Source organism: Pantoea sp. VS1 (genome assembly GCF_002207995.1).
In the GTDB taxonomy this organism is placed as follows: domain Bacteria; phylum Pseudomonadota; class Gammaproteobacteria; order Enterobacterales; family Enterobacteriaceae; genus Pantoea; species Pantoea dispersa.
Map to the genome: position 1 here is coordinate 1 of NZ_NHZE01000096.1, position 56,387 is coordinate 56,387.

General features: G+C 57.9%; 55 protein-coding genes, 1 tRNA gene and 1 other annotated feature (1 of these 57 running past the window's edge). Of the genes, 22 read left to right on the forward strand and 34 right to left on the reverse strand.

Annotation, left to right across the window (positions count from 1 at the left end):
- Positions 1–367, forward strand: a 367-nt coding sequence (locus tag CBW22_RS26420; protein ID WP_176428178.1) for a hypothetical protein, incomplete at its 5' end; no start/stop codon positions are given.
- Between the two features lie 33 nt (positions 368–400).
- Here CBW22_RS26420 and CBW22_RS23655 read toward each other — a convergent pair.
- The 12 genes from CBW22_RS23655 to hisL all read right to left on the reverse strand — a co-directional run bounded on the left by CBW22_RS23655 (position 401) and on the right by hisL (position 10,308).
- Entirely contained in the window at positions 401–1,513 is a 1,113-nt protein-coding gene (locus tag CBW22_RS23655; protein WP_088518039.1) for a succinylglutamate desuccinylase/aspartoacylase family protein, read from the reverse strand.
- A 112-nt stretch (positions 1,514–1,625) separates the two neighbouring features.
- Complete coding sequence (locus CBW22_RS23660) at positions 1,626–2,423, reverse strand: ABC transporter substrate-binding protein (RefSeq protein WP_021509348.1); 798 nt, start codon at positions 2,421–2,423, stop codon at positions 1,626–1,628.
- 66 nt (positions 2,424–2,489) lie between these two features.
- A complete protein-coding gene (locus CBW22_RS23665; protein WP_072209928.1) occupies positions 2,490–2,966 on the reverse strand; it encodes a YbaK/prolyl-tRNA synthetase associated domain-containing protein in 477 nt (158 codons plus the stop codon).
- A 105-nt stretch (positions 2,967–3,071) separates the two neighbouring features.
- A complete protein-coding gene (gene hisIE, locus CBW22_RS23670) occupies positions 3,072–3,683 on the reverse strand; it encodes a bifunctional phosphoribosyl-AMP cyclohydrolase/phosphoribosyl-ATP diphosphatase HisIE (protein ID WP_021509350.1) in 612 nt (203 codons plus the stop codon).
- Positions 3,677–4,453, reverse strand: a complete 777-nt coding sequence (gene hisF, locus CBW22_RS23675) for an imidazole glycerol phosphate synthase subunit HisF (protein ID WP_021509351.1) — start codon at positions 4,451–4,453, stop codon at positions 3,677–3,679. The genes hisIE and hisF overlap by 7 nt, the downstream gene beginning before the upstream one ends.
- Positions 4,435–5,172 carry a 1-(5-phosphoribosyl)-5-[(5-phosphoribosylamino)methylideneamino]imidazole-4-carboxamide isomerase gene (hisA, locus tag CBW22_RS23680; RefSeq protein WP_059011594.1) on the reverse strand — a complete coding sequence of 246 codons (738 nt, stop codon included), beginning with the start codon at positions 5,170–5,172 and terminating at the stop codon, positions 4,435–4,437. Before hisA ends, hisF begins: the two co-directional genes overlap by 19 nt.
- Entirely contained in the window at positions 5,172–5,762 is a 591-nt protein-coding gene (gene hisH, locus CBW22_RS23685) for an imidazole glycerol phosphate synthase subunit HisH (RefSeq protein ID WP_088518040.1), read from the reverse strand. Before hisH ends, hisA begins: the two co-directional genes overlap by 1 nt.
- The gene (hisB, locus tag CBW22_RS23690; protein ID WP_021509354.1) at positions 5,762–6,829 is read right to left on the reverse strand and encodes a bifunctional histidinol-phosphatase/imidazoleglycerol-phosphate dehydratase HisB; all 1,068 of its coding nucleotides are present in this window, start codon (positions 6,827–6,829) and stop codon (positions 5,762–5,764) included. The genes hisH and hisB overlap by 1 nt, the downstream gene beginning before the upstream one ends.
- Positions 6,826–7,902 (reverse strand): histidinol-phosphate transaminase, encoded by a 1,077-nt coding sequence (hisC, locus tag CBW22_RS23695; protein ID WP_058757314.1) that lies wholly within the window; start codon positions 7,900–7,902, stop codon positions 6,826–6,828. Before hisC ends, hisB begins: the two co-directional genes overlap by 4 nt.
- A complete protein-coding gene (gene hisD, locus CBW22_RS23700) occupies positions 7,899–9,206 on the reverse strand; it encodes a histidinol dehydrogenase (RefSeq protein WP_088518041.1) in 1,308 nt (435 codons plus the stop codon). Before hisD ends, hisC begins: the two co-directional genes overlap by 4 nt.
- A gap of 3 nt (positions 9,207–9,209) precedes the next feature.
- On the reverse strand, positions 9,210–10,109 hold the full coding sequence (gene hisG / locus CBW22_RS23705) for an ATP phosphoribosyltransferase (RefSeq protein ID WP_031280070.1): 900 nt from the start codon (positions 10,107–10,109) through the stop codon (positions 9,210–9,212).
- A 54-nt stretch (positions 10,110–10,163) separates the two neighbouring features.
- Positions 10,164–10,285, reverse strand: a sequence feature (His leader region).
- Positions 10,261–10,308, reverse strand: a complete 48-nt coding sequence (gene hisL / locus CBW22_RS26170) for a his operon leader peptide (RefSeq protein WP_100396937.1) — start codon at positions 10,306–10,308, stop codon at positions 10,261–10,263. It overlaps the preceding feature by 25 nt.
- A 180-nt stretch (positions 10,309–10,488) precedes the next feature.
- On the opposite strand from hisL, the gene CBW22_RS23710 reads away from it, so the two are divergent.
- Positions 10,489–11,316, forward strand: coding sequence for an SDR family oxidoreductase (locus tag CBW22_RS23710; protein ID WP_058757317.1), 828 nt, complete (start codon positions 10,489–10,491; stop codon positions 11,314–11,316).
- A gap of 162 nt (positions 11,317–11,478) precedes the next feature.
- Here the strand turns inward: CBW22_RS23710 and CBW22_RS23715 are convergent, their stop codons facing one another.
- From CBW22_RS23715 to puuD, 3 genes are read right to left on the reverse strand one after another with little or no spacing between them, the layout of a single operon-like run.
- Positions 11,479–12,759 carry an NAD(P)/FAD-dependent oxidoreductase gene (locus tag CBW22_RS23715; protein WP_176428179.1) on the reverse strand — a complete coding sequence of 427 codons (1,281 nt, stop codon included), beginning with the start codon at positions 12,757–12,759 and terminating at the stop codon, positions 11,479–11,481.
- A gap of 21 nt (positions 12,760–12,780) precedes the next feature.
- Positions 12,781–13,338: an HTH-type transcriptional regulator PuuR gene (gene puuR / locus CBW22_RS23720; RefSeq protein WP_031280073.1), complete on the reverse strand. Its 558-nt coding sequence runs from the start codon at positions 13,336–13,338 to the stop codon at positions 12,781–12,783.
- A complete protein-coding gene (gene puuD / locus CBW22_RS23725) occupies positions 13,335–14,099 on the reverse strand; it encodes a gamma-glutamyl-gamma-aminobutyrate hydrolase (protein WP_088518043.1) in 765 nt (254 codons plus the stop codon). Before puuD ends, puuR begins: the two co-directional genes overlap by 4 nt.
- Before the next feature lie 211 nt (positions 14,100–14,310).
- Between puuD and CBW22_RS23730 the strand changes: the two genes are divergently transcribed.
- Together CBW22_RS23730 and CBW22_RS23735 are read left to right on the forward strand one after the other, a co-directional pair.
- Complete coding sequence (locus CBW22_RS23730; RefSeq protein WP_021509364.1) at positions 14,311–15,726, forward strand: glutamine synthetase family protein; 1,416 nt, start codon at positions 14,311–14,313, stop codon at positions 15,724–15,726.
- A gap of 366 nt (positions 15,727–16,092) precedes the next feature.
- Positions 16,093–17,451, forward strand: coding sequence for an APC family permease (locus CBW22_RS23735; protein WP_058757322.1), 1,359 nt, complete (start codon positions 16,093–16,095; stop codon positions 17,449–17,451).
- 159 nt (positions 17,452–17,610) lie between these two features.
- Here CBW22_RS23735 and sbcB read toward each other — a convergent pair whose 3' ends face one another.
- Entirely contained in the window at positions 17,611–19,032 is a 1,422-nt protein-coding gene (sbcB, locus tag CBW22_RS23740) for an exodeoxyribonuclease I (RefSeq protein ID WP_058757323.1), read from the reverse strand.
- Between the two features lie 202 nt (positions 19,033–19,234).
- Here sbcB and dacD point away from each other — a divergent pair, with 202 nt between their 5' ends.
- The 3 genes from dacD to tmaR all read left to right on the forward strand — a co-directional run bounded on the left by dacD (position 19,235) and on the right by tmaR (position 22,114).
- The gene (gene dacD / locus CBW22_RS23745; protein ID WP_176428180.1) at positions 19,235–20,401 is read left to right on the forward strand and encodes a serine-type D-Ala-D-Ala carboxypeptidase DacD; all 1,167 of its coding nucleotides are present in this window, start codon (positions 19,235–19,237) and stop codon (positions 20,399–20,401) included.
- Positions 20,402–20,563: 162 nt separating this feature from the next.
- Positions 20,564–21,622, forward strand: coding sequence for an FUSC family protein (locus CBW22_RS23750; protein ID WP_058757324.1), 1,059 nt, complete (start codon positions 20,564–20,566; stop codon positions 21,620–21,622).
- Between the two features lie 171 nt (positions 21,623–21,793).
- Positions 21,794–22,114, forward strand: a complete 321-nt coding sequence (tmaR, locus tag CBW22_RS23755; protein WP_021509369.1) for a PTS system regulator TmaR — start codon at positions 21,794–21,796, stop codon at positions 22,112–22,114.
- Positions 22,115–22,157: 43 nt separating this feature from the next.
- Here tmaR and CBW22_RS23760 read toward each other — a convergent pair whose 3' ends face one another.
- Entirely contained in the window at positions 22,158–23,225 is a 1,068-nt protein-coding gene (locus CBW22_RS23760; protein ID WP_088518045.1) for a LacI family DNA-binding transcriptional regulator, read from the reverse strand.
- Positions 23,226–23,324: 99 nt separating this feature from the next.
- Here CBW22_RS23760 and CBW22_RS23765 point away from each other — a divergent pair, with 99 nt between their 5' ends.
- Positions 23,325–24,095 (forward strand): YdcF family protein, encoded by a 771-nt coding sequence (locus tag CBW22_RS23765; RefSeq protein WP_058757325.1) that lies wholly within the window; start codon positions 23,325–23,327, stop codon positions 24,093–24,095.
- 216 nt (positions 24,096–24,311) lie between these two features.
- Here CBW22_RS23765 and CBW22_RS23770 read toward each other — a convergent pair whose 3' ends face one another.
- A complete protein-coding gene (locus CBW22_RS23770) occupies positions 24,312–25,223 on the reverse strand; it encodes a ketopantoate reductase family protein (RefSeq protein ID WP_088518046.1) in 912 nt (303 codons plus the stop codon).
- Between the two features lie 211 nt (positions 25,224–25,434).
- Between CBW22_RS23770 and fusA the strand changes: the two genes are divergently transcribed.
- Positions 25,435–27,534 carry an elongation factor G gene (fusA, locus tag CBW22_RS23780; RefSeq protein ID WP_088518048.1) on the forward strand — a complete coding sequence of 700 codons (2,100 nt, stop codon included), beginning with the start codon at positions 25,435–25,437 and terminating at the stop codon, positions 27,532–27,534.
- A 39-nt stretch (positions 27,535–27,573) separates the two neighbouring features.
- Here fusA and CBW22_RS23785 read toward each other — a convergent pair whose 3' ends face one another.
- A complete protein-coding gene (locus CBW22_RS23785; protein WP_058757328.1) occupies positions 27,574–28,359 on the reverse strand; it encodes a phosphate/phosphite/phosphonate ABC transporter substrate-binding protein in 786 nt (261 codons plus the stop codon).
- Positions 28,256–29,323, reverse strand: coding sequence for a fatty acid desaturase (locus CBW22_RS23790; protein ID WP_088518077.1), 1,068 nt, complete (start codon positions 29,321–29,323; stop codon positions 28,256–28,258). The genes CBW22_RS23785 and CBW22_RS23790 overlap by 104 nt, the downstream gene beginning before the upstream one ends.
- A 214-nt stretch (positions 29,324–29,537) precedes the next feature.
- Here CBW22_RS23790 and CBW22_RS23795 point away from each other — a divergent pair, with 214 nt between their 5' ends.
- Positions 29,538–30,560, forward strand: a complete 1,023-nt coding sequence (locus CBW22_RS23795) for an LLM class flavin-dependent oxidoreductase (RefSeq protein ID WP_088518049.1) — start codon at positions 29,538–29,540, stop codon at positions 30,558–30,560.
- Between the two features lie 349 nt (positions 30,561–30,909).
- Here the strand turns inward: CBW22_RS23795 and CBW22_RS23800 are convergent, their stop codons facing one another.
- The 3 genes from CBW22_RS23800 to CBW22_RS23810 all read right to left on the reverse strand — a co-directional run bounded on the left by CBW22_RS23800 (position 30,910) and on the right by CBW22_RS23810 (position 33,858).
- Positions 30,910–31,737 carry a glycosyltransferase family 8 protein gene (locus tag CBW22_RS23800; protein WP_058771104.1) on the reverse strand — a complete coding sequence of 276 codons (828 nt, stop codon included), beginning with the start codon at positions 31,735–31,737 and terminating at the stop codon, positions 30,910–30,912.
- Positions 31,738–31,755: 18 nt separating this feature from the next.
- On the reverse strand, positions 31,756–33,138 hold the full coding sequence (locus CBW22_RS23805) for a D-arabinono-1,4-lactone oxidase (RefSeq protein WP_088518050.1): 1,383 nt from the start codon (positions 33,136–33,138) through the stop codon (positions 31,756–31,758).
- Positions 33,139–33,216: 78 nt separating this feature from the next.
- Complete coding sequence (locus CBW22_RS23810; protein WP_088518051.1) at positions 33,217–33,858, reverse strand: TetR family transcriptional regulator; 642 nt, start codon at positions 33,856–33,858, stop codon at positions 33,217–33,219.
- A 212-nt stretch (positions 33,859–34,070) separates the two neighbouring features.
- Here CBW22_RS23810 and CBW22_RS23815 point away from each other — a divergent pair, with 212 nt between their 5' ends.
- From CBW22_RS23815 to CBW22_RS23825, 3 genes are read left to right on the forward strand one after another with little or no spacing between them, the layout of a single operon-like run.
- Positions 34,071–34,898 carry a MetQ/NlpA family ABC transporter substrate-binding protein gene (locus CBW22_RS23815; protein WP_088518052.1) on the forward strand — a complete coding sequence of 276 codons (828 nt, stop codon included), beginning with the start codon at positions 34,071–34,073 and terminating at the stop codon, positions 34,896–34,898.
- Positions 34,899–34,909: 11 nt separating this feature from the next.
- Positions 34,910–36,034, forward strand: a complete 1,125-nt coding sequence (locus CBW22_RS23820) for a methionine ABC transporter ATP-binding protein (protein ID WP_021509770.1) — start codon at positions 34,910–34,912, stop codon at positions 36,032–36,034.
- Positions 36,015–36,671: a methionine ABC transporter permease gene (locus CBW22_RS23825; RefSeq protein WP_088518053.1), complete on the forward strand. Its 657-nt coding sequence runs from the start codon at positions 36,015–36,017 to the stop codon at positions 36,669–36,671. Before CBW22_RS23820 ends, CBW22_RS23825 begins: the two co-directional genes overlap by 20 nt.
- Positions 36,672–36,838: 167 nt before the next feature.
- Here CBW22_RS23825 and CBW22_RS23830 read toward each other — a convergent pair whose 3' ends face one another.
- From CBW22_RS23830 to CBW22_RS23870, 9 genes are all read right to left on the reverse strand, one after another.
- A complete protein-coding gene (locus CBW22_RS23830; protein WP_088518054.1) occupies positions 36,839–38,110 on the reverse strand; it encodes a TonB-dependent receptor in 1,272 nt (423 codons plus the stop codon).
- 104 nt (positions 38,111–38,214) lie between these two features.
- Entirely contained in the window at positions 38,215–39,603 is a 1,389-nt protein-coding gene (locus CBW22_RS23835) for an FAD-binding oxidoreductase (protein WP_088518055.1), read from the reverse strand.
- Between the two features lie 57 nt (positions 39,604–39,660).
- A complete protein-coding gene (locus tag CBW22_RS23840) occupies positions 39,661–40,458 on the reverse strand; it encodes an ABC transporter permease (RefSeq protein WP_088518056.1) in 798 nt (265 codons plus the stop codon).
- Positions 40,455–41,285 (reverse strand): ABC transporter ATP-binding protein, encoded by an 831-nt coding sequence (locus CBW22_RS23845; protein ID WP_088518057.1) that lies wholly within the window; start codon positions 41,283–41,285, stop codon positions 40,455–40,457. The genes CBW22_RS23840 and CBW22_RS23845 overlap by 4 nt, the downstream gene beginning before the upstream one ends.
- Positions 41,282–42,253 (reverse strand): ABC transporter substrate-binding protein, encoded by a 972-nt coding sequence (locus CBW22_RS23850; RefSeq protein ID WP_088518058.1) that lies wholly within the window; start codon positions 42,251–42,253, stop codon positions 41,282–41,284. The genes CBW22_RS23845 and CBW22_RS23850 overlap by 4 nt, the downstream gene beginning before the upstream one ends.
- A 13-nt stretch (positions 42,254–42,266) precedes the next feature.
- The gene (locus tag CBW22_RS23855; RefSeq protein WP_088518059.1) at positions 42,267–43,145 is read right to left on the reverse strand and encodes a creatininase family protein; all 879 of its coding nucleotides are present in this window, start codon (positions 43,143–43,145) and stop codon (positions 42,267–42,269) included.
- Between the two features lie 14 nt (positions 43,146–43,159).
- Positions 43,160–43,615: a RidA family protein gene (locus CBW22_RS23860; RefSeq protein ID WP_088518078.1), complete on the reverse strand. Its 456-nt coding sequence runs from the start codon at positions 43,613–43,615 to the stop codon at positions 43,160–43,162.
- Positions 43,602–44,801, reverse strand: a complete 1,200-nt coding sequence (locus CBW22_RS23865; RefSeq protein WP_088518060.1) for an amidohydrolase family protein — start codon at positions 44,799–44,801, stop codon at positions 43,602–43,604. The genes CBW22_RS23860 and CBW22_RS23865 overlap by 14 nt, the downstream gene beginning before the upstream one ends.
- On the reverse strand, positions 44,798–45,748 hold the full coding sequence (locus CBW22_RS23870; RefSeq protein WP_176428181.1) for a PDR/VanB family oxidoreductase: 951 nt from the start codon (positions 45,746–45,748) through the stop codon (positions 44,798–44,800). The genes CBW22_RS23865 and CBW22_RS23870 overlap by 4 nt, the downstream gene beginning before the upstream one ends.
- Before the next feature lie 146 nt (positions 45,749–45,894).
- On the opposite strand from CBW22_RS23870, the gene CBW22_RS23875 reads away from it, so the two are divergent.
- Positions 45,895–46,839, forward strand: a complete 945-nt coding sequence (locus CBW22_RS23875; protein ID WP_088518062.1) for a LysR family transcriptional regulator — start codon at positions 45,895–45,897, stop codon at positions 46,837–46,839.
- Positions 46,840–46,951: 112 nt separating this feature from the next.
- A complete protein-coding gene (locus tag CBW22_RS23880; protein ID WP_088518063.1) occupies positions 46,952–47,401 on the forward strand; it encodes a GNAT family N-acetyltransferase in 450 nt (149 codons plus the stop codon).
- Between the two features lie 126 nt (positions 47,402–47,527).
- Here the strand turns inward: CBW22_RS23880 and CBW22_RS23885 are convergent.
- A tRNA-Asn gene (locus tag CBW22_RS23885) sits at positions 47,528–47,603 on the reverse strand.
- Positions 47,604–48,110: 507 nt separating this feature from the next.
- On the opposite strand from CBW22_RS23885, the gene CBW22_RS23890 reads away from it, so the two are divergent.
- The 3 genes from CBW22_RS23890 to CBW22_RS23900 are packed head-to-tail and all read left to right on the forward strand — an operon-like array spanning position 48,111 to position 51,598.
- Positions 48,111–49,034, forward strand: coding sequence for a sugar ABC transporter substrate-binding protein (locus CBW22_RS23890; RefSeq protein ID WP_058777951.1), 924 nt, complete (start codon positions 48,111–48,113; stop codon positions 49,032–49,034).
- A 33-nt stretch (positions 49,035–49,067) separates the two neighbouring features.
- On the forward strand, positions 49,068–50,552 hold the full coding sequence (locus CBW22_RS23895) for a sugar ABC transporter ATP-binding protein (RefSeq protein ID WP_021509786.1): 1,485 nt from the start codon (positions 49,068–49,070) through the stop codon (positions 50,550–50,552).
- A gap of 14 nt (positions 50,553–50,566) precedes the next feature.
- Positions 50,567–51,598, forward strand: coding sequence for an ABC transporter permease (locus tag CBW22_RS23900; RefSeq protein ID WP_058771113.1), 1,032 nt, complete (start codon positions 50,567–50,569; stop codon positions 51,596–51,598).
- Positions 51,599–51,719: 121 nt separating this feature from the next.
- Here the strand turns inward: CBW22_RS23900 and CBW22_RS26425 are convergent, their stop codons facing one another.
- A complete protein-coding gene (locus CBW22_RS26425; protein WP_155519939.1) occupies positions 51,720–51,869 on the reverse strand; it encodes a hypothetical protein in 150 nt (49 codons plus the stop codon).
- Positions 51,870–52,054: 185 nt separating this feature from the next.
- Between CBW22_RS26425 and nac the strand changes: the two genes are divergently transcribed.
- From nac to CBW22_RS23920, 4 genes are all read left to right on the forward strand, one after another.
- Positions 52,055–52,972, forward strand: coding sequence for a nitrogen assimilation transcriptional regulator NAC (gene nac, locus CBW22_RS23905; RefSeq protein WP_058757341.1), 918 nt, complete (start codon positions 52,055–52,057; stop codon positions 52,970–52,972).
- A 272-nt stretch (positions 52,973–53,244) separates the two neighbouring features.
- Positions 53,245–54,204 carry an HTH-type transcriptional regulator Cbl gene (gene cbl, locus CBW22_RS23910; RefSeq protein WP_021509789.1) on the forward strand — a complete coding sequence of 320 codons (960 nt, stop codon included), beginning with the start codon at positions 53,245–53,247 and terminating at the stop codon, positions 54,202–54,204.
- A gap of 93 nt (positions 54,205–54,297) precedes the next feature.
- The gene (locus CBW22_RS23915; RefSeq protein WP_088518064.1) at positions 54,298–55,137 is read left to right on the forward strand and encodes a GNAT family N-acetyltransferase; all 840 of its coding nucleotides are present in this window, start codon (positions 54,298–54,300) and stop codon (positions 55,135–55,137) included.
- Positions 55,138–55,263: 126 nt separating this feature from the next.
- Positions 55,264–56,387 carry the 5' portion of a thiamine pyrophosphate-requiring protein gene (locus CBW22_RS23920; protein WP_088518065.1) on the forward strand. Its footprint extends 658 nt past the window's final position, so 1,124 of the gene's 1,782 nt are visible here — the first part of the coding sequence; the start codon lies at positions 55,264–55,266; its stop codon lies off the right edge, out of view.

Genomic DNA, 56,387 nt, shown 5'->3' on the forward strand with positions numbered 1-56,387 from the left:
ACTTGATGATGGATGGTATTATAGAGAACCGGGTCATGTTTGGTCAAAAGATAAGGCAGTTTTACAACTTCCAGTGCCAAATGACTCATCGAATTTTTATGTGCTTAAATATAATGTTTTATTATCAAACGTGAGAAATTCGGTTGATATAGAGTTTAAAACTTCACAAAATAATCAGATTGTTACAGAGGAAGTTACATCCAAAACCAATGATGCTTCGATTGTTTTAATTCCAATCGATCATTCTCAGAAGGTCCAAAAAATAGAGTTGTTTGTAAAGGACGCTAAATCTCCAGCTGAGTTAGGTCTTGGTACGGATAACAGAATGTTAGGACTTTCTTTACAGGAAGTATCTATAAAACATTAATCTTTAACGGCCTTTAAATAGGCCGTTTTTTTCCTATACCAGCAAATCCCCTCTGCGTCCCGCATTTTCCCCCGCCAGCCTCACCACCAGCATTCCAGCCGTGACAAACTTGGTCAGGTTCCTTGCATACAGCACGCCGCCAAACTCAGCCACCAGCGGTGTCACGTAGTCATTGAGCGGGTCGACAATCTCCGCCACCACTTCGCCCGCTTTAACCCACTCACCTAATTTTCTGCGGTTCAGCAGCAGTCCGGAGTGAGGCGCGTGGATGTACTCACAGCCCGCCAGTTGAGTTGGCGCATGGATCAGGGCAGGGGAGTCTCCGGTTTCTCCGGCAATATATCCCCCTTCAATCAGCGCATTGATAATCGCATCCGCATCTTTCTCCGCCTGTTCAGGCGATACATCGGCTACGCCGCGCAGTTCCAGCGTCACCGGCAGCAGGCCGCGCGGCATCGGGTAGTCCTTGCCAAAACGCTCAGCTAGTGTCAGCCAGGGTTCGCAGCAGGCCTCATCAAAGGGCTCTCCGCCGGAGATCTGCGCCAGTAGCTGCACTTCACTGCCAAGCCAGCGCGCCAGCGGCTCAATCTCTGGCCAGGCGTGCGGTGTGGTGTAAAGATGCGGCAAGGCATCCCAGTCGCAGTGCAGGTCAATCATCAGGTCTGCCTGGCTGGCCATGCGCATCAGGGTGAAGCGCTGGGCCTCCAGTTCGGTTTTGGCGATGCGGTCGCGGTAGTGACGATCGATGGCGTCGCGAATCAGTCGTTTGTTTTCATATTCACTCTGTGTCAACGAGCCCGCCAGTTCTGCCGCCAGCGTATCGCCCAGCGCCGGAAAGCGACGGTTAAAATCCTGACCAGAAAGAGTATGAAAACGTCCGAGGTGAGTGCCATGCCAGTGCTGACCCAGTGCGAGTGGATTCGCGACCGGCACCAAGGTGACTTTGGCTTTCAGCTTGCCCACCGACTCCAGCGCCAGCAGCTTCTGCTTGAGATACCACGCCACCGCCATGCCCGGCAGCTCATCGCCGTGCAGCGCCGCCTGAATATACACACGCTGCTGTGAGTCGGTGCCGAAGTGGAAGCTGACAATTTCCCGCTGGGTGCCCAGCGTCGCGCTTAACAAAGGATGATGTTGTTGTTGCATAACGCAGTCGATGTCCTGTGTCTGGGGCACGCTCGTGGCCGCGCCGTATGAAATTGATGAAGGGAATTATAGTTCTGCTGGAAAAAGGGCGGCAAATGCGCCGCCCCATCGATCACTGCTTTATAGAGATATCCGTCGCAAAATACTTCTTCTGCAAGGTATCAAAGGTACCGTTCTTTTTGATCTCCGCGAAGGCGTTGTCCAGCGCGGTTTTTAATTCGGTGTCGCCTTTGCGCAGGCCGATGGCGGTGCCGGGGCCGATAATCGGATCCTGCACAATCGGGCCAGCCAGTTCGAAATCTTTGCCCTGCGGATGTTTCAGGAAGCCGTTTGCGGCCTGTGCGGCATCGGTGAACACCACGTCAAGGCGTCCGGAAATCAGGTCGCTCTCAACCTGTGCCTGATCGCCATACGGCACCACGTTCACGCCGTGCGGCTGCCATTTTGCCAGCGCGTAGCGCTCCTGCACGGTACCCTGTTCCACGCCCACGGTTTTGCCTTTCAGCGATTCCGCGGTGGGCAGCAGGCCGGAGCCTTTACGCGCAATCAGCTGGGTGTGGGTGTCATACAGCGGCACGGTGAAGTCGATCTGCTTCAGACGCTCTTCGGTGATACCCATATCCGACAGGATGGCGTCAAACTTACGCGCCTTCAGCGCCGGAATCATGCCATCAAACTGGCTCTCGACCCACACGCATTTGGCCTGCATCTGCGCGCACAGCGCATTGCCGAGGTCGATGTCAAACCCGACCAGCTTGCCCTGCGGCGTTTTGGATTCAAAAGGGGGATAGGTAGGATCAACGGCGAAACGCACCTGATCGATTTTTGCCTGAGCGCCGAACGCGCAGCCTGCCAGCACAGCCAGTGCCAGCGTCTGACGCAGACGGGCGGTAAAACGGGAACTTGCCATAGTTGCGGTCTTCTTTTGTCGTGATGATAAGTCATCGAGAGTACCGCTCAGCGTGGTGTATGGCAATTAGAGTATTATTTTCATCACGTTACCATTATGCAGTGCGCGGTAATCCTCCACCTGCAGTACCACCGACTTCTCCAGCAGCCCGGCGTTAAAGGCAATTTCGTCGTAGCGCTCGAACAGCAGCGGGTCCACCACCAGCTGTAAATCCGCATGAAAGCTAAACGGCGGAATCGCGCCAAACACGCAGCCGGTCAGCGCATCCACTTCAGCCGGCGAGGCCAGCGAGGCGCGCCGGCCACCCACGGCGGCTGCCACTTTACTCAGGTCGGCCTGCTGGTCGGCCGGTAGCACCGCCAGCACATGCTGTTTGATGCCGTTGCCCTTGACGTGACACACCAGCGCTTTGGCACCTTGTCCCACTTCCGTGCCACGAATCGCGGCCACGGCTTCACACTTTCCGGTCGCTTCATGCTCCATGAGTCGGTAACGGGCGTTATGTTGATCGAGCAGGGCGAGCAGTTTTTCATGGGTGGTCATGGGGGTTTCCATTTTGATGAAGCGCAATTGATCGCACTCTTTTGCGAAGTATGCTGCTCAAAATCGAGCCAGAAAGCCCGTTTTGAGCAGCATGGCGCACAATTGTTACTTATGGCGTGCGCGCAGGTTGTTGATGATGGTGCTGAGATCCAGTTCCTGATCCTGCAGCAGCACCAGCAGATGGTACAGCAGGTCGGAGGCTTCGTTAGTCAGTTCGTGGCGGTCATTGACGGTAGCAGCCAGCGCGGTCTCAACACCTTCTTCTCCCACCTTCTGTGCAATGCGCTTGGTGCCGCTGGCGTACAGCTTCGCCGTATAGGAGCTGGCCGGATCGGCGCTTTTACGCGAGGCCAGCAGCTGCTCCAGCTGATACAGGAACGTCCAGTCCGGTGCAGCAGGCGAAAAGCAGCTTGAGGTACCGAGATGGCAGGTGGGGCCAATCGGATTGGCTAGCACCAGCAGCGTGTCGTTATCGCAATCCGGCGTGATGCTGACCACTTTAAGGAAGTGGCCCGACGTTTCGCCTTTGGTCCATAAACGGTTTTTGGTGCGGGAGAAGAAGGTGACGTTGCCGTCGGCCAGCGTCTTGTGCAGCGCGTCCTCGTTCATGTAACCGTGCATCAGCACTTCGCCGGAGACGTTGTGCTGGACGATGACGGGCATCATGCCCGCGGTTTTGGCCCAGTCCAGTCTGGCCAGTTGTTCTGCAGTTAACACGCGCGAATCTCCACACCGTTGTCGATCAGGAAGTTTTTCAACTCGCCGATATTGATAATTTGTTTGTGAAACACCGAAGCCGCCAGCGCGCCGTCGACGTTTGCCTGCTCGAAGGCTTCGAGGAAGTGCGCCATGGTTCCTGCGCCGCCGGAGGCGATCAGCGGCACCTTACACACGTCGCGCACCTTCTTCAGCTGCACCAGGTCGTAGCCGTTACGCACGCCGTCCTGATTCATCATATTCAGTACGATCTCGCCAGCGCCCAGCTTCTGCACTTCCTCTACCCAGTCCAGCGTTTCCCACTGGGTAACGCGGGTGCGCGCTTCGTCGCCGGTATACTGATTGACGTGATACTTGCCGCTGGCTTCATCAAACCAGGTATCGATGCCCACCACGATGCACTGCACGCCGAAGCGATCCGCCAGCCGGGTAATCAGCGTCGGATCGGCCAGCGCGGGTGAGTTGATGGAGATCTTATCTGCGCCAAACTGCAGAATGCGCGCCGCATCTTCCGGGGTTTTGATGCCCCCGGCGACGCAGAACGGAATATCGATCACTTCCGCCACGCGCGATACCCAGCTTTTATCCACCACGCGGCCGTCGGAAGAGGCGGTGATATCGTAAAACACCAGTTCGTCAGCGCCTTCCTGGGCATAGCGCTGCGCCAGCGGGACGATGTCGCCAATGATTTCGTGGTTGCGGAACTGCACGCCTTTCACTACTTGCCCGTCACGCACGTCCAGACAGGGGATTATCCGTTTTGCCAGCATGCAATTGCCTCCGCTACCGTAAATTTATCTTCCAGCAGGGCGCGACCGACAATCACACCCTGGGCACCGCTGCCGCGCAGGGCGGCGATATCATCCAGTGAACCGATGCCGCCGGAAGACTGGAACGCGATGTCCGGAAATGCCTGGGACACTTCCTGATACAGCGCCACGTTGGAACCGCTCAGCGTGCCGTCGCGCGAAATATCAGTGCACAGCACATGTTTCAGGCCCACCGGCTGATACCAGCCAATCACCTCTTCCAGCGTCACGCCTGCCGCTTCCTGCCAGCCGCTGATCGCCACTTCTTTGCGATTGCTGGCGTCAATGCGCACGTCAAGCGCCAGCACAATGGCGTCGGCACCGAATTCGCTGAACCAGCTTTTCACTTCTTCCGGCTGCTTGACTGCGGTGGAGCCAACCACCACGCGCGTGGCGCCGGCTGCCAGCAGGGCGGCCACATCGTCACGATGACGAATACCGCCGCCAACCTGTACCGGCACGCTGACGCCGCGTAAAAGCGTGGTCAGCAGCGGGATCTGGCGCTTTGCCGGATCTTTCGCTCCGGTCAAATCCACCAGATGTAACACTTCCGCGCCCTGGCGTTCATAATCCTGCAGGCGCGGCAGGGGATCGTTACCGTAATCGCGCTGCTGGCCGTAGTCACCCTGATGCAGGCGCACCACTTTGCCGTCGATCAAATCTAATGCGGGGATAATCATCACATCTCCAGGAAGTTTTTCAGCAGCTGCGCGCCGGCTTTACCCGAGCGCTCCGGGTGGAACTGCACGCCGAAGAAGTTATCTTTCTGCAGGGCGGCGGTGAACGGCAGGCCATAGTCGCACTGGGCGATGGTGGCGGCATTCACCGGCATGGCGTAGCTGTGCACAAAGTAGAAGTAGCTGCCGTCCGGAATGTTGCGGAACAGGTGATTGCCGGCCTGCGCGGTGATCTGGTTCCAGCCCATGTGCGGCAGCGGTAAACCCCGGGTATCCATCAGCGATACCGGCTCATCAACGATGCCTAGCGTGCTGACGCCGCCGTTCTCATCGCTGCCGCGTCCGAGCAGCTGCATGCCGAGACAGATGCCGAGCACCGGCTGGGTGCAGGCTTTCACCAGCTCGATCAGATCGCGCTCCTGCAGCTGGTCCATCGCCGCCCGCGCAGTACCGACGCCGGGCAGAAACAGTTTGTCGGCGCGTAGTACCACGTCCGGATCGCGGCTCACCGCGGGTGTGTAGCCAAGACGCTCAATCGCCCACTTAACCGAAGAGAGGTTGGCGCAGCCGGTATCAAGAATCACCACATTCATTACAGCACTCCTTTCGAGCTCGGCAGGGTGTTGCCCTCAACGCGAATCGCCTGACGCAGCGTGCGGCCAAAGGCTTTGAACAGGCTTTCCACGCGGTGATGATCGTTGCGGCCTTTGGTTTTCAGGTGCAGCGTGCTCATCATGGCGTACGACAGCGAGCGGAAGAAGTGCTCGACCATTTCTGTGCTCAGGTCGCCAACGCGCTGATAGCTGAACTCGGCTTTGTATTCGAGGTGCGGACGGCCGGAGATATCCAGCGCGCAGCGCGCCAGGCACTCATCCATTGGCAGCACGAAGCCGAAGCGGCCGATGCCGCGCTTGTCGCCCAGCGCCTTCAGCAGCGCTTCGCCCAGCGCCAGGCCGGTATCTTCTACCGTGTGGTGATCGTCGATATACAGGTCACCTTTTACCTCAATGTTCATGCGGAAGCCGCCGTGCACGGCGATCTGATCCAGCATGTGATCAAAGAAGCCGACGCCGGTGTTGATTTTGCTGCCGCCTTCGCGATCCAGCCACACTTCCACTTTAATCTGCGTCTCTTTGGTATTGCGGTTCACCAGCGCGTGACGATCGCGTTTGGTCAGGCGCGCCTGAATCGCGTCCCAGTCTTCGCCTTCCGCACCGTAGCGCAGGCCCTGAATGCCCATGTTCTGCGCCAGCTGGATGTCGGTCAGACGGTCGCCAATCACATAGCTGTTGGCGGTATCCAGCGCGCCGTCGGCCAGCCAGGCTTCGACCATTTTGGTCTTTGGCTTGCGGCAGTCGCAGTTCTCTTCCGGCAGATGCGGGCAGATCAGAATGTCGCTGAAGTTCACGCCCTGTGAGCGCAGGATCTGCATCATCAGATTGTGCGGGCCGTCAAAATCGGCCTGCGGGAAACGTTCAGTGCCGAGGCCGTCCTGGTTGGTGATCATCACCAGCTGATAACCCGCTTCCTGCAGCGCCAGCAGGGCCGGGATGGCGTTCTTCTCAAACGCCAGCTTCTCCATACGGTCCACCTGAAAATCCGTCGGCGGCTCAGAGATGAGGGTGCCATCGCGGTCGATAAAAAGGATCTTCTGACTCATGCTTGCTCCACAGATAAGGCTTGCAGCGCGGCGATCAGGCGCTCGCACTCTTCACGGGTGCCGATGGAGATGCGCAGACATCCCGCCAGGCCAGGGTTTTTGTTTTGGTCGCGCAGAATAATGCCCTGATCCCACAGCGTTTTAAACACTTTTGGCGAGTCGGTGAAGCGCGCCAGAATATAGTTAGTCTCACTCGGGAAAACCTGCTGCACTACGCTCAGCTGCGGCAGCTGTTCGCACAGCCAGGCGCGGTTGTCGTTGAGCTGCTGCGCGTGCTGACGCATCAGCGCGATGCCTTGCTCGCTCAGCGCCTGCGCCGCCACGTCGGCCACCGGCGTCGCCAGCGGGTAAGGTGCAATCACCTTCAGCAGCAGATCGATCACCGGCTTGTTGGCCAGCGTAAAGCCGCAGCGCAGGCCCGCCAGCGCAAAGGCTTTTGACAGCGTGCGCAGAATCACCAGGTGCGGGAATTCCTGCAGCCAGCCGGCCAGCGTTGCTTGCGGGCAGAACTCAATATAGGCTTCGTCGGCCACCACCAGCGCTTTGCCGGCGGTCATCGCCAGCAGCTGGCGGATGTCATCCTGATCAATCAGATTGCCGGTCGGGTTGTTCGGGCTGCACATGTACACCACTTTCACGCCGTCCAGCTGGTCCGCAATGGCGGGCAGGTTGAGCTGCCAGTTGTCCAGTGCCGGCACGGTGCGGTACTCAATTCCGATGGTTTCGGCGCTGACGCTGTACATGCCGTAGGTCGGCGGGCAGAACAGAATGGCGTCTTTGCCCGGTTCGCAGAAGGCGCGCATCAGCAGCTCAATCCCTTCATCCGCCCCGCGGCTCACCAGCACCTGCTCCGGCTGGACGCCGGCATAGGCGGCGTAGCGCGAAATGACTAATTTTGGCTGGCACTCCGGATAGCGGTTCAGCGTCTGCTGCGACAGCTCAAACGGCACCGGCAGCGGAAATTCGTTCGCATTCAGCCATACGTCACCGTTGCCACCGAGGCGACGAGCAGACTGATAGGGCGTCAGCGCGCGCACGTTGGCGCGGGCTAAATCTTCAACGTTGTTGCTCATGCTTGCTCCTTCAGGGCGGCGACGCGCAGGGTCACGGCATTTTTGTGCGCGTCCAGCTTTTCCGCGGCGGCGAGGGTTTCAATGGTGGCGGCGAGGTTGAGGAAGCCCTGCGGCGTCAGCTCCTGTACCGTCATGCGTTTCTGGAAATCGGCCAGCCCAAGGCTGGAGCAGGTCGCGGTGTAGCCATAGGTCGGCAGCACGTGATTGGTGCCGGAGGCATAATCACCGGCGGATTCCGGCGACCAGTCGCCGAGGAATACCGAACCGGCGCTGGTAATTTCCTCAACCAGCGCGCGCGGCTGGCGCGTCTGAATAATCAGGTGCTCCGGGCCGTACTGATTGGAAATCTCAACGCACTGCGCCAGATCCTGCGCCACGATCAGGCGGCTGCTCTCCAGCGCCTGACGGGCCGTAGCGGCACGTGGCAGCTGCGCCAGCTGTTGTTCAACCGCCAGCGCCACGCCTTCAGCCAGCTGCCGTGAAGGCGTCAGCAGGATCACCTGAGAATCCGGACCGTGTTCGGCCTGTGACAGTAAATCTGAGGCGACAAACGCCGGCGTCGCGCCTTCGTCGGCAATCACCAGCACTTCAGACGGACCGGCAGGCATGTCGATCGCTGCGCCGTCGAGACGCTGGCTGACCTGACGTTTCGCTTCGGTCACGTACGCGTTGCCAGGGCCAAAAATCTTGTCCACTTTCGGCACGCTTTCTGTGCCGAAGGCGAGGGCGGCAATCGCCTGCGCGCCGCCGACCTGAAACACTTCCTGCACGCCGCATAGCTGCGCCGCGTAGAGAATTTCATCGGCAATCGGCGGCGGCGAGCACAGCACCACGCGGCCGCAACCGGCGATGCGCGCTGGCGTTGCCAGCATCAGCACGGTGGAGAACAGCGGCGCCGAGCCGCCAGGAATATACAGGCCGACCGACTTCACCGGACGAGTGATCTGCTGGCAGCGCACGCCCGGCTGGGTTTCCACGTCCACCGGCGGCAGAATCTGCGCGTTGTGGAAGGTTTCGATATTCGCCATGGCGTCTGCCATCGCCTGCTTTAAATTGTCGCTCAGCCGCTCGCCGGCCGCCTGCATCTCAGCGGCGGACACGCGCAGATTCTCCACCTGGGCTTTGTCGAAGCGCGCGCTAAACGCCCGCAGCGCCGCGTCGCCCTGCTGTTTCACCTGCACCAGCACGTCCTGCACGGTGGCGCTGATGCTGGCCGATGCCGAGATTGCCGGACGCTGCAGCAGCGCCTGCTGCTGTTCGGCACTACACGCCTGCCAGTCGATAGGTTGCATGATTGCGCTCATCGGTTACTCCAGCATTTTTTCAATTGGCAGCACGAGGATCGAACTGGCGCCCAGCGCCTTCAGTTTTTCCATGGTTTCCCAGAACAGCGTTTCGCTGCTCACCATGTGCATCGCCACGCGACTCACTTCACCGGCCAGCGGCAGCACGGTAGGGCGCTCGGCACCCGGCAGCAGGGCGATAACTTCTTCCAGCCGCTCGCTCGGCGCGTGCAGCATGATGTATTTGGATTCACGCGCTTTAATCACGCCCTGAATACGCGTCATCAGCGTGTCCACCAGCTGCTGTTTCGCCGCTGGCAGTTCGCCATCGCGCTGAATCAGCACCGCTTTAGAGCGGTAAATCACCTCGACTTCACGCAGGCCGTTGGCTTCCAGCGTGGCGCCGGTAGAAACCAGGTCACAAATGGCATCGGCCAGACCGGCGCGCGGTGCCACTTCAACGGAACCGTTCAGCAGGCAGGATTTAAACGCGATGCCTTGTTTATCAAGGTATTTCTTCAGCAGGTGCGGGTAAGAGGTGGCGATGCGGGCATTATTCAGGCATTGCGGACCGGTGTACTCGGCATCGACCGGCATTGCCAGTGACAGGCGGCAACCGCCAAAATCGAGGCGGCGCAGCGTAAAGTAGCGCGGGTCTTCGCCCTGTGCACGGCGCGTCAGCAGCTCCTCTTCCAGCACGTTTTCGCCAACGATACCGAGGTCGACCACGCCGTCCATCACCAGGCCAGGGATATCGTCATCGCGCACGCGCAGGATGTCGATCGGCATGTTCTCCGCAAACGCAATCAGACGCTGCTGCTGAAGGTTAATTTTAATACCGCAGCGTGCCAGCAGTTCGCGTGATTCATCACTTAAACGGCCAGATTTCTGCATAGCTATGCGTAAACGGGTGTTATCTAACATGGTTCCTGTCCTCTTATTCAATCCTGTCTGAAGCGTATCGGGTTGCGTTCGCCCATAAAAAAACCCCCGGAAGATGATCTTCCGGGGGCTCTCTTTGCGCTCGCACCACTGGAAGATCCTAAACGTCTTCCAGCACACATCGCCTGAAAGACTAGTCAGGGTGATGGTGATGATGGTGGTTGAACTGAACGCGTGTCATAAAAAATTCCGTTGCTGAATGAGTATTCATTTGCGTGCTGATTAACCTAACGAAGATGGCGGCGCTTGGCAACCCTTTTTTAACGTCAGTTTTCGCAACCTTCGGCAACAGTTTGCGCTGGTCTGGCTGGCGCGCTGGCACTAAGATGGGGTGTCTTAGCGCGGGAGAGCAGGAGTCGATATGAAAAAGGTGGCGATTGTAGGTCTGGGATGGCTGGGAATGCCGCTGGCGATGGCGCTGTCAGCGCGCGGCTGGCAGGTAACCGGCAGCAAAACCTCACCGGATGGCGTCGATGCGGCGCGCCGCTGTGGTATTGATGCGTTTCAGCTGGTGCTGTCACCGGAGCTGGAGTGTGAAGCAGACGATTTGGCCGCGCTGATGGCGGTGGATGCGCTGGTGGTGACGCTGCCCGCCAGCCGCACCGTGCAGGGCGGCGAAGATTACATGCAGGCGGTGCAGAACGTGGTCGATACCGCGCTGGCGAATAAAGTGCCGCGCATCATCTTTACCAGCTCTACCTCGGTATACGGCAGCGGCGACGGCGTAAGAAAAGAGAGCAGTGCGCTGCAGCCGGAGACGGTAGCGGGCAAAACGCTGGTGGAGCTGGAAAACTGGCTGCATGACCTGCCGGGCACCAGCGTGGATATCGTGCGTCTCGCAGGCCTGGTCGGCCCGAACCGCCATCCGGGCCGTTTCCTCGCCGGTAAAACTAACCTGGAAAACGGCGCGCACGCGGTTAACCTGGTGCATCTTGATGATGTGGTCGACGCGATTGTGCTGCTGCTGCAAACGCCGAAGGGCGGGCACGTTTACAACCTGTGCGCCCCGAAACATCCGTCACGCGACAGTTTCTATCCGAGCGTGTCGAAGCAGTTAGGCCTGGTGCCACCGACGTTTGTTGCCGAGCCGGTGCGCGCCAGCGGCAAGGTGATTGACGGTTCGAAGATTTGTCACGAGCTGGGGTTTGAGTACAGCTACGATGACCCGATGAAGATGCCGCTGGAGTAGGGGCGGTGCGGGGTTGCCCTCACCCTAACCCTCTCCCGCCCGCGGGAGAGGGAACCGCCCGAGCGCGCATTCCAGGTACTGCTCCCGGCTTAAATAAAGGCACCATCCTTCTCCCTCTCCCCGTGGGAGAGGGCCGGGGTGAGGGCAGCAAACCGCACCCACCTAAACCCCCAGCCGATCCCTTAACGCATACCAGGCCGCGCCCATCGCCGTCAGTGGCACCTTAAAGCGTCTTCCGCCGGGAAACGGCAGGTGCGGCAGCTTCGCAAAAGCATCAAACCGCTCTGCATGGCCGCGCAGCACTTCGGCAATCAGCTTGCCGGAGAGGTGCGTGCAGGTCACACCGTGTCCGCTATCGCCCTGCATAAAGAAAACATTCTTCTCCAGCTGACCAAACTGCGGCATGCGCGACAGCGTGAGCAGGAAGTTACCGCTCCAGCGATGGCTGATCTTCACGTCGCGCAACTGCGGAAAGGTACGCAGCAGCTTGGGCCGGATCAACGCCTCGATGTCTTCCGGTTCGCGCGCCCCATACACCACGCCGCCGCCGTACAGCAGGCGGTTGTCGGCGGTCAGGCGGAAGTAATCCAGCAGATAGTTACAATCTTCTACGCAGTGGTTATTGGGCATCAGCCCCAGCGCCTGATCGCGGCTCAGTGGCTCGGTGGTGACAATCTGCGAGCCGCACGGCATGCTTTTGCGCCCCAGCCGCGGTTCCAGTTGCGATGGCAGATAGGCGTTGCCGGCAAAAATCACAAAGGTGGCACTGACTTCACCCTGCGCGGTTTTGACCCGGTTGGGTGTGCCGTAAGTCACTGCCAGCGCCGCCGACTGCTCATATATACGGCCGCCGTGCCGGCGAATCGCCTCGGCTTCACCCAACGCCAGATTGAGCGGGTGAAGATGGCCGCCACGCCGGTCCAGCAGGCCGCCGACGTAACGGTCGGTGGCCACTTCACGGCGGATACCGCGCTCGTCCAGCAGCTCCAGATCGCTGTTGCCGTAACGCGCCCAGCTGGCCTGCTGGCTGCGCAGATGCCCCATCTGGCGCTGATTGAGCGCTGCGAAAATGCCGCCGGGGCGATAGTCGCAGGCGATGGCGTAACGATCGATACGGTCGCGGATAATCTCCGCCCCTTCGAACATCATGCTGCCCAGCATCTGCGCAGTCTGTTTGCCGTAGCGCTGCTCAATCACATCGACATCGCGGCTGTAAGAATTCACCACCTGGCCGCCGTTGCGGCCGCTGGCGCCAAAGCCGACGCGGGCCGCTTCCAGCACCACCACATCGTAACCGGCTTCGGTGAGAAACAGCGCGGAAGAGAGCCCGGTAAACCCGCCGCCGATGATGCAGACGTCACACTGAATGCTCTCCTGCAGCTGCGGCCACGGCGCGTGCGCGTTGGCGGTCGCGGCGTAATAACTTTGCACGTGGTGCATCATAACCTCCTGTAGCGCGTGAACTCAGAAATTGGCGGGCGTATGCGCGCTGACAATGCGACACGGCTGATCTGACGTATTGGTAAAACTGTGCGGCAAACCGGTATCAATCACGTAGCTTTCGCCGCGGTTAAGGTGATAACTCTGACCGTTCACCACCAGGGTGATTTCCCCCTCCAGCACCGTGCCGGTCTCTTCCCCCGGATGGCGCAGCTTTTCACCGGTGCTGGCCCCCGGCTCGTAGCGCTCCAGCAGCATCGCCAGCGCGCGCTTCGCCGCACCGTTATCAATCAGCTGTAAAGAAACACCGAGGCTGCCGATCTCAACGCAATCATCCGGCCGTACGATGATGCGCGGCGTGGCATTCACTTTCGGCTCCGAGAAAAACTCCGACAGCGACAGCCCATACACTTTGAGTAGCTTTTGTAACGTGCTGACTGCCGGGCTGACTTTATCCTGCTCAATGGTACTGATGGCGCTGTGTGTTAAACCTGACAACTCAGCGACGCGACGCTGAGACAATCCCAACTCCTGCCGGATTTGCGATAAGCGTCGTCCGGGCGCCAGAGTGGCATCATTCATGGCTGCTTTTCCTTGTGATAACGTGCTGCGGCGTGGATAAAGGCCTCGAATAAACGGCGCGAGACCGGATCGCGATCGGATTGCCACTCCGGATGCCATTGCACCGCCAGCGCAAACGGATGCTGGCGCAGGCTGACGGCTTCGATCAGGCCATCCGGCGCGCGGGCTTCAATGCGTAACTGCGGGCCAGGCTCGCGGATGCCCTGGCCGTGCAGCGAATTGACCGCGAACGCAGCAGCACTGCCCAGCAGCTGGCTCAGCAGGCCGTCGGGTTCGGGCTGCACCAGATGCGCCGGCGCGTACTGCTGCTCCAGCGGCTGGCTGTCATCTTCGCGGTGCTCCTGAAACAGATGCGTCTGATGCAGCTGGCGATGCAGCGCGCCGCCGTTGGCAACCACCAGCTCCTGCAAACCGCGGCAGATGCCCAGCATTGGCATCTTTTTCCCGCTGACGTGGGTGATAAGCGCAAAGGACAAGCGGTCACGCGACGGATCGGCATGCGCTTCATGACCTTCTTCACCGTAATGCCAGGGTTCAATATTGCTTGGACTGCCGGTGAGCAAAATGCCGTCCAGCAGCATCATACTGTTTTCTAATAGCTGCGGCGCGTGCATCAGCTGATGCGGTAAAGGCAGCGGCACGCCACCAGCCAGCACCACGGCGTCGAGGTATTTGTTATGCACGGTCTGCCCAACGTGGTTGCCGATGGGGTTCTGGCACATCACTACGCCAATCAAAGGCTTGTCAAAAATAATGCCCATTACGTCTCCACGCTGCTGTTCAATATTTTCGCCGGTTTTGCGCGCTAAGTAGAAAAAGTGTGCAATATATTGTCAATCTAGCAACCGTCTGGTTGTTCTTCAAACAGAATTGTTACATTTGCACACCATTTGCGTTAGAGCTATGTTAGAGGTGTGGCTGTTATTTTGAGCATGTGCAAACCATCTTAAACGGTATAGGGCGGGTGGGAAGATGACGAACCTCGTGGAAGTAGAAGACTTCACGCGACACAGTGAAGAAAAACGAACCAGCGCGTTCCAGCTGGAGGTGAAAACCTGGCTGGAACGCCATCCGGAAACGCAGTATGTCGATATTCTGTTAAACGATCTCAACGGGGTATTTCGCGGTAAACGCATTCCCGTCTCCGCGTTAGCTAAGCTGGAAAAAGGGTGTTACTTTCCGGCCTCGGTTTTCGCCATGGACATTCTCGGCAACACCGTCGAGGAAGCCGGCCTCGGACAGGCGCTCGGCGAACCTGATAACCTCTGCATACCGGTCCCCGGGACCTTAATTCCTTCCGCCTCTGACCCGCAACGCATCGCCCAGCTGCTGCTGACCATGTGCGACCAAGATGGCACTCCCTTTGACGTTGAACCCCGAAACGTGCTGAACCGGCTGTGGCAACAGCTGCGCAATCGCGGTCTGTTTCCGGTGGTAGCGGTAGAGCTGGAGTTCTATCTGGTGGACAAAAAGCGCGATGCCGAAGGCTATATTCAGCCGCCGTGTGCGCCGGGTAGCGAAGAGCGCAACATGCAGAGTCAGGTGTATTCGCTGGATAATCTCGACCATTTCGCCGACGTGCTGCGCGATATTGACGCGCTGGCGAAACTGCAGAATATCCCCGCCGACGGCGCGCTGGCGGAAGCCTCGCCGGGCCAGTTCGAAATCAACCTGCACCATACGCGCGATATCCTCAAAGCCTGCGACGACGCCATTCTGCTGAAGCGGCTGGTGCGTCAGGTGGCAGAAAACCACGGCATGACCGCCACGTTTATGGCCAAGCCGTATGAGGAGTATGCGGGCAGCGGCATGCACGTACACATCAGTATGCTGGATGCCGCCGACCACAACGCCTTTGCGCTGGATGATGGCAGCGATTCGCCGCTGCTGAAGCGGGCGCTGGCTGGCATGATCGATCTGATGCCGGCATCAATGGCGCTGCTGGCGCCTAACGTCAACGCGTTTCGCCGCTTCCTGCCGGAGGCGTTTGTGCCGCTGCAGGCGTCATGGGGACACAATAACCGCACGGTGGCGCTGCGCATTCCCTGCGGCGATGTAGAAAACCATCGCGTCGAGTACCGTGTGGCGGGCGCCGATGCCAATCCGTATCTGGTGGTGTCAGCAATTATTGCCGGTATCTTGCACGGTCTGGATAATCAGCTACCCTTACCGCATCCGGTGAAAGGCAATGGCCACGAGGCAGAAGGGCTGGAACTGCCGATTCGCCAGAGCGATGCGCTGTACGAGTTTGAAAACAGCTATCCGCTGCAAAAGCTGCTCGGCGAGCGTTTCAGCGGCGTGTGGCACAGCTGCAAACAGTATGAACTGCGCGAGTTTGAACGGCTGATCACCGCCACGGAAATTGACTGGATGTTAAAGAACGCCTGACCGACAGAAGAATTGATCCAACATCTTGTGTCGATGGCCTAAGTTGGGGCAAAATACGCGCCCTGCAAAAGACAAAACATAACCGACGCTAATTACGTCGGTTATTTTTTTGCATGGTGCTTTCACTACATGAACGAGGCCGGACACGCATCCGGATAGATAGACACTGAAACACGCTTGTGCGTGAGATTTGAGGAACAAAGATGGGACTGTTTACAATTGCACCAGCGCAGGCTGGTTCTCGCTTCCGTGATGATTATGGCGCGGCGACAATCGCAAACACTAATATCACTTCTCACTGCAGCACATTGCGCAGTATCCCTGTGGTACAACTGAACTCAGTTGTTGCTGTAGGGGGCCTGAACAATGTCGCTTAATACCTCTGCCGCACCACAGCGTGCACATCTGAAAAAATCTCTGACTTTGATCCCGGTCGTCATGATGGGCCTGGCGTATATGCAGCCAATGACCCTGTTTGATACCTTCGGCATCGTGTCAGGCCTCACCGACGGTCACGTCGCCACCGCTTATGCTTTCGCGCTGATCGCGATACTGTTTACTGCCGTGAGCTACGGCAAGCTGGTACGCCGCTTCCCATCTGCGGGCTCCGCTTACACCTATGCTCAGAAGGCTATCAGTCCGCACGTCGGCTTTATGGTGGGCTGGTCATCACTGCTGGACTATCTGTTCATGCCGATGATCAACATCCTGCTGGCGAAAAGCTACTTTGAGTCGCTGGTGCCGGGCATTCCGTCGTGGATTTTCGTGGTGCTGCTGGTGGCGTTTATGACCATCTCCAACCTGCGTGGGATCAAAACCGTGGCCAACTTCAACAGCGTCATTGTGGTGCTGCAGGTAGTGGTGATGGCAGTGATCACCGGTATGGTGGTGTATGGTGTGGCACACGGTATTGGCGCCGGTACGCTGACCAGTACTAAGCCGTTCTGGTCTGAAAATGCGCAGGTGGTGCCGATGATTACCGGTGCGACCATTCTGTGCTTCTCGTTCCTTGGCTTTGACGGTATCAGTTCGCTGTCGGAAGAGACCAAAGATGCCGAGCGCACCATTCCACGCGCGATTTTCCTGACCGCGCTGATTGGTGGGGTGATCTTTATTGGCGTCTCGTACTTCCTGCAGCTGTACTTCCCGGATATCTCGCGTTTCCAGAATCCGGACTCTTCACAGCCGGAAATCATGCTGTTCGTGGCGGGTAAAGCGCTGCAGATCGGCATTCTGATTTTCTCGGTGGTGACGGTGCTGGCCAGCGGCATGGCGGCACACGCCGGCGTTTCGCGTCTGATGTACGTGATGGGCCGTGACGGCGTGTTCCCGCAGCGTTTCTTTGGCTTCGTGCATCCGAAATTCCGCACGCCGTCGCTGAACGTGCTGCTGGTTGGTGCGGTAGCGCTGCTGGCGATCAACTTCGACCTAGTCACCGCAACGGCGCTGATTAACTTCGGTGCGCTGGTGGCGTTCACCTTTGTGAACCTGTCGGTGATTGCCCAGTTCTGGATTCGTGAGAAGCGTAACAAGACGCTGAAAGACCACCTCAACTATCTGGTGCTGCCCATTATGGGTGCGCTGACGGTGGGTGCGCTGTGGATCAACCTGGAAGAGACCTCGATGGTGCTCGGCCTGGTGTGGGCGGCGATTGGTATTGTTTACCTGGCGTTTGTGACCCGCACGTTCCGCAATCCGGTACCGCAGTTTAGCGAAGAGGTGTAAGGCTTTTCCCTCACCCTAACCCTCTCCCGCCCGCGGGAGAGGGAACCGTCCGAGCGAGTGTCAGGTATCAGCCCAGTAGCTGCACCAAAACGCACTAGACCTCTCCCTCTCCCTGTGGGAGAGGGCCGGGGTGAGGGCATCAGCCCGCACGAAACCCTGCTACGACACCAGCTCCTGCGCATACAAATACAGCGCTTTCAGCTGCGCCATTTTCTCTGCATCGCCCTCATGTAAACTGGCCAGCGACTCCAGCTCCAGCAAAAACGCCTGTACCCGCTCCGCATTAAGCTGCTCGCGGCGGTGCTGCAGCCAGCGCTGCTGCTCTTTATCATCCAGCGTGCCGGGGAAGTTGCGGGCGCGATAGCGGAACAGCAGCTTCGCGATACGTTTATCCTCAAAGGTCAAATCCAGCGCCGGCAGGTTCTGCGGCGGCGTCTGGCGCAGGATGTTCATGCCGGCGCGATCGGCGTCGCTGAAGAAACCGTCATACAGCTGCGCATCGACATCCTCCGATGGCGTGAACGGCTCCGCTTCGGCAAACAGCGTCACCACATTTTCCCGCACTTCGGCATGCTGGCGCAGCAGGGCCAGATTCGCCAGACAGTGCTGACGATCGATACCCAGTCGTTCGGCATCTTCCGGGCGCAACGTATTGGCCGGGGCCAGGACCGGGCACTTATTGATGTGCACCAGCTTGATCGGCACCGCCGGCAAATCGCCCAGATCGCTGTGTCGCGTATACAGCCGCTCGCGTAGCTCATCCGGCGACAGCGTCAGCAGCGGCGTCATGTCGCCGGCCAGATCGGCCACGATCAGCGCGTTTTTGTTATCCGGATGCCACGCCAGCGGCACAATCCAGCTGGTATTGCCGCGCGCCGCGCCGAACATGCCGGAAACGTGCACCAGCGGCTTCATCTGCGGAATATCAATCAGCGTCATCAGTTTCTGCTTGTTGCGATGGGTAAACAGAAACTCAAACAGCTTCGGCTGCTTCTCCTGCACCAGCTTTGCCATCGCCAGCGTGGCGTACACATCGGACATCGCATCGTGCGCCTGTTCGTGTGCCACGCCGTTAGCCTGGGTGAGATGCTCCAGCTTAAAGCTCGGGAAACCGTCGTCGTTCTCCGGCCAGACGATGCCTTCCGGGCGCAGCGCATAGCAGGCGCGCATCACGTCGAGCAGATCCCAGCGCGAATTGCCGTTCTGCCAGCTCCAGCCATACGGGTCGATAAAGTTGCGGTAGAAGATATTGCGCGTCACTTCGTCATCGAAGCGCACGTTGTTGTAACCGATCACACAGGTTTGCGGTTCGCTGAACAGCGCGTGAATGCGCTGAGCAAACTCCACTTCCGGCACGCCGCGCGCGTTGGCCACCTGCGGCGTGATACCGGTGATCATTACCGCTTCCGGCTGCGGCAGGTAATCGTCCGCGAGCTGGCAGTAAAACACCTGCGGTTCGCCTACGGCGTTAAAGGCTTTGTCGGTGCGCAGGCCTGCAAATTGCGCCGGACGATCCAGCGACGGGCTTTTGCCGAAGGTTTCATAATCGTGGAACAGAAAAGTGAACTCAGAGGCGGGCACGGCGTTATCCTGGCTATGGAAAATCAACGCACAGAATAGTCGTCAGCCCGGTACAGCACAACCTCGATCGCCATCGCTGCGAGCGGGCGCGCAGCATTTGTCCGCGGTTCATACTTTTTTTCAATTTATTCAGATATCAAAGCGCTATTTGCCGTAAAACGTGCGGCGGTAAATTCATTTATTTGATGTTGAGGAAGAAGTGTTGAAAAGGCGTCTGTTGGTAACTGTATCTGGAATGATTGTTTGGGCATCGCTGGCGCACGCGGATGACAGCATGCCGTTTCCCCTGACGCCGCCGGCCATTGATGCCGCGTCCTGGGTGCTGATGGACGCCACCACCGGGCAGATCCTCACCGCAGGCAACCCGGATGCGGAGCGCAACCCGGCCAGCCTGACCAAACTGATGACCGGTTATGTCGTCGACCGCGCGGTCGATCAGAAGAAAATCACCCGCGACGATGTGGTCACGGTGGGTAAAGACGCGTGGGCCGCCGGCAATCCGGTGTTTAAAGGCTCGTCGCTGATGTTTCTTAAGCCGGGCGATAAAGTCACCGTGCGCGACCTGATGCGCGGCGTGATCATCGATTCCGGCAACGACGCCTGCGTGGCGCTGGCCGACTATGTGGCCGGCAGTCAGGAGAGCTTCGTCAACATGATGAACAGCTACGTGCAAAAGCTCGGCCTGACGCACACCCACTTCGAAACCGTGCACGGTCTTGATGCGCCGGGGCAGCACACCACCGCGCGCGATCTGGCGGTGCTGTCGCGCGCCATCATCAACGGTGAGCAGGATTTCTACGCCATGTACAGCGAGAAAACCCTCAGCTTCAACGGCATTACCCAGAACAACCGTAACGGCCTGCTGTGGGATCAGAATCTGCACGTCGACGGCATGAAAACCGGCCACACCGAGAGCGCCGGGTTCAACATCGTCGCCTCGAACATTGTCGGTCGTCATCGTCTGATTGCGGTGATCATGGGCGGGAAAAGTTCGAAGGGACGAGAAGAGCAGGCGCGTAAACTGCTGGTATGGGGACAGAACAACTTCGACACCGTGCAGCTGTTCCACGCCGGGAAAAAGATCGGCAGCGAAAACGTCTGGTACGGCAACCCGCACAAAGTGGACGTCGGTACCACCGAAGATATCTATCTGTCACTGCCGCGCAGCGAAGTGTCGAACGTGATGGCGAAGTACGTGATCAATCGTAAAGACCTCGAGGCGCCGCTGAAAGCCGGCGAGCAGGTGGGTGAAATTCAGGTGCTGGATAAAGACAAGCAGCTGGCCAGCTATCCGCTGTACGCGCTGCAGTCGGTCTATGAAGCAGGCATCATCACGCGCATCAGCGATTACGTGAAACAGAAACTGTAAGCCGTCGGGCGATAAGCAAACGCTGCGTTACATCCTTGTGTGCACTGAGAAAACAAGATGTAGCGCAGTTGTATTATTGCGCAAAAAGTTGCGCCAGCCCCTCAATGTTCGTGCTGCGCCAGGGTAACATAGCGCGCAAATTTTTATCGCACCCGGACCACCATGTTACGCGCTGACAAGCCCATCTCTCCGATTGAGTTCTGGTTTTACCGCCACTACCGCGCCGTGCACGGCGTACGCATTGCTATCGCCTTTGTGCTGTGCTTTCTGTTTGTCCGTCTGACCGATATTCCGGAAGGCACCTGGCCGCTGATCACGCTGGTGGTGGTGATGGGACCGATCTCCACCTGGGGCAATGTTTTGCCGCGCGTGGTGCAGCGTATCAGCGGTACCTTTGCCGGGCTGATATCAGGGCTGATCGCGCTGAAGCTGGAGCTGCTGTCACTGCCGCTGATGCTGGTGTGGTGCTTTATCGTGATGATCGTCTGCGGCTATCTGACGCTGGGCAAACACCCGTATATGGCACTGCTGATCGGCATCACGCTCGGCGTGGTGGTCGGCGCGCCGGCCGGCGATTTCACCGTGGCGCTGTGGCGCGGCGGCGATGTGATTCTCGGCTCGCTGATGGCCCTGCTGTTCAGCGCGATCTGGGCGCAGCGCGCCTATACTCACTGGCGCATTCAGCTGTCGGACGCCTTTATCAACATGGCGAAGATTCATCACGCTGGCTTTTCTGCCAATCTGGTGGAGAAGCCGCGCCTCAATCCGCGCTTCCAGAAGCTGCTCACCAGCGTGATCAAAATGCGCGCGCTGCTGGAGCCGGCGAGCAAAGAGACGCGCATCCCTAAATCGGTGTTTGAAGCCATTCAGACCATTAACCGTAATATGGTTAACACCATGCAGATGCAGATTGAAGCCTGGTGGGCGTCGCGCGAGAGCCATCTGATTTTGCTGAACGCGCCGACGCTGCGCCGCACGCAGCAGATGACCGAGAACACCCTGAACGCGCTGTCAGCGTTGATGGTGAAAGGCGAGACTGAACAGGTGATTGCCAACAGCCACGAGCTGGAAGCCATCACCCAGGAGCTGGAAGCGCTGATCGCCAACGGCAGCGCGCGGCTGGAAACCACCGCGATTTACGGTTACGTCTGGCTGAGTCTGGAGCAGGCGCGTCAGCTGGAGCGCATGACAGACCTGGTGCGTCTGGCGCTGCGCAAATAGTTTTCTCAGGCAATGACTTAGTGCGAATTGCCCTTTCTTTGCGCTAAGATAAGTGCCAGTCCGAATTTAGCGGTGAAAATTGCGAACCCGGCTTATAAGCCGCTAAGCTAAATGTCTTCCCGGTTTATGACTATTTTGCCTGCCGCGGCAGGCCACAAGAAAGGTGCCAACATGGAAAATGCCAAGCAATCATTTCAGGACGTACTGGAGTTTGTGCGTATGTTTCGTCGTAAAAACAAACTGCAGCGCGAAATTACGGACAACGAAAAGAAAATCCGTGATAACCAGAAACGTGTGTTGCTGCTGGACAACCTGAGCGAGTACATCAAACCTGGTATGAGCGTGGAAGCGATTCAGGAAATCATCGCCAGCATGCGCGTGGATTATGAAGATCGCGTGGACGAGTACATCATCAAAAACGCCGATCTATCGAAAGAGCGTCGCGAGCTGTCGAAAAAGCTCAAAGCGATGGGCGAACCAAAAGGGCAGTAAGCTTCACGGGCTTGATAGCCGCGTTTTGCTCCAGGGTCGCCCTTTACGGCGACCTTTTTAATGCCCGCGCCAGCTGCTGTAACTGCTGCGCAATCTCTGCCACATCCACCTGCTGCTGCAACGGCGCCGCCGTGGTGGCGCGCAGGACCAGCTCGGTCTCCAGCGGCTGACTGTCCGGTATCTCTCCTTCCAGCTGCGCCAGCAGACGATCGACGCTCACCGTGCCTAACTGCTGTAAATCCTGGCGCACCGTGGTCAGCGGTGGCTGATACCACGCGCTCTCCGCCGTATCGTCGTAACCGATGATCGACATCTCCGCAGGAATCCGTACGCCATGCTGATGCAGCGCGCGCATCGCCCCCAGCGCCATTTGATCGTTAGCCACCAGCAACGCCTGCGGCAGCTGGTCGGGCAGCAGTGTCAGCAGCGCCTGGTAGCCGGACGCTGCGCTCCAGTCGCCGCTCAGTACGCAGTCCGGCACCAGCTGATGACGCGCCAGCGCCTGTTGCCAGGCGCTAAATCGCGCCCGCGCTGACGCGGAGCTGGCAGGCCCGTTCAGCACGCCAATCTGCCGGTGGCCGAGCGCCACCAGATGATCCACCGCCTGCTGCGCACCGCTGGTGCTCCGGTACTGACACTGCGCCACGGCCGCGCTGCGCTCCACATCCAGAAACAGCGTCGGTTTGCTGCCGCACTGCTGCTGAATCTGCGCCGCCTGCGCGGCATCCAGCGGCAGGTTGATCAGCAGAGCATCGACGCGCTGCGCCAGCAATTCATGCACCGTGTCCTGCGCGTGGCTGGTGGCATTGGCCATGGCGATCACCAGATGATAGCCCTGCGCCGCCGCGCGCTGCTGAATCGCCGAAGCAATCTGCGCCGGCGCCATTAGCGCCAGATCGCTGGTCGCCAGCCCGAGCGTGCGCGTGGCCTTGCCGGCTAGCTGCTGCGCGACCCGGTTTGGCACGTAGCTGAGCTGCTGCATCGCGGCTTCCACCCGTGCGCGGGTGCGGGGTGATACCTGCGCCGAATGGTTCAGCACCCGGGAAACCGTTTGATAGGAGACGCCAGCCAGCCGGGCGACATCGTCAAGCGTTACGGAACGCGCTGTCATTGATCCCTCCTGATGAGAATGCGGCGAGTGTAGCAAATTTTTCCCTGCCGTCGCGGTATTAAGGCGTTACACTGCCAGTGATAACGCAAGGAGAAAGTGATGCAGCTCAATGACCATCAAATTCAGGATATCAACACCATTGCCGCCTGGCTGGCGCTCGATCAGCTGCCAAAGGACGGTACGCTGGAGGTCGATTTAGCCATACTTGCCGGACATGCGGTGCTGCCAAACGTCGAAGCGGTGATTGCGCTGGCGAAGAAATATCAGCTGCCGTTGCTGATCAGCGGCGGCATCGGTCACTCAACCGCGCTGCTGGCCGCGATGATTGCCAGCCATCCGCTCTATCGCCAGATCGACACCGCCGGCAAGGGCGAAGCACAGCTGCTGGGCGAGATGGCGCGCGTGTTCGCTGAGCTGCCTGACGATCAGCTGCTGCTGGAAACCGCCTCGCGCAACTGTGGCGAAAACGCCGCCTTAAGCCAGCGCCTGCTGGATGAGCAGCAGTGGCAGCCGCAGCGCGTGCTGCTGGTGCAGGATCCGTTGATGCAGCGCCGCAGCTGGGAAACCTTCCGCTGGCAGTGGCGCGATCGTGAGCATGCGCCGGAATTCATCAGCTGGCCGGTGTTTGTGCCGCAGGTGATGATGGATGCGGGCATGCTGCGCATCGTTGGCGCGCCGCCGCAGGGGTTGTGGTCAGTGGAGCGTTTTCTGTCGCTGCTGATGGGCGAGGTGCAGCGCCTGCGTGACGACGCCAGCGGCTACGGCCCGAACGGCAAGGGGTTCTTCGGACACGTTGATGTACCCGACGCGGTCGAAGCAGCCTGGCAGCGCCTGATGCAGCTGCCCGGCGTGCAGTCGCGGTTGGGTTAAGCCGTCACCAAAAGCATATATGATTGAGTAAAAATAATATTTTGCACTATCCGTAGCGGCGCAATTTATTGCGCAACCGGCCGCGGTGCGGAAATGCACATTGCGCGATAAATCGCGCCGCTACGGTTTGTGCGACTGGCTGGTGCCGCAATGACCTGTCGCACAAATAACAGGATGCGCATTCATGCGCACCTGGCACGCCACGCACCGGACCGATCACCGCGTCTGCAAATATACCTGCAAATTCACATACACCGCGTTCAGCAACGGCGCCGCCACCGCATGGCGCGCGCCGCGCACCAGCAAATCGCCGATGATCTGATCGGCTTCGATATCATAGCCCTGGGTTAAATCGCGGTACATGGATGAGGTCATCGCCGCATCAGGATTGTTCAGCGTCTCATAAATCTTCGCCGTCACGGCCGGACGCTGCTGATAGCCATCGGCGGTGATCACCGCCAGCACCTCGGCGAAAATGCCCTGTAGCAGCGCTTCACCACCGACTGAACGCAGGATGTGCTGAGTATTGCCGCGCGCCACACAACACACCGCACCCAGCGTGCTCAGCAGCAGCCACTTCTCCCACAGCTCACTGATAATATTATCGGCGAACACGCTATCAAACTGCGCATCACGCAGCGCGGCATCCACGCGCGCCAGACGGGCATCGTTGTTGCCGTCCAGCGCGCCGTAGTAAAGCACGTGCAGCGGCGACAGCTGCATCACTTCGCCGTGCTCGCCCAGCGTGGCGTGAATCTTACACAGCCCGCCAATCACCTTGTCACCGAAACGTGCGCGCAGCGTATCAATATGACGCATACCATTGAGGATCGGCATGATCAGCGTCTGCGGCCCGACCGCCGGGGCGATGTCTTCAATCGCCTGTTCCAGCGCAAAGCTTTTCACCGTCAGGATAATCAGATCGTAATCACCGGTCAGCGTCGCGGCCAGCGCCAGCTGCGGTTGCAGCACCGTGCTGCCTTCCGGCGTTTGCAGCACCAGTCCGGTCTGTTGCAGCTGCTGCTGCCGGCGCTCGCGCACCAGAAAGGTCACATCACGGCCGGCCTGCGCCAGGCGCGCGCCAAAGTACCCGCCGGTGGCACCGGCTCCCACAATCAGAATACGCATGGACTGTTTTCCCGTTAAGCATGAAAGCCTTACCTTAAAGCGCTGCGCGTCACTGCGCCACACCGCAAATGCGGAAAACCGTGATAATCTCAGCGATGAGCAAAAAAAGCTCAAACTGTTCGTATTCATTCGTACAATGGGTTTATGCTGGGGCGCAGCGGCGGGCAATGGTGCCTGCCGGTTTTTTTCGTCAACAGACTAAGGACGCATCATGCCCCGACCCCTCCCCATCGAACGTTATCGCAACATCGGCATCTCCGCGCACATCGATGCCGGTAAAACCACCACCACTGAGCGCATCCTGTTTTACACCGGAATGAGCCACAAGCTGGGTGAAGTGCACGATGGCGCGGCAACCACCGACTGGATGGCGCAGGAGCAGGAGCGCGGCATTACCATCACCTCGGCGGCGGTCAGCTGCTACTGGCCGGGCATGGACGGCAGTTTTACGCCGCACCGTATCAACATCATTGATACCCCCGGACACGTTGACTTCACCATTGAAGTGGAGCGCTCAATGCGCGTGCTGGATGGTGCCGTGATGGTGTACGACGCGGTCGGTGGCGTTCAGCCGCAGTCAGAAACCGTGTGGCGGCAGGCGAATAAATACCACGTGCCGCGCATTGCGTTCGTCAACAAGATGGACCGCCAGGGCGCGGACTTTTTCCGCGTGGTGCAGATGATGAAAGATCGCCTGCAGGCGCATCCGGTGCCGATTGTCATTCCCATCGGCGCTGAAGAGCAGTTCAGCGGGGTCATCGATCTCAACAAAATGCGCGCCATCTACTGGGACGACGCCAGCCAGGGCATGAGCTTTAGCTATGCGCCGATTCCGGACGCGCTGCAGGCGCAGGCAGCGGAGTGGCGGGAAAACATGGTGGCAGCAGCGGCAGAAGCCAGCGAAGCGCTGATGGATCGCTATCTGGAGCAGGGCGATCTCAGTGAAGACGAGGTGATTGCCGGGCTGCGGCAGCGCACGCTGGCGGGCGAAATCCAGCCGATGCTGTGCGGCAGCGCGTTTAAAAACAAAGGGGTGCAGCGCATGCTCGATGCGGTCATCGAACTGATGCCTTCACCGCTCGACGTGCCGCCGGTCGCCGGCATCAACGAGCGCGGCGAACACGACGAACGCCATGCTGACGATGAGGAACCTTTCTCGGCGCTGGCGTTCAAGCTGATGAGCGATCCTTACGTCGGTCAGCTGACCTTTGTGCGCGTCTATTCTGGCGTGCTGCGCAAGGGTGACAGCGTGTGGAACGCGGTGAAAGGGCGTAAAGAGCGCATTGGCCGCATCGTGCAGATGCAGGCTAACGATCGCATCGAAATTGATGAGATCCGCGCCGGCGATATTGCCGCCTGCGTCGGGCTGAAAGAGGTCACCACCGGCGAAACGCTGTGCGATCCTAATGCGGTAATCACGCTGGAGCGCATGGAGTTTCCCGATCCGGTGATTTCGCTGTCGATTGAGCCAAAAACCAAAGGCGATCAGGAAAAAATGGGGCTGGCGCTGCAGCGGCTGGCGGCAGAGGATCCGTCGTTCCGGCTGCACACCGATGAGGAGTCCGGTCAGACCATCATCTCCGGCATGGGTGAACTGCATCTGGAGATCATTGTCGACCGTCTGAAACGCGAGTTTGGCGTGGAAGCCAATATTGGCCGGCCGCAGGTAACCTACCGCGAAACCATCCGCAAAACGGTGCGCGAGGTAGAAGGGAAATTTGTGCGTCAGTCAGGCGGTAAAGGCCAGTATGGTCACGTGGTGCTGACGCTGGAGCCGCAGGCGGCCGGAAGCGGTTTCGCCTTTGAAGACGCGACCAAAGGCGGCGTGGTGCCGCGCGAATTTATTCCTTCGGTGGAGAAGGGCATTCGCGAAGCGCTCAGCAGCGGCGTGCTGGCCGGTTATCCGGTGGTCGACATCAAAGCCACGCTGACGTTTGGCTCTTATCACGACGTTGACTCGTCCGAGATGGCGTTCCGCATGGCGGCGATCTTTGGCTTCAAAGCGGCAGCGAAGCAGGCCGATCCGGTGATACTTGAGCCGGTGATGCAGGTGGAAGTGGAGACGCCGGAAGAGTATGCCGGCGGCGTGATGGGCGATTTGTCATCCCGGCGCGGCACGCTGCAGGGCATGGACGAGCGTTTCGGCGCGCGCATTATCCGTGCTGAAGTGCCGCTGGCCGAGATGTTTGGCTACGCCACCACGCTACGCTCGATGTCGCAGGGCCGCGCCACGTATAGCATGGAGTTTGCCCACTACGCCGAAGCACCGCGTAACGTCGCGGAGGCGATTATCGCGGCTCGCGCACAGTAAGTCCGCTGTTGGCAGGGATGCCGCCGGTTAGTGCTTTATCTACAGCGCCGTCACGCCCAGCGCGGCGGCGTCGTCTTCCCAGCGTTTAACCTCGTCAAACCAGTCGCGCTGCGGCACAGAAAAGCCCGCCAGCAGGTTGGCCTTCATCACATCCTTGTAGTCCTCCACATTGGCCAGTTCAAACAGCGTGCTGCGCAGCTTTTCCAGTAGCAGACTGTCGGTTTTCGCCGAGGTTATCAGCGGCAGCGCGGCACACAGCGGGGTTTCACCGATAATGGCTAAGCCCTGCAGCTCCTGCGGCCGGTATTTGCGTAGCAGCGCCCAGGTGATGCAATCAATCGCGGCGAGGTCGGCCTGTCCGGCGCGCAGCGCGGCCAGCGACTGGCGGTGGCTGCCGCTGAACCGGGTGGTGGCGAAGAATTTGCCGTCCTGGGCCAGCGGCGCGACCACGTAGCGCAGCGAATTGTATCCGGAGTGTGAGTCATTGCTGTTGCACACTGCGCGACGGCCGCGGAAATCAGCGAGGCTCAGGTTCTCATCTTCCTGCCGTGCCACCAGCCAGCTGCGATAGCGCAGATCATGGCAGCCAGGCGCATTGGACTGAAACGTGCCCACCAGTTGCACGTCAGGCAATAGCGCGACCAGCGGGTAGCCGCAGGTCTGACTCAGCAGCAGATTGTCATCACGCCAGTGTGGCAGCAGGTCGTCGTGCCATTGTACCTCAGCCTGCACGCCGCGCTTCGCCAGCAGCCGCGTCAGCACTGAGGTCATGGCCAGCGTGCTCGGGTGGTCGATGTCGTACATCGGTAAAGAGATGATGTGCATTCTGTGCGTCCTTGTGGTGTCCCGGGTGGGCGTTAACGTCGATCGGCTGACGCCAGAAGCGCTTCATCCATTCGCCGTAACCGGCAACGCGAAAACCCTGATTACGCTGATAGTAGCCGTCGCGGTAGAGCAAATAGACTTTGCGCAGACCGTACCAGGGTAAACCGGGCAGATCGTGATGTACAGAATGATAGTTGAGATTCAGGAACAGCAGGCGCCAGGGCCAGGCCGCTTCGTTATTCACCGAGCGCGCCAGCGGCGCCTCATCGGCACGATGTTCGTAAAATGAGCGCACCTTGGTCAGCATCAGCGCCGGATAGCTCACCGCCAGCACCAGCCACAACGGGGAAAAGCCGCGCAGGCTGAGCCAGTAAAACAGTCCGGCCAGCAGTAGCAGATGCACCAGCCACATCATCATCGCCGGCACGTCGCGCTGCACCACGCTTTGCGTCAGCGCGCGCAGCGTGGCGAGGATATCCAGCAGCGGTCCCAGCAGCAGACGTCCCGGAAAGGTATTACGCAGATGGATGATGCGCTGTTGCCAGGGTTTGAGCCGAGCCCAGTGCGCCGGCGACAGATAATAGGTTTCCGGATCATCATGCGGATCGGTCAGGGTGTGGTTGCGGTGATGCGCCAGGTGCGAATCCCGGTACAGACCATACGGATACCACACCGCCAGCGGCAGCGTGCCAAACAGCTGATTAAGGCGCGGCAGGCGCGTCGGATGGCCATGAATCAGCTCATGCTGCAGCGACAAATACCAGGTGGTGAACAAAATCAGCAGCAGTGTGGCGAGGGGCAGGCCCAGCGTTTGCCAGTACAGCACGCTGGCGAACCAGCCGCTATAAACAGTAATGATTAACAGCCAGGTCGGCAATTCGCTGCGCCAGAGCCAGCTGCGCGCCAGCTGATGCACCACTTCACGCTGTTGCGCACTGAGGTAGGCGGAGGTTCCTTTGACCATGTTCATGTATTCAGTCAGCGAGACGGGAGATGCGCTCACGATGCGTGATACGCGTGATAAACACAAAGACGGAAAATTGCTTTGTTATGCAAAAAAGTTGAAGAAGCGCACGAAAACTATTGGCTATCAGTCCTCTTCGCACAGGCGTAACCTTACCTCATCGAATTCTGATTGATGACGCCGGCGCCGTTCTGGCCCGCGAGGAGCATTTAGCATGAAAAAAATTGGCTTTTTATCTTTCGGTCACTGGACCCCGTCACCACACTCGGCCACCCGTTCGGCGCAGGATGTGCTGCTGCAGTCGATTGACCTGGCGGTCGCCGCCGAAGAACTGGGGGCCGACGGTGCCTATTTCCGCGTACACCACTTTGCCCGCCAGCTGAGTTCACCGTTTCCGCTGCTGGCGGCGGTCGGTGCCAAAACCAGCCGCATCGAGATTGGTACCGGTGTGATCGACATGCGTTACGAAAATCCGCTGTATATGGCGGAGGACGCCGGGGCAGCGGACCTGATCGCCAACGGCCGTTTGCAGCTGGGCCTGAGCCGTGGCTCGCCGGAGCAGGTAATTGAAGGCTACCGCTACTTTGGCTTTAATCCGCGCGAAGGGGAAACCGATGCGGATATGGGACGTCGTCACACCGAAGAGCTGCTGGAAGTGCTGCGTGGCGAAGGGTTTGCTAAACCCAATCCGCAGCCGATGTTCCCGAATCCACCGGGGCTGCTGCGCCTGGAGCCGTATTCCGAAGGCCTGCGCGAGCGTATCTGGTGGGGATCCGGCTCGAACGCCACATCGATCTGGGCAGCCCAGCTGGGGATGAATTTGCAGAGTTCGACGCTCAAGGATGACGAGACCGGCGAACCGTTCCATGTGCAGCAGGCGAAGCAGATTCGCGCCTATAAAGAAGCCTGGCAGGCGGCAGGGCATCAGCGTGCGCCGCGCGTGTCGGTCAGCCGCAGTATTTTTGCCCTGATGAACGACACCGACCGCGCTTACTTTGGTCGCGGCGGACAGGATCAGGATTCCGTCGGATTCCTCGATGAGAAAACCCGCGCCATCTTTGGGCGTAGCTATGCTGCAGAGCCGGAGCAGCTGATCAAACAGCTGGCACAGGATGAAGCGATTGTGGAAGCCGATACCCTGTTGCTGACCATCCCTAATCAGCTTGGCGTGGATTATTGTGCGCACGTGATCGACAGCATTCTGACCCACGTCGCGCCAGAGCTCGGCTGGCGTTAAGCGGCGACAGTGCGCAGGGAAGCGCACAATTATTGCGCGATAAATCGCGCCGCTACCAGGTGTGCATAAATGCGCAACCTGGGAAATGGGGCAAGGTCTTTTGACGCGTATCAGATTCTGCCAGGTCGCCATTGATGGCGACAACGCGTCCTTCACGAACGCACCCAGACCTTCTAATCCGCATTCAACCCTGTAGGGGCGCCATTCATGGCGACCAACCATTGCGCCCAGGTGCGCATAAATGCGCACCCTACGAAATTCAGCAAAGGCTTTGACCCGTTTTAGATTCTGTAGGGTCGCCATTTATGGCGACCAACTATTGCGCGATAAATCGCGCCGCTAACAGCCATTAATCCGCGCCCAGCTCCCACCACAGCTTATCCAGCGCGTAATAACGGTCGCGCTGCGCCTCTGGCTGGTTCAGATCGCGCTTCCACGGTTTGGCGAGAATGTAGTGCAGATTCTTCACCTCATCGTCATGCCATAAGCCGGCATGCTGGAACGGCAGGGTTTTCAGCGCGTTATAGATGTACGGCAGCGGCAGCCAGCGTCCGGCAAACACTTCATTAAGCAAATCCTGTTCGGAGAACGGATAGCGGCGCAGGTCGTCAATCTCAGCCACTTTCTGCTGCAGCCAGTCGAATACCGCCTGATCCGGCTGCAACACCAGAAAGCCGCCGTTGAGATAGTTATCAAGATCGGCGGGAGGCGTCTCACCGCGCGCCTGCCAGGTGTAGTGACAATGCTCCGGCTGCCAGCTGTCGGGATAGCTGGCGATTTGGTTCGGGTTGCAGCGGCAGGCGTGACAGGCCGCCAGCGCATGCTTGCCGAGGTCAAGCGTAAACAGCTCATCCATGTTGCGCAGCACCAGCATATCGGCATCAAGGAACACCACGCGCTCGCAGCCGGTCAGCTCCCAGGCGCGCAGCTTGCTCCACACTTCACCAAACTGTGCCGAGGCATAATGCTGCTCCAGCGCGGCGTCCGGCATCAGCGGCTGGACCGGATGGATCACGCAGCCCAGCGCCTGTAATGCTTCGCGCATGCTCAGGTCGATGGCATCGGTGACCATCACAATCAGCGGCCAGCGCGTTTCGCTGCGTTTGAGTGAGCGATGCAGCGCTTTCACCCCGACATAATATTCCGGCTGCGTTAACAGCGTTACCCAGGCGTACATAGATTCTCCCCATCAAACTCAATCAAACAAAGCCGTGACATAGTCATTGCTAAAGCGGTGCGTCGGATCCAGCTGTTCACGCACCCCACGAAACGCATCCCACTGCGGATAGATGGCGCGCCACTGATAGCGCTGCGGATCGTAATATTTCCCCCAGTGCGGACGTCCACCTTCTGCCGCCAGCAGTTTTTCCACTTCGGTGAGGAAATGCAGTCCGTCCTGCGACAGCGAGCCGTCATCCGCGTAATACACCACGAAACCAAAAAAGCAGGTCGGCTGCTGATGCGCCGGGCTCATCCACGCCTGTGAAGCGCCGGTGCAGCGCAGGATGATGGGATAGTGCATGTGCGGACGATTCTGTGCGTACCAGGCTTTGATCTTGCTGATAATTTCCGGCGTTTTGGCCAGCGGCACGCCAATCTCAACGTTGATCTGCGGTACGGCGATGCCCCGACAAAACAGCTGGTAGATATCGCCGCTGATGTCGGTGAAATCACGGAAGCGGGTGACGGTACGGAACTGTTTGCCGCCTTTGCCGTGAATCTGCGTGTCGCGATGCATGTGTTCCAGCGTCTGATCAATGGTGTCGTTCAGGCTGCTGTCGGCCTGATCGCCGTGCTCAATCACTTCGCGCTGATGGTCGTACCACGCCTGGCTGTCTTCCGCACTGGCGACATCGGCGTTCCAGACATGCATCAGGTTGTCATCGACAAACCACCAGGCTTTGCTGAGTTCGTGCTGCTCATTCCACGTCAGCAAATCCTGCTCCAGTGAATCGGCAGACGCCGCGAATTTATGGCAGGTAAACAGGCGAAATGGCTTAGTGCGCAACGTAATGGCGGTGACGATGCCGAGCGCGCCAAGTGACACCATCGCCGCCGGGAAATCGGCGTCGCCGCGCTGAAACTCGCGCACGCTGCCATCGGCCAGCACCATGCGGATATGCAGCGCTTCGTCCGCCAGCGAACTCTGTGCCAGGCCCTGACCGTGGGTGCCGGTTGCCAGCGCGCCGGCCAGCGTCTGCACCGCTATCACGCCGGGCGAAGAGGCCAGCATGCGATCCATCTTTGTCAGGCTGTCATACACCTGCTGCAGCGGCGTGCCCGCGGCAAACGTTACGCTCTCTTCATCCTGAGCGAGGATGCCGCGCAGCGCACTGAGATCCAGCAGTACGTCCTGCGGCTGTACGCACAGCATGCGACCGGGCGACAAACGGCTGCCGAGCACGCGCACTTTGCCGTGCGAGTCGCGCAACAGCTGTTGCAGCTCGGCTTCACTACGCGGCTGATGCAACTGCTGGCGCTGGCCAACTACCGAATTCTGCGCCCAGTTCCAGAGCGCAGGCGTGTCATCGGTATGTTGCGTGTTGCGTAACGGATAGAGGAGAGCATCTTTCTTCACTACAGCGTTCCTTAATCTGAGGTCTGTCACGGTCCCGGTTATTTGATCAAGCGTAGACCATCACAGCGAACCCGCAGATTACGGGGCTTTGCGGATATAGCGCAGCGTGGCCGTCACCGCCAGTTGACGGTTGCGGCGAATACTGTCCTCTTCACTGTCGTGGGGGGTAAACAGCGTGTGAAAGGTGTAGCGGTTGGAGACATGGTGCACACAAATACTGCTGAGCAGGCGGTGTACGTCCACGGTATCCAGGCCGTCGATAAAGATGCCCTGACGCTGGCCGCGGGACAGGATGTCATCCAGCAAATCGAGGGTACTTTTGTTCATCGCTTTGATGCGCTCCGACTGCATGATGTAACGCCCGCGCAGCAGGTTTTCTGTACACACCAGGCGCATAAAATCGGGATGCGTGACGTGATAGTCAAAACTGGCTTCCACCAGTTTGATCATCGCCTCTTCCGGCTCCAGCGTAGTAAGATTCAGGCCGGTTTCATGCTGGCGGATCGCCTGATACACCTGCTCCAGCACCTCAATATACAGCTTCTCTTTGTTGATGAAGTGATACACCACCATGCGCTTGGTGGTCTGTGCCAGTTCAGCAATCTGCTCCATTCGCGCGCCCTGCATACCGTATTCGGCGAAGGTTTGCAGCGCACCGGCGAGGATGCGTTTTTTCAACCCTTCCGGGTCATTTTTACGTTTGTGTGTGGTATCCGACATAGCGCTCAATAACGGTCAATCAAACAGGCATGGTAGCACAGCCGCCCGGGGCCTTTTGGCGCGATGAGCGGCGGCATGGCTTTATTCATTTCAGGAATAGCATTCCCGGATAAATCATAATGCTGGAATAAGCAACTGCGTATACTGCGCGTATCTGCCGATCACGGCAGCTTATTTTGACTCGCGTAATAATAACACTCAGGAAATAATTTATGCACACACGCTTTGTATCAGCCAAAAATAAATTGTTGTTAACCGTCGGCGCGTTACTGGTTGCTGGCAGCGTGGTCGCGCCGTTTTCAGTGGCGCAGGCGGCGGATAAAACCGCGGTGAAGGTCGGTATCATGAGCGGCGAGGACGAAGACGTCTGGCGTGAAGTAATAAAGCAGGCCGCCGCGAAAGGGCTGACGGTGAAAACCGTGATTTTCAATGATTATAATCAGCCCAACGAAGCGTTACAGAATGGTGAAGTGGATGCCAATGCCTTCCAGCATCAGCCGTTCCTGAATAATCAAATCAAGGTCAATCATTACGATATCGTGCGCGTCGGCGATACCGCCGTCTGGCCGATCGGTCTCTATTCGAAGAAAGTGAAAAGCGCCGCCGCTCTGAAAGACGGAGCGGTAATCGGCGTGCCTAACGATCCGTCGAACGAGGCACGCGGTCTGGTGCTGCTGCAGCAACAGGGGCTGATCAAACTCAAACCGGGCGTCGGCATTGCCGCGACCACGGCCGACATCACTGACAATCCCCATCACCTGAAAATCAAAGAGCTGGATTCCGGCATCATTGGTCGCTCGGTGCCGGATCTCGATGCGGCAGTGGTCAATACCGACTGGGCGCTGAAAAGCGGTCTGACCGCGGCGGATCGTATCGCGCAGGAGCCGGTGAAAGACAACCCGTACAACAACTTTATCGCGGTGAAAAAAGAGAACGCCAGCGCCCCGTGGGTGAAAACCCTGGTGGCATCGTACCAGAACGATGCCGTCAAAACGGTGTTTGACAAGGTCTACAAAGGCACGGGCGAAACCGCCTGGTAAGGAACCCATCCATGACGCTATTTTCCGAGGCCACCGTGCCCCTGACCGCCGTGGCGCGCGGCGTGATCGAAGAGACAACAGTACGCGATCGCGTGGCGCAGCACAGCAACGTGGTGCGTTTGCAGGGCGTGTCGCGCCGTTTCGGCCAGACACAGGCGCTGCGCAATGTCTCACTGACGGTGCAAAAAGGCGAAATCCTTGGCCTGATCGGGCGCAGCGGCGCCGGAAAATCGACGCTGATTCGCTGTCTCAACGGGCTGGAGCAGCCCGACGAAGGCGTAATCGAGATTGAAGGGCGGCGTATTACCGGTCTGTCGGAACAGCAGCTGCAGGCGGTGCGCAGTCGCGTCGGCATGGTGTTTCAGCACTTCAATCTGTTGTCGGCAAAAACCGTGGCGCAGAATGTGGCGCTGCCGCTGAAAATAGCTGGCATGGAAAAGGCGCAGCGCAACCAGCGCGTAGCGGAACTGCTGGCGCTGGTGGGGTTGAGCGACAAGGCCGGACACTATCCGGCGGCGCTCTCCGGTGGACAAAAACAGCGTGTCGGTATTGCCCGCGCGCTGGCCGCCAGCCCGGCGCTGCTGCTGTGTGACGAAGCCACGTCGGCGCTCGATCCGGAAACCACCCGCTCGATTCTCGCGCTGCTGAAATCGCTCAATCAGCAGCTTGGTATCACCATTCTGCTGATCACGCATGAGATGGAGGTGATCAAATCCGTGGCGCATCGCGTGGCCGTCATCGACGCCGGTGAGATTGTCGAGCAGGGCCCGGTGTGGCAGGTGTTCGCCCATCCGCAATCCGCGCTGACGCGCACGCTGCTGCGCGGACTGCTGCCGCAACTGCCGGAGAATCTCGCAGCGCGGCTCAGCGAACAGCGTGAAGGTGAGGCGATCTATAGCGTTCACTTTGCTGGCGTGGCGGCGCAGGGGGATTTGCTGACGCAGTTTGCCAGCGCTCTGCCGGGTAAGTTTCGCCTGCTGCAGGGGGGCATCGACCACATTCAGCACTACGCGGTAGTGCGTTTCTTTATTGCGCTCCCGGCCGCCAACGCTGCCGATGAGTATCAGGTTCTCAGCTGGCTGCGTGCGCAGCAGGCACAGGTGGAGTTGGTCGGTTATGTCGCCAGTGATGATTGATTTACTGCTCAACGCGTTGGGTGAAACGCTGCTGATGACGGCGGTGGCCGGCCTGTTTTCGCTGCTGGCCGGATTACCGCTGGGACTGATTCTGGTGACCACCAGCCCCGGCGGCATTGCTGAAAACCGGAGCATCAACCGCCTGCTGGGCGTAGTGATCAATGGCTTTCGCTCGCTGCCGTTCATTATTCTGCTGGTGGCGCTGATTCCCTTTACCCGTCTGCTGGTCGGCACCTCTCTGGGCACCTGGGCCGCAATTGTACCGTTATCGATCACCGCCACGCCGTATTTTGCCCGGGTAGCGGAAGTTTCACTGCGCGATGTCGATCGCGGGCTGATTGATGCAGTGCGTGCCATGGGCGCCAGCAAATTACGTATTGTCTGGGAGGTGCTGATTCCGGAAGCGCTGCCGGGCATTCTTTCCGGTTTTGTCGTCACGCTGGTGGCGCTGATCGGCGCCTCGGCAATGGCGGGTGCCATCGGGGCGGGCGGTCTGGGCGATCTGGCAATTCGCTACGGTTATCAGCGTTTTGACACGGCGGTGATGGTGGCGGTGATCGCCGTACTGATCGTGCTGGTGTGCGGTATCCAGTGGCTCGGCGATCGGCTGGTGCAGCGCATTGACAGGCGGCACTGAGAAACACGTCTGCGAGTACGCTCTCCTGCAGACAAATGCTTCGCATCAGGCGCTGGCGGTGAATATTGTAAAAAACTCAACAGGCCCCTGTTAAAGGGGCCTATGCGTTAATCAGCAATTCATCCTGAGCAGCAGGTAAAGACAGTTAATTCTGATGGAATGAATGATTAAAAGTCGTATTGCAAACTCAAACGATTCTGCCAGAAATGTGAATCGTACAGAGGCGATGTCTGCACGCCGGCAAAATCGGTCACGCTTAATCCTTTTAATACACCGCCGAACGCCCAGGTGAAATACACCAGATATTCCGACTGATTAATACTGGCAGACTGCGCCGAGGGTTTTAAATCCATAAACGAATATTGTGTACCCAGAGAAAGATGCTCATTAAGCACGTAGTTCAGGTTGGTCATATACGCATTGCCACTGCCCAGATCCTGGGTACTGGTGAAAAACGGCTGGGCGAAATAGGGACCCGATGAACTGTTGTGGGCATAAGGCACCACCAGTGAACCGTTACCCCAGCTATTGGGGCTGGCAGCAATATGGTCGTAGCCCAATTTCCAGTTCAGTGCAGGGGTGAAACTCAGCGCGAGCTGAGCACCGTAAGAGGTGCTATTGACCTCTCCGGCCAGCGCTTTCCCTAAGCTGGTACCGCGAATAAACTGCAGAGCCACATCCGGCTGCAACAATGTATCCTGCCACTGCATATGACTTTCGCCATAGACAACGCGGGAATAATCAGCATATTCCTGATACCACACTTGTCCGGTAAGTTTTTTGTTATCCCACTGCGTGCCCTGACCGCCACCAATCGCCCACATGCCGTTAGTGCGCTCATCGATATCCGAATAGGCCGTGGTATCCAGGAACTGATCGTCGCCCCAGGGCTTGTAGCGCCAGACTTTGGTCGCATGCAAATACTGGGTGCTGTCGCCATAATTGGCATCAACGCCCCTGAAGAGTATCGGTGTAATACGCCAGTCATAGTCACCGACGAAGGGAATGTTAATGCGTTGATCGCCGGCAGTAATTTTAAAATCATCCTGTTGCCAGCTTAAATAAGCTTCCCCGATATTGGTCTGATTATCACCAATGTCGCTGATGGTATGCGCTTCATCCGGGTGATCAATCCCCCGCAAAAAGATGGCGCTCACGCCAGCACGAAAACCATACGCGGGAGCCGTTTCATATTTCACACTGCCGCCGTAACTGGTGGTGTCCTGATTAAAGCCTTTGGAAAAATAGGCATTGTGCGTGGAGTAGTAGAGCGTACGTAAACTGCCGCTAACGGTACCGCAGGTGAATATATCGCTGAAGCTGTCTACACCGCTGGCATCGTAATGACAGTCGCTGATATTACTTTGTGTCGCAGCCAGTGTTGCTGGCGCGAAGGGGAAAAACAGCGCAAGTAAACCGACACGTTTTAGTGCTCTCATTGCATGATCCCTGAATAAACACACCCGTTGAGGAAAGCGTAACGATGCCAGCCGGGTGAGAGGATCACCCGGCGGTGAGTTATGCCGTAAATAAAAAGTGATGATCAATTAACGCCGGGAATATGTACCGCCGGCAAGGTTTCACGTACTTCCCAGCCACGTAGCTTGCCGGGGTTTAATAAGTTGTAAGGATCGCAGGCGGATTTTAGGGCAACCACATCAGGCCGCACCATACCTTGTTTGCCATCCTCAATATGAATGACATGTGGATTATTTATTTTCACATTATGGCTACGATAAATATCCATAATGGCGTTGAGCCGTTCCGGGCTGCTGTAACGGATTAATGGCAGGCCGCTGCAGGTGAGCGCGCCGTTCATGTCGCGCAGAAATTCAATATGTGACATCACCTCATCCGATAATTCAGCTTCCATTGCCAGCACCTGTTGATGATAATTATCCACAGCGTAAGCGGTTTGCAGGTAAGTCAGGGTTTTATCAACCTTCAATGCCTGCAGGGTGGTGTGGTTCCAGCAATATTCAATCAGGGAATGGCCGCTATTTTCCCCTTCGGCAAAGTGCAATGCATTACGGCCGTTGTGTTGTGCGAGGATGGCGGGCAGCAGGCCATCACTCTCGCTTCCGGTCACCGAAATGACACCGTGTTGAGCCCGAATCTGCGCCTCCGCTAAATCGCTGAAATAATCCAGCACCGGTGCGGCAAATACCGCGATTTGGCGTTTAACAATGCCAGGTGAACGCGCCAGCGCATCGGCATAAGCCATTGCGGAGGGGAAGTCGGCGAAGGTATCCAGGCGCTCTATCCAGTCGTGGCAGGGTGCCAGTGCCAACTCGATCTCCAGCACGATGCCATTGCTGCCGTAAGCATGATGCAACAGCAGGGCATCCGGTGCCTGCAACGTAATGATGCGTGGTGTCTCTTCCATCGTCATCATACGAATTGACAGCACGTTGCCTGGCGCGGCCAGCGGACCGTAGTTAATCGATCCTACTCCGCCAAAACCGCCGCCAAACAAACCACCCAGCGTGGCAAGTTTCCAGGTTGAGGGCATGCAACGCAGCTCCCAGCCATGCGGGCGGGTATGTGCTTCGAGATCGCCCAGACGAATGCCAGCCTGCGCGCGCACCGTACCGGTACCCATGGCGGTGACGCTGTTCAGGCGTGTCATGTCGACCATGACACCGCCCTCCAGCGGAATCAGCTGGCCGTAGTTGCCGGTGCCGCCCCCCCGGAGATTCAGTGGGATACGCGCTTTGGCACAGGCTGCCACAACGGCAAGCAGTTCGTTCTCATCGCGTGGACGAACAGCCAGCTCGGCGAACTTCTCTTCCAGCTGGTGTTTAAGCACCGGGCTAAACCAGTGAAAGTCACGTGACAGACGTTTTACTTTCGGCGCTTCTTTAATCCAGTCAAATTCCGGCAACGCCGCGACCAGCGCCGCCAGTGCAAACTGGCGATCGGGTTCAGACATGTATAGCTCCTGTCAGTCGAAGAGGTGATGGGCGGTTGATGATCCGCCCGTGTTGCATTAATTCGGGCTCAATTCACTCTCATGCCATGCTGCCAGTACGCGGCGCGTGAGCCATGACATCAGTGCAAAAAGCAGGAAGCCGGCCAGGGAAATCAGTAACAATGCGGCAAACATCAGCGGAATATTGAGTTGATAGCCAGCCTGCAGGATCTGATAGGCCAGCCCGGTATCCGTGCCGCCGGTGCCTGCAACAAATTCCGCGACCACCGCGCCAATCAGCGACAAGCCACTGGAGATGCGCAACGCACCAAAGAAATAGGGCAACGCCGATGGAATGCGCAGGCGTATTAAAATTTGCAGGCGCGATGCATGGTTTAGCCTGAAATAGCTCAGTAGCCCCGGAGACACGCTACGTAAACCTTGCGTGGTGTTTGAAATGATCGGGAACACCGCCATCAGAGTGGCGCACACCACCAGAGACAACGTGGTGTCTTTCACCCAAATAATGATCAGCGGCGCAATGGCGACAATCGGCGTTACCTGCAGAAAGACAATATAAGGAAATAACGCCGTCTCGATAAACCGATTCTGCACCAGTAAAAACGCAATGATGGAGCCAATAACCGTCGCCAGCACAAACGAGATCACCGTGATTTTCAGCGTGTAAAGTAAGGACATAAACAACGCCGGAAAGTTTTGCGCCAGGCTTTGCGCCACGACGAGTGGAGAAGGGACCAGAAAGGCGGGCACCTTAAACGCGGTGACCAGAAACTGCCACAGTAACAGCATGGCAATGGCGACCACCGCCGGAAACAGCCATTGTTGAAATTTACGGTTTGCTGCAAGCGGTTTCATGCTTTGCTCTCCTGACTGGCTGCGAGCAGGCCGCGCTGCAACAGCTGCGCATAATGGGTAAACGGCTGACTGACACGAAACGCATCATCACGCGGCAGGCTGGTTTCAATGCGAATATCATCAACAACGCGACCCGGACGCGCGGCCATCATAATCACACGCTGCGACAGGAATACGGCTTCCTGAATCGAGTGGGTCACAAAAACTACTGTAAGCTTTTGCTCCTGCCACAAATCGAGCAGGTCGCTGTCCAGTTTGTTGCGGGTGATTTCGTCCAGCGCGCCAAAGGGTTCATCCATTAACAGCACCCGGGGACGCGTCACTAAACCACGGGCAATTGACACCCGCATCTGCATGCCACCGGAAAGCTCGCGTGGCAGTACATGACCAAACTGGCCCAGGCCAACCAGTGCCAGAATCTCCCGCACCCGGGTGTCGGCTTCACCGCGTGGTACCCCCGCCAGATCCAACGGCAGGCGTACATTCTTATGCACGCTGCTCCACGGCATCAGGGTGGCTTCCTGAAACACAAAGGAAAGCGGCAGATCGCGTTGATTCTCCCGACGATCGCGACGAAATAGCATCAGTTTGCCATCACTGGGTTCAATTAAGCCGGCAATCATTTTCAGCAAGGTACTTTTGCCACAGCCGGAAGGGCCGAGCAGTGAAACAAACTCGCCCTGGCGCACGGTCAGTTCCACCGGCAGCAGTGCCCGCGTCCCGTTGGGATAGATTTTCTCCGCAGAGAGCACCTCAATCGCCGGCGGCGCGGCAGGCCGTGGCTGGCTATCAGGATTGATCGGCGTTATGTTGCTGGCGGTGTTCATGGCATGACCTTAACGTCTTTGATGAACTGCAGCGTGTAGCTACCCGCAAACGGCACTTTGGCCGGATCGATTAGCTTGTTATCCACCAGCAGCTGCCATGTCTGTTTTAGCCGTGGCTCGGTAATAATACCGATACCCGCTGTTTGCGCGTCGCCGCCCGTCACCATCTGGTATTTCTTCATCTGGGCAATACCGAAGGCGATCTGCTCCTCGCTCATCTGTGGATTCTCTTTCCTGATGAGCACGTTGCCAGCACTCGGATCCTGCAGATAGTTTTTCCAGCCCTGCATTGAGGCTTTAACGAATGCGGCTACCGCCTGCGGACGTTTTTCAATGGTTGATTTCATGCACACAATGCTGTTGCCGTAGGGCGGGTAACCCCATTCGCTGATCGGGTAGACATTGGCTTGCGCATGGGCTTTCTGCACAGCAAAAGGTTCCGAGGTGATATAACCCTGCTGCACTAGCGTTTTGTCTGCGAGGAATGGCTGGATGCTGAACGTGTACGGGCGCACGCGCGCATTCTTCAGGCTGAGCGCACTCTGTGCCCACGGCCAGTAAGAGGTATAAGCTTCCGCCGCCAGCAGGAAGGTTTTACCCTGCAGATCCGCTTTATCTTTCACATCAGGATGGGTGAGAAAAGCAATTGCCGAGTGCTGGAACGTAGTGGCAACGGGCACGGCTTCAACACCCTGCTGCCAGGATTCAAGCGCCTGCATGTTATCGCTGATGATGCAGTCTGCCTGACCCGCCGCCATCAGCTGCATGGTGTGAACCTGGGGACCACCCATTTTAATGGTGACGTCCAGCCCGGCATCTTTATACAGGTTCTGCGCCAGTGCCTGATAAAAACCGCCATGCTCTGCTTGCGCATACCAGTTGGTCATAAAGGTGAATTTCTCCGCCGCCATGCTCTGGGCCGACAGCGCCAGCGACAGTGCGGCAATCATGCTTAATTTTTTATTCATCGTGATCCCCCGGTTAGCGCGGTGTTAAGAGTGATGCAGCGTCGTTGTGGTCTAATACTTTGCCCTGCCAGTGACCTGTGCCCCATGCCGGTTCAGCGCGGGTTACCCAGCTCATTTGATGCATTTCGGTGATCACCTGTGCCCAACTTTCCGCCAGCGAATCCAGAATCGCCGCGCCTTGTTCGGGCGTGGACGGCAGTGGATCGCCAATAACGCCGCTGGGGCCGAAATCATAAGAAGCCCATGCCGCCATGGGTTTACTGGTCGAGAGTGTCGGGCAGGGGAAGGCAGGGGGATAATTCGCCACGGCTTTGCTCATCTGCACGGTGTCGGGGGCGAGTGCCAGCATCAGTGCGGTTTCCGCATGACCGGCATGCATCGCCATTTGACGCTCTTTGTCGTCCATAAAACTTTCGGCACAGTTGGGCACTTTGAAGGTGTCTTGCATGATGATGATCATGTCACCGTGTCGCAGACGGAGTTCGCGTGCGGCCATCTGCAGCGGCTGTGGCTGCCCGCCATGGCCATTCACCATTAAAAACTTGCGGAAACCGGCGCGATAAAGGGATTCACCAATCTCCAGAATGGTATGTAACAAGGTTTCCCCGGTCAGCGTCAGCGTGCCGGGAAAGTGCAGGTGCTCATCGGATTTGCCATAGGTGATCGGCGGAATGGCATAAGCCGGGATATCCGCGGGTAAACGTGCCAGGGCATGCCCGACCACGCCCGATGAAATGACGCTGTCGACGGCACACGGCAGATGGGGACCGTGCTGTTCGATGGCGCCGGTCGGTAACACAATCACCGTGTTGGCTTTATTATCCAGTGTGGCGATGTCGGTCCAGCTCAGGTACGGCAAAAAGCGGTTTGCCGGGATATAACCATGCAACATACTGTTTCCTCGCGTTATTGTGGCAACCACGCCGTGGCTTCAACTTCAATTAGTACGTCCGGGCTCGGCAGCATTTCACTGACCTGCACCACCGTTGACACCGGCGGTTCGTCCGGGAAGAACTGCTTGCGCACCCGGCTGTAGTGCGGGAAATGGTCCAGATTGCGAAAGTACTGCACCAGTTTGAAAACATCACTCATCTGCCCACCGGCGCTTTCAAGGGTGGTGCGGATGCTCTCCAGCACATACCAGCTTTGTGCCAGGATTGGACCTTCTTTGAAATCGGTAGAAAATTCACCACTGCGTCCCAGCAGCCGTTGCGCTGCTTCGGGGATATCGCTGTAACCGCGCACGATCGTCGCGGTTTGCGGATTCACCGGAATAATGCCCGAGAGAAAAATAAAGTCGCCGACGCGTCGCCACGCCGCATATTTCGCCAGCGGCTTACCCGCCCCTTCATCTAGCGTCATCAGTTTCTTCTCCATAACGCACGCCTTGTTTAAGCCGATAGCGCTGGCGCTGGCGCAGCGGCCAGCTTGCTGTATCGGCATGCGGAAAAATCACCATATCGTTGTGACGGAAAGCGTCGGGCTGGCAGATAAGCTGAGAGGCTTCATCAAAGGCAGCTCCCAACTGCAGGCTCAATACCCCACTGAACAGGGTATCGAGGGGGTCGTAACTGCCGAGGGGGCAGAAGGCGTCCTGCACGTTATCAGCGCCCAGCAGCAGTGAAATTCCACGCGCCTGCGCTTCTTTCACCAGCGTTAATCCACGCTGACGCGGTGTGCGATGGGGCACGGCGTCCTGTAACAGCAGGTTGGTCAGGGGCAGAGCGATCAGCGTCACCTGGTGCAGGGCCAGCCGATCAAGAATCTGCAGCGCATCTTCCTGTTGCGACAGCGCGCAGCTGTGGCTGCAGGTAATATGACCACTGAACGGATGTTGTTGCAGGTAGTTCGCCAGCCAGCGCATGCCCTGGGCATCAGCATTCAACTCTTCATCAATGTGCAGGTCGATATCGAGCTGCCACTGTTCGGCAGCTTGCAGAAGATGTGAGAAGGCTTGCGCATCCCAGTTGCTGCTGTGAATGAAACCACCCAGAAGTGCGCCCGGACCGCTGATGGCCACCTGAGCGGCAATGTGCTGCGCATCATCCGTGCTGGCGAAAAAACTCAGCGGGGCGAGGGCCACGCGTTCGATGCGACATAAAGGATGCTGTAACTCACCAATAACCTGCCACGCCAGCGGCGCCTGCGCGCTGAACCAATCGACGTGGGTGCGCAATAAACCCACGCCACTCTCCACCGCCCATTGCAACGCCTGATGCGCGCGCTGATGCAGGTCTGCACGGCTCCAGTGCACGCGATCCTGGTGCATCGCGGTAATCGCAGCCAGCAAACCGGGCTGGCGTGCCGGGCTGCGCTCGAAGGTGAACGTTTTGTCCAGATGCGCATGCGGTTCGATCAGGGCGGGAAGCACCAGAGCGCCATTGAGGGGTAAATAATCAGCATACGCTCCTTCACAGGGCGCGAACTGCAGCCCGTCAGCGTGAAAATGTAACGTCGCCAGCTGCGGCTGATTGTCCTGCTGTGGCCAGCTGTCTGGCAGGAGCCAGCGGGGTAAACGTGCGCCGGTTGCGCCTGGATAGATGTTCATAAGTCCAGTACCAGAAGCGGAGAGCGTGCGCGTGAGCAGCACAGAACGATGCAGTCATTCGCGGCACGCTCTTTTGGGCTTAACACCTCGTCGCGGTGATCGGGTTCACCCGACAAAACACCCGTAATGCAGGCACCACACATGCCTTGCTCACAGGAGAGTTCGATGTCGATACCCGCCGCTTCCAGCACCCCGGCAATGCTTTGAGCCTGTCCAACGGTATAACGCGCGCCGGAGGAGGCAATCTCCACGTCGAAGCTGTCGCCTGCGGTAATCAGGGAGGCTGCAGGATTGAAACGTTCGCTGTGCCATTGATACGGCTGCCAGCCGCGTTCCAGCGTTTGCTGCTGCAGGTGGTGCATGAAGCCAGCTGGTCCGCAGGCAACCAGCGCGCTGTTGGCTGATGTTTCCAGATCGTCAGGTATCCGGGTGCGCAGGCTGTCGCCTTCGCTACTGTAGTGAATGACGACACGCTCACCGAGCTGCGCCAGACGTGTCGCAAACGCCAGTTCATCATGATGTTTGAGGTAGATATGCAGCATGAATTCAGCCTGCCGCCCGGCCAGCGCTTCTGCCATGACCAGCAGTGGCGTCAGGCCAATACCGGCAGCAAATAATAAGGTGCGCGGTGCATCCGGTAGCGGAAAGTGGTTACGCGGTGCCGACAGGGTTAACGCATCGCCGACATTCAGCTGTTGATGCAGCCAGCGGGAACCGCCTGTCGAGGCGGGATCAAGACGCACGCAGATTTCATAGCCAGCGGCACTGGCTGGCGAACACAGTGAGTATTGACGCACCCCTCCCGCCGGCAGGTGGACATCAATGTGCGCGCCCGGTGTAAAAGGCGGCAGCGGTTGGTCGCTGGCACTTTCCAGCGTCAGTAACAGATTGCCAGCACCGTTGGACTGCTTTGCGATGACGGTGACAGCCAGGTGTGTTGATTTCATAATCAGCCTGTCTTTGCAGGGCTGTCATCAGCGTTAGCGCCGCGCATACCCTTGTCTTTATCATGGATGCGATTATTATTTTGCCGTTGTGTAAGCGTCCATCTGTTTAATTCGCATGATGCGTTGCAAAAAAGAGAGCACCCACTATGTTTGCCTTCTCACGTTTTCTGATTTATTTCACCGAAGTGGCACGCCAGGGTTCGCTACGTAAGGCTTCCGAGGTGTTACACGTCTCTGCCTCCTCTATCGACCGGCAGATTTTGCGCGTGGAGGAACAGCTGGATATGCCGTTGTTTGAACGCCATCCATCAGGTTTATGTATGACTGCCGCTGGCGAAATCCTGTTTAATGCGGCCAAAAACTGGCAACGTGATTTTGGTCGTGTTTGTACCCAATTAGAGGATCTGCGTGGCTTGCGACATGGCCATGTGCATATCGCCACCATTGATGCCATTAACCGCGGTTTTTTCTCCTCAATCCTGCAGCGTATCCGTGAAGACTATCCGGGCATTTCGTTTACCCTCACCACCATGAGCAATATCCATATCGCGAATGCGCTGACCGCCGGTGATGCGGATTTTGGCATCATGCTGAACCCACAAAGCTCGCGTGAACTGCTGGTGAAATCCTTTGCCGATCTGCGTCTGGGGATTGTGGTTAGCCGACATCATCCCCTGGCAGCGCTGGAATCTATTCGCTTCAGCCATTGCGAACCCTGGCCGTTTATTGTGCCCGCCGCGCCATTAATGCTGGCCGATCCGCTGGAAGCGCTCATTAACAGTTCTGGCATTCGCCTGAAGGAAGTGGGGCGCACCAATAACATTCATATGCTGCGATCGTTAGTGCGTGATGATGTTGGCATCAGCCTGATGTGCTGGCTGGATATTGTTGATGAATATCGCCGGGGAGAACTGAAATTCATTCCGCTGATCGACACGGTATTAAAACCCTTTACTCTGTCACTGTGCGTGGCACCACAACGCCAGTTATCGGTGGCCGCGTCAATGATGCTCGGGCAGCTCGAGTTATTCTTTGCAATGATAGAGAGTGAAGAAGCGCTGGCGGGGAAGGAAGAGAAGCATATCGGGTAAACGCCGGACTTGCCTGCCAGATATTGCAGCGGGTGGTGACGAACAACACCTATTGTAGATGTCAGGTCAGTCTGGTAGCGCCACAGCAGCCTCCTTTAATACAGGTATCACGATGGTGAAGATTGAACACGCAGACCCGCGCTCGGCGGAATCACAGTGGCTGATTGAAAAACTCTCCGCAGAGCTTGCGGCTATCACTGGCGATGGCGGAAACAGCCGCGCCAGCGTTGACACCTTTCAGGGTGAAGGCGCGTTGTGGGTGATCGCGAGAGATGCGCAAGGCACGGCCGTCGGCTGCGGCGCGTTACGGCCGGTGGCTGCCGGGATCGCTGAACTGAAAAGGATGTTCTCCGACCGCAGTTTGCCGGGCATCGGCTGCGCCTTGCTCAGCGCTCTGGAAGCCGCGGCAAAATCGTTGGGATATCGTGAACTGTGGCTGGAAACCCGGCATGTTAATCAGCGCGCCGTGGATTTTTATATCAGGCAGGGTTACCGGCAGAGAGAAAATTACGGACCCTACCGCGGCCGGGAAGAGGCCATTTGCCTGGGCAAAACGTTATAAAGCAAAGGGCTGACTGACATCAGTCCGGCGGGTTTGATTTAGCGGCCCGTATCATCTTCCATCGCCCAGCAAACTCACCACAACAAAAAGCCCGCTCAGGTTTCCCTGAGCGGGCTTCTTTAAATCTGGCTCCTCTGACTGGACTCGAACCAGTGACATACGGATTAACAGTCCGCCGTTCTACCGACTGAACTACAGAGGAATCGTTGGAACGAGGCGAATATTAGCGATGCCGATCCCCGTTGTCAAAGCCCGATCGCACACTTCTGGTTTAAGTGCGCGTAAAAGCAGCGGATTGCTGCTTTTCTGCCTTGAATGGGCAGATTTCAAACTGCCAGCAAGATCTCACTTTAAACGCATTTCCTTTGAGATGTTAGATGCGTGTCAAAGTTTTGTTATTTGCCGATTTTAAAACAATCATTTCAGTGCTTTTATGATGAAAATTTCAAAAGAAGAAAGGATGAAACAAATGAACTGCTTATCATCACGCCCGAAACGAGTTTTGTCCGCTCAACGCTTCTTGCGAAAGTAACATATTGATAAGGAAGATGTTGAAAAAAGGAGCAGCACGGTACCGATAGCGTCAGACCAGAAGCCTTACCTCTACGAACAGAAAAAAAACGCCAGCGACGTTGAGTGAATGTAAAAGATATTTTTCATTCGCGGACTCAGCCAACCTGAGCACGTTAACAAATAAGAAGGGTTACCTATGAAATTCAAAAAAGCGTTAGTGACTTCCCTGTTAGCTTGCATGTTACCTGCCGCTGTGATGGCAAAAGATATCCAGCTGGGCGTTTCTATGGCGCTGTTTGATGACAACTTCCTCACCATCCTGCGCACAGCCATGCAGAAAGAGATGCAAAAAGACAATATCAAAGGCCAGGTTGAAGACGCCAAAGGCGACGTGGCCCAGCAACTGCAGCAGGTGCAGAACTTCATTGGTCAGGGTGTTGACGCCATCATCGTGAACCCGGTTGATACCAACGCGGTGAAACCGCTGGTGGATGCCGCCGCTAAGGCCGGCGTGCCGCTGGTATTCGTCAACCGCAAACCATCGGGTGAGCTGAAAGACAAAATGGCGTTCGTCGGTTCGGATTCTGAACTGGCAGGCCGTCTGCAGATGGAAGCGCTGGCGAAAAAGATGAACGGTAAAGGCAACGTGGCGATTCTGCTGGGTGACCTGGCTAACGAATCAACCCGTGAACGCACCAAAGGCGTGGAAGCGGTGGTCGCCAAATACCCGGGCATTAAAGTGGTACAGAAACAGACCGCCAAATTTACCCGTAATGATGCGGTGGACGTGGTGAGTAACTGGCTGACCGCCGGCGATGACATTCAGGCCATTGCCTCTAACAACGATGAAATGGCGATCGGTGCGCTGCAGGCGCTGGGCAAAAACCCGAATCACATTCTGGTCGCGGGTGTGGATGGTACCCCGGATGCACTGCAGATGATCAAGAACGACAAAATGGTCGCCACGGTCTTCCAGGATGCGAAAGGTCAGGGTGAAGGCGCGGTACAGACGGCGGTCAAGCTGATTAACGGCGAGAAAGTGCAGAAAGTGGTCGATATCCCGTTCCAGCTGATCACCAAAGATAACTACGAAAAATTTGCCAGTCAGAACCAGAAATAAACCGTAACCGACTTAGCCGTACGGAGGTGATGTATGACCGCTTTTGCGCTTGAAGCCGAAGGCATCAGCAAGTTCTTCCCCGGAGTGAAGGCACTCGACAATGTCTCACTGCGTATTAAGCCGGGGTCGGTACATGCCCTGATGGGTGAAAATGGCGCGGGCAAATCCACTTTAATGAAATGCCTTATCGGGATGTATCGTCCCGATAAGGGCACCATCCGCATTAAAGGGGAGCCGGTGCAGTTTCAGGACACCATGGACGCGCTGCGTTCCGGCATTTCCATGATTCACCAGGAGCTGAATCTGGTGCCTTACATGACCGTGGCGGAGAATATCTGGCTCGGTCGTGAACCGATGAAATACGGCTTTGTCGATCACGGCAAGCTCAATCAGCAGACGCAGGAACTGCTTAACAAGCTGAATATCCGTCTGAAAGCCGATCGGCTGGTCGGCGAGCTCAGCATTGCGTCCCAGCAGATGGTGGAAATTGCCAAAGCGGTGTCGTGGAACTCCGACATCGTGATTATGGATGAACCGACCTCGGCGCTGACGGAAACCGAAGTGGCGCATCTGTTCACCATCATCCGCGACCTGCGTGCCCAGGGCAAAGCCATCATCTATATCAGCCATAAAATGGATGAAATTTTCGCCATTACCGATGAGATCAGCATCTTCCGCGACGGCACCTGGGTCGGCAGCAACAGCACCACCGCCTTTACCCGTCAGTCGCTGATCACCCAGATGGTGGGACGCGAACTGACGCAGCTGTTCCCTAAATTCAACAGTGCCATCGGCGAAGAAGTGCTGACGGTGCGCAACCTGACCTGCAAAGACCGCTTTACCGATGTCAGCTTCAGCGTGCGCAAAGGCGAGATCCTCGGCGTGGCCGGGCTGGTGGGTGCCGGACGCAGCGAGGTGATGGAGAGCCTGTTCGGCATGGAAAGCTTCGACAGCGGTGAAGTGCTGATTGATGGTGTGCCGGTGAAAATCGATTCGCCGTCAACGGCGATTGAGAAGGGCATGGCGTTTCTCACCGAAGACCGCAAAAAGTCCGGGCTGTTTCTGGTGTTGTCGGTGCTGGAGAACATGAGCATCGTCAATATGCCCGATTACATCGGCAAAAGCGGTTTCGTTAGCCACATGAAGATGGCGCAGGACTGCATGGAGCAGATCCGCAAACTCAATATTAAAACGCCGACCATGGATCAGATCATCAATAACCTCAGCGGCGGTAACCAGCAGAAGGTGCTGATTGCGCGCTGGCTGCTGGCGCAACCGAAGATTCTGATCCTCGATGAACCAACCCGCGGTATTGATGTTGGCGCCAAAGCCGAAATCTACCGCCTGATCAGTGAACTGGCTAACCGTGGCGTGGCCATCATCATGGTCTCCTCTGAGCTGCCGGAGATTCTCGGCATGAGCGACCGGGTGATGGTGATGCACGGCGGACGTATAACCGGCATCCTCGATAAAGAAGAGGCCGACCAGGAAACCATTTTGTCGTTGGCATCCGAGTGAGGCACGAGACCCCTATGAGTAACGTAAAAGTAACGGCCCCGCAGGCCAGCGAACAGAGTTCTTTCTTCGGTAATCTGCGCCATAAACTGCCAAAAGACACCGGCATCTTTGTCGTGATGTTAGGCATTGCGCTGATTTTTGAAATAGCCGGCTGGTACGTGCGTGACCAGTCATTTCTGCTCAACACCAACCGTTTAGTACTGATTGTGCTGCAGGTGGCGATCATCGGTATCATCGCCGTCGGCGTCACCCAGGTGATTATTACTACCGGTATCGACCTGTCGTCCGGTTCGGTTATCGCCCTGACGGCGGTGGTTGCCGCCAGCCTGGCGCAGACGTCTGACAGCCTGTCGCCGATGTATCCGTCACTGGTCAATCTGCCCGCCGCCATCCCGATCGTCGCGGGCATCGGCGTCGGCCTGCTGTGCGGCGTGGTCAACGGCGTGCTCATCACCAAAACCGGTATTCCACCGTTTATCGCCACGCTCGGTATGATGGTGTCGGCGCGCGGTCTGGCACAATATTACACCCAGGGCAACCCGATCAGCTTCCTGTCGGACGGTTTCACCTCCATCGGTCAGGGCGCGATGCCGGTGATTATCTTCCTGGTGGTCGCCTTCCTGTTCCACATCGCACTCAAACACACCCGCTACGGCAAATATGTCTATGCGATTGGCGGCAACATGACCTCCGCCAAAGTGTCGGGCATCAACGTTAATAAATACCTGATCATCGTGTATACCATCGCCGGGGCGCTCTCGGGTCTGGCGGGGGTGGTGCTGGCGGCGCGCGTCAGCAGCGGCCAGTCGAGCATGGGCATGGCGTATGAACTCGACGCCATCGCCGCCGCAGTTATCGGTGGCAGCAGCCTGATGGGCGGCGTCGGGCGGATTACCGGCACGCTGATCGGCGCAGTGATCCTCGGCTTAATCAAAAGTGGCTTTACCTTTGTTGGCGTCGATGCTTACGTGCAGGACATCATTAAAGGGATGATCATCGTCGCGGCGGTTTCAATTGATATGCACCGCAACCGCAAAAAACGCTAACCCGTTCTGCTCCTCTCTTCCGGGAGAGGAGCAGGGTAAGGCGGTAATTGCACGCTGCCGGGCTGCCGGCATCGTCAGACACAATAAGTTTTCCCACTGATAGCCACCGCGCAATTTCTCTTTATTCTCCTTTCTGCCCCCGCAATCCGTGCATTTTCTGCCCGTTTTGCACCACAGCAGCACGCGCAGTCATCACTTTTTTGCACATCTGCCTCGCAAATGCTGCACCATCAGGGTGCGTCATCGCCAGCGGATAAACGTTATGGGTCATGTGCGGCACTTATTAACCCATTCGGGGTAATCAGAAACGCTTATTTTCCCGTTCGTTAGGAAAATTCTGGTCAGTGCCCGCCGGGTAAAGATCAAACCTGGCCTGCATATTGCAATTTCTTTGTCACAAGCCAGCAGGCTGAGAACTCATCATTTGGGCATTCGGGGATCCGTGACGGAGGCAATATGAACTTAAGACGACTGAAATACTTTGTAAAAATCGTCGATATCGGCAGCCTGACGCAGGCAGCAGAAGTCCTGCATATCGCACAACCTGCACTCAGCCAACAGGTGGCGACGCTGGAGAACGAACTCGACCAGCAGTTGCTGATCCGCACCAAGCGCGGCGTAACGCCAACCGAAGCCGGTAAAATTCTTTATGCTCACGCACGCACCATTCTGCGCCAGTGCGAACAGGCGCAGACAGCGGTGATCAACGCTGGCCAGGCGCTCAATGGTCAGGTATCGATTGGCCTCGCGCCGGGCACGGCAGCCTCTTCGCTCACCATGCCGCTGCTGCAAACGGTGCGCGAGCAATATCCTGATGTGCTGGTCTATCTGCACGAGAACAGCGGCACTTCGCTCAATGAGAAAGTGATGAATGGCCAGCTGGATATGGCCGTGCTGTACGATCGCGCGCCGACTGCCGGTATCAACAGCATTCCGCTGATGAAAGAGGAGCTGTATCTGGTAGGGGCGACGGCCTGTCCGGGTGCTACGGTGGATCTGGCTGACGTGGCACAGATGAACCTGTTCCTGCCGCGTGACTACAGCGCAGTGCGCAAACGCGTGGACGAAGCGTTCTCGCTGCGTCGTCTGAGCGCGAAAATCATCGGTGAAATTGAGTCGATCTCAACCTTAACCGCGGCGGTGTCGAGCGGCATGGGCGTTACCGTACTGCCGGAATCGGCGGCGCGCGCGCTGGTGAGTTCAACGCACGCGTGGATGGCACGCATTAACAGTCCGTCGCTGAATCTGCCGCTGTCGCTGAACGTCTCAGCGCGCCTGCCGCTGTCGCCATCGGCGCAGGCGGTAAAAAACATCCTGCTGTCGCTGCTGAATAAGCCGATGGTGGAGGAGCGCGAGCTGATGTTAGTGGGTTGATAGAGAGGTTTTTTCCCTCACCCTAACCCTCTCCCGCCCGCGGGAGAGGGAACCGTCTGGGGCAGCCATCCATCCCGGCACGCCATCTCAATCTCGCGCGATCCGCTCTCTCTCCCTATGGGAGAGGGCCGGGGTGAGGGCGGCAAAGCGCACCCATCCCCAACCTCACGCTTATTACTATTCCGCATAACACACCGTTTTTTATTATTTGTTGCAATCACACCAACTTCATAACATGGACGAAACAGGGGCAGGAAACAGGAGAAAAGGGTGTGAATTTCCAGCAACTTAAAATTATACGCGAAGCGGCCCGTTGCGAATTCAACCTGACAGAAGTCGCCAATACGTTGTTTACCTCACAATCGGGGGTGAGCCGGCATATTCGCGATCTGGAAGATGAACTGGGCGTGGAAATCTTCATTCGTCGTGGCAAGCGGCTGTTAGGCATGACCGAACCGGGCAAAGCGCTGCTGACCATTGCTGAACGCATCCTCGATGAGGCCGGCAAAGTGCGCCGGCTGGCGGATGTGTTTACCAATGAGACCAGCGGCGTGCTGACCATCGCCACCACGCATACCCAGGCGCGCTATAGCCTGCCGCGCGTCATCAAAGCGTTTCGCCAGCTCTATCCCAACGTGCGGCTGGAACTCAATCAGGGTTCGCCGCAGGAAATCGTCGCCATGCTGCTGGCCGGTGAGGCCGATGTCGGCATCGCCTCGGAGCAACTGGTGAATAACACCAGCCTGGCGGCATTCCCGTGGTTCAGCTGGCACCACTCGCTGCTGGTGCCGCACGATCACGAGCTGCTGGCGAATCAGCCGGTCACGCTCGCCAGCCTCAGCCGCCATCCGCTGATCACCTATCGTCAGGGGATTACCGGTCGCTCGCGCGTGGACCGCGCCTTCCAGGCTGCTGGCCTCCGCCCGGATATCGTGCTCAGCGCGCAGGATTCTGACGTAGTGAAAACCTATGTCGAACTTGGGCTGGGCGTCGGTATCCTCGCCGATCAGGCGTGCGATATTTACGATGGCGAAGACCTGGTGAAGATCGATGCTCACCATCTGTTTGATGCCAACACCGTGTGGCTCGGGCTGAAGCGCGGCCAGCTCCAGCGCAACTACGTCTGGCAGTTCCTTGAACTGTGTAACGCTAACCTGTCACTGGAAGAGATCAAACGGCAGGCGCTCTCTTACGAAACCGACGACGAACCCGCCATCGATTTCCAAATCTGAGTTTCCTCTCTGGCCCGGTGCGGGCCTTTTTTATTTGCTTCCCCAAACGGACGTGGCAAGCTGGCGGGCAGAATGTTTTTCAGGGAGAACCGCATGAATACGATATTGCGCGCCATGACCCTCGCGGACGCCGAAGCGGGTTATCGCCTGACTCAGCAACTGGGCTGGGCGCATCGCCGTGAAGACTGGCAGCAGCTCATCGCCCTGGGTGAAGGCGTGGTGGTTGAGGCGCAGGGCGACTATCTCGGCGGGGCGATTGGCTGGCGCTGGGGGCCTGATGCCGCCACTATTGGTCTGGTGATTGTGAGCGAACAGGCGCGCGGACGCGGTATTGGCCGCCAGGTGATGCAGGCCATGCTTGAAAAATTCTCCGGCTGCAACGTGCGGCTGCACGCCACCGATATGGGGCAGGTACTGTATGAGAAGCTCGGCTTCCAGGCCTGCGATCGCGTGGCGCAGCACCAGACGCGCGCGCTGGCGCAGCAGACTGCGGTAATCGTACCGGATGGCCTGACGCTGCGGCCGGCCGTTGAAGCGGATGCCGCCGCCATCGACGCACTGGATTATCAGGCGAACGGGCTGCGGCGCACGCGTCTGCACCAGCAGCTGCTGGCGCAAAGCGTGGTGCTGCAGGATGCACAGGGCAGGTTGCAGGGGTTTGCCAGTCGCCGCCGCTTTGGGCACGGCTGGACCATCGGCCCGGTGATTGCTGACGATGTTGCGGCGGCGCAGGCGCTGGTGTCGCAGCTGATGCAGGATCTGACGCAGCAGTTTGTCCGGATGGACACGCCCGATGCCCGGCTCGGCGCGTGGCTGCTCAACCTTGGGCTGGCGCAGGTCGATGCGCCTTATGCGATGGTACACGGCACACCGTGGCGGGCGGCACCGAACGGGCCGCAGACCTTCGCGCTGGTCTCGCCTGCGCTGGGTTAACTAAGCGTAACGGCGGCGATTTCTAAGCCAGACGCGGCGAACGTCGCCGAATAGGCGTTATCTGTCACATTCCATTTCGTCGGCTACCCTTAACGTTTATTGCAAACGTCTAAGGGAGAGCCCGTCATGAGCAAGAAAACCAGCGATTTCTTTGTTGAACGCCTGCAGGCATGGGGCGTCACGCGCATTTATGGCTATCCGGGCGATGGCATCAACGGCGTGCTGGGCGCTATCCAGCGGGCCAATAAAGCCGGTGCAGGCATCGAATTTATTCAGGTGCGACATGAAGAGATGGCGGCTTTTATGGCTGCCGGTCACGCCAAATTTACCGGTGAGCTCGGCGTCTGTCTGTCGACCGGCGGACCTGGCGCGACCCATCTGCTGACCGGCCTGTATGATGCCAAAATGGATCACGCGCCGGTGCTGGCGATTGCCGGCCAGGCGGAAACCACTGCGCGCGGCGCCAGCTACCAGCAGGAGATGAATCTGGACCGCATCTTCGCCGATGTGGCGAACTTTGTGCAGGAAGCGGCAGCCCCGGCGCAGGTCCAGCATCTGGTCGATCGCGGCGTGCGCATTGCCAAAGCGCAGAACGGCGTCGCGGTGATCATCCTGCCGAAAGATCTGCAGGATGAGAACTGGCAGCCGCCGCAGCATGCGCACGGATTTACCCATTCCGGGCCGGGCTATCAGCGGCCAAAGATTGTGCCCTACGACGAGGATTTGCGCCGTGCCGCAGAAGTGCTTAACGCCGGCAAAAAAGTCGCGGTACTGATCGGTGCCGGTGCGCGCGGTGCTGCGATTGAAGTGGTGCAGATTGCCAATGTGCTCGGCGCGGGCGTGGCCAAAGCACTGCTGGGCAAAGACGTGCTGCCGGACGATGCACCTTTTGTCACCGGTTCGATCGGCCTGCTCGGCACCAAACCGTCATGGGAGCTGATGCAGAATTGCGACACTTTACTGATGATTGGCAGCGGTTTTCCGTGGACCGAGTTTCTGCCGCCGGAAGGTAAAGTGCGCGCGGTACAAATCGATATCGATCCGGCGATGCTGGGGCTGCGCTATCCGTGCGAGGTCAATCTGCACGGCGACGCGGCAGAGACCCTGCGCGCGCTGCTGCCGTTACTGACCCATAAAGCGGATCGCCACTGGCAGGAGGAGATCGCGGTGCAGGTGCGCGACTGGTGGACGTTGATGGAACAGCGCGCCATGGCGCCCGCCAACCCGGTCAATCCGCAGCGCGTGGTGTG

What these genes read in the sequence shown, in the direction of transcription:
- CBW22_RS23655 (WP_088518039.1), bottom strand. Translation starts at nt 1,513, where the DNA reads ATGCAACAACAACATCATCCTTTGTTAAGCGCGACGCTGGGCACCCAG.
- CBW22_RS23660 (WP_021509348.1), bottom strand. Translation starts at nt 2,423, where the DNA reads ATGGCAAGTTCCCGTTTTACCGCCCGTCTGCGTCAGACGCTGGCACTG.
- CBW22_RS23665 (WP_072209928.1), bottom strand. Translation starts at nt 2,966, where the DNA reads ATGACCACCCATGAAAAACTGCTCGCCCTGCTCGATCAACATAACGCC.
- hisF (WP_021509351.1), bottom strand. Translation starts at nt 4,453, where the DNA reads ATGCTGGCAAAACGGATAATCCCCTGTCTGGACGTGCGTGACGGGCAA.
- hisA (WP_059011594.1), bottom strand. Translation starts at nt 5,172, where the DNA reads ATGATTATCCCCGCATTAGATTTGATCGACGGCAAAGTGGTGCGCCTG.
- hisH (WP_088518040.1), bottom strand. Translation starts at nt 5,762, where the DNA reads ATGAATGTGGTGATTCTTGATACCGGCTGCGCCAACCTCTCTTCGGTT.
- hisB (WP_021509354.1), bottom strand. Translation starts at nt 6,829, where the DNA reads ATGAGTCAGAAGATCCTTTTTATCGACCGCGATGGCACCCTCATCTCT.
- hisC (WP_058757314.1), bottom strand. Translation starts at nt 7,902, where the DNA reads ATGAGCAACAACGTTGAAGATTTAGCCCGCGCCAACGTGCGCGCGCTG.
- hisD (WP_088518041.1), bottom strand. Translation starts at nt 9,206, where the DNA reads ATGAGCGCAATCATGCAACCTATCGACTGGCAGGCGTGTAGTGCCGAA.
- hisG (WP_031280070.1), bottom strand. Translation starts at nt 10,109, where the DNA reads ATGTTAGATAACACCCGTTTACGCATAGCTATGCAGAAATCTGGCCGT.
- CBW22_RS23710 (WP_058757317.1), top strand. Translation starts at nt 10,489, where the DNA reads ATGAAAAAGGTGGCGATTGTAGGTCTGGGATGGCTGGGAATGCCGCTG.
- CBW22_RS23715 (WP_176428179.1), bottom strand. Translation starts at nt 12,759, where the DNA reads ATGATGCACCACGTGCAAAGTTATTACGCCGCGACCGCCAACGCGCAC.
- puuR (WP_031280073.1), bottom strand. Translation starts at nt 13,338, where the DNA reads ATGAATGATGCCACTCTGGCGCCCGGACGACGCTTATCGCAAATCCGG.
- puuD (WP_088518043.1), bottom strand. Translation starts at nt 14,099, where the DNA reads ATGGGCATTATTTTTGACAAGCCTTTGATTGGCGTAGTGATGTGCCAG.
- CBW22_RS23730 (WP_021509364.1), top strand. Translation starts at nt 14,311, where the DNA reads ATGACGAACCTCGTGGAAGTAGAAGACTTCACGCGACACAGTGAAGAA.
- CBW22_RS23735 (WP_058757322.1), top strand. Translation starts at nt 16,093, where the DNA reads ATGTCGCTTAATACCTCTGCCGCACCACAGCGTGCACATCTGAAAAAA.
- CBW22_RS23750 (WP_058757324.1), top strand. Translation starts at nt 20,564, where the DNA reads ATGTTACGCGCTGACAAGCCCATCTCTCCGATTGAGTTCTGGTTTTAC.
- tmaR (WP_021509369.1), top strand. Translation starts at nt 21,794, where the DNA reads ATGGAAAATGCCAAGCAATCATTTCAGGACGTACTGGAGTTTGTGCGT.
- CBW22_RS23760 (WP_088518045.1), bottom strand. Translation starts at nt 23,225, where the DNA reads ATGACAGCGCGTTCCGTAACGCTTGACGATGTCGCCCGGCTGGCTGGC.
- CBW22_RS23765 (WP_058757325.1), top strand. Translation starts at nt 23,325, where the DNA reads ATGCAGCTCAATGACCATCAAATTCAGGATATCAACACCATTGCCGCC.
- CBW22_RS23770 (WP_088518046.1), bottom strand. Translation starts at nt 25,223, where the DNA reads ATGCGTATTCTGATTGTGGGAGCCGGTGCCACCGGCGGGTACTTTGGC.
- fusA (WP_088518048.1), top strand. Translation starts at nt 25,435, where the DNA reads ATGCCCCGACCCCTCCCCATCGAACGTTATCGCAACATCGGCATCTCC.
- CBW22_RS23785 (WP_058757328.1), bottom strand. Translation starts at nt 28,359, where the DNA reads ATGCACATCATCTCTTTACCGATGTACGACATCGACCACCCGAGCACG.
- CBW22_RS23790 (WP_088518077.1), bottom strand. Translation starts at nt 29,323, where the DNA reads ATGGTCAAAGGAACCTCCGCCTACCTCAGTGCGCAACAGCGTGAAGTG.
- CBW22_RS23795 (WP_088518049.1), top strand. Translation starts at nt 29,538, where the DNA reads ATGAAAAAAATTGGCTTTTTATCTTTCGGTCACTGGACCCCGTCACCA.
- CBW22_RS23800 (WP_058771104.1), bottom strand. Translation starts at nt 31,737, where the DNA reads ATGTACGCCTGGGTAACGCTGTTAACGCAGCCGGAATATTATGTCGGG.
- CBW22_RS23810 (WP_088518051.1), bottom strand. Translation starts at nt 33,858, where the DNA reads ATGTCGGATACCACACACAAACGTAAAAATGACCCGGAAGGGTTGAAA.
- CBW22_RS23815 (WP_088518052.1), top strand. Translation starts at nt 34,071, where the DNA reads ATGCACACACGCTTTGTATCAGCCAAAAATAAATTGTTGTTAACCGTC.
- CBW22_RS23820 (WP_021509770.1), top strand. Translation starts at nt 34,910, where the DNA reads ATGACGCTATTTTCCGAGGCCACCGTGCCCCTGACCGCCGTGGCGCGC.
- CBW22_RS23825 (WP_088518053.1), top strand. Translation starts at nt 36,015, where the DNA reads ATGTCGCCAGTGATGATTGATTTACTGCTCAACGCGTTGGGTGAAACG.
- CBW22_RS23830 (WP_088518054.1), bottom strand. Translation starts at nt 38,110, where the DNA reads ATGAGAGCACTAAAACGTGTCGGTTTACTTGCGCTGTTTTTCCCCTTC.
- CBW22_RS23835 (WP_088518055.1), bottom strand. Translation starts at nt 39,603, where the DNA reads ATGTCTGAACCCGATCGCCAGTTTGCACTGGCGGCGCTGGTCGCGGCG.
- CBW22_RS23840 (WP_088518056.1), bottom strand. Translation starts at nt 40,458, where the DNA reads ATGAAACCGCTTGCAGCAAACCGTAAATTTCAACAATGGCTGTTTCCG.
- CBW22_RS23845 (WP_088518057.1), bottom strand. Translation starts at nt 41,285, where the DNA reads ATGAACACCGCCAGCAACATAACGCCGATCAATCCTGATAGCCAGCCA.
- CBW22_RS23850 (WP_088518058.1), bottom strand. Translation starts at nt 42,253, where the DNA reads ATGAATAAAAAATTAAGCATGATTGCCGCACTGTCGCTGGCGCTGTCG.
- CBW22_RS23855 (WP_088518059.1), bottom strand. Translation starts at nt 43,145, where the DNA reads ATGTTGCATGGTTATATCCCGGCAAACCGCTTTTTGCCGTACCTGAGC.
- CBW22_RS23860 (WP_088518078.1), bottom strand. Translation starts at nt 43,615, where the DNA reads ATGACGCTAGATGAAGGGGCGGGTAAGCCGCTGGCGAAATATGCGGCG.
- CBW22_RS23865 (WP_088518060.1), bottom strand. Translation starts at nt 44,801, where the DNA reads ATGAACATCTATCCAGGCGCAACCGGCGCACGTTTACCCCGCTGGCTC.
- CBW22_RS23870 (WP_176428181.1), bottom strand. Translation starts at nt 45,748, where the DNA reads ATGAAATCAACACACCTGGCTGTCACCGTCATCGCAAAGCAGTCCAAC.
- CBW22_RS23875 (WP_088518062.1), top strand. Translation starts at nt 45,895, where the DNA reads ATGTTTGCCTTCTCACGTTTTCTGATTTATTTCACCGAAGTGGCACGC.
- CBW22_RS23880 (WP_088518063.1), top strand. Translation starts at nt 46,952, where the DNA reads ATGGTGAAGATTGAACACGCAGACCCGCGCTCGGCGGAATCACAGTGG.
- CBW22_RS23890 (WP_058777951.1), top strand. Translation starts at nt 48,111, where the DNA reads ATGAAATTCAAAAAAGCGTTAGTGACTTCCCTGTTAGCTTGCATGTTA.
- CBW22_RS23895 (WP_021509786.1), top strand. Translation starts at nt 49,068, where the DNA reads ATGACCGCTTTTGCGCTTGAAGCCGAAGGCATCAGCAAGTTCTTCCCC.
- CBW22_RS23900 (WP_058771113.1), top strand. Translation starts at nt 50,567, where the DNA reads ATGAGTAACGTAAAAGTAACGGCCCCGCAGGCCAGCGAACAGAGTTCT.
- CBW22_RS26425 (WP_155519939.1), bottom strand. Translation starts at nt 51,869, where the DNA reads ATGACCCATAACGTTTATCCGCTGGCGATGACGCACCCTGATGGTGCA.
- nac (WP_058757341.1), top strand. Translation starts at nt 52,055, where the DNA reads ATGAACTTAAGACGACTGAAATACTTTGTAAAAATCGTCGATATCGGC.
- CBW22_RS23915 (WP_088518064.1), top strand. Translation starts at nt 54,298, where the DNA reads ATGAATACGATATTGCGCGCCATGACCCTCGCGGACGCCGAAGCGGGT.